General features: G+C 59.5%; 59 protein-coding genes (2 of these 59 running past the window's edge). 40 read left to right on the top strand and 19 right to left on the bottom strand.

Annotation, left to right across the window (positions count from 1 at the left end):
- The 8 genes in view from Q8N04_05490 to dapB are tightly spaced (at most 55 nt apart) and all read left to right on the top strand, a layout consistent with a single transcriptional unit that may run on beyond the window.
- Window positions 1-1,206, top strand: partial view of an acetylornithine transaminase gene (locus tag Q8N04_05490; GenBank protein ID MDP3090110.1) — the 3' portion only. 12 nt of this gene lie to the left of the window's left edge; only the last 1,206 of its 1,218 coding nucleotides appear in the window; the start codon falls outside the window, past its left edge; its stop codon occupies window positions 1,204-1,206.
- 1 nt (window position 1,207) lies between these two features.
- The gene (argF, locus tag Q8N04_05485; GenBank protein MDP3090109.1) at window positions 1,208-2,185 is read left to right on the top strand and encodes an ornithine carbamoyltransferase; all 978 of its coding nucleotides are present in this window, start codon (window positions 1,208-1,210) and stop codon (window positions 2,183-2,185) included.
- Window positions 2,186-2,194: 9 nt separating this feature from the next.
- Window positions 2,195-3,409, top strand: a complete 1,215-nt coding sequence (locus tag Q8N04_05480; GenBank protein ID MDP3090108.1) for an argininosuccinate synthase — start codon at window positions 2,195-2,197, stop codon at window positions 3,407-3,409.
- Window positions 3,409-4,821, top strand: a complete 1,413-nt coding sequence (argH, locus tag Q8N04_05475; protein MDP3090107.1) for an argininosuccinate lyase — start codon at window positions 3,409-3,411, stop codon at window positions 4,819-4,821. Before Q8N04_05480 ends, argH begins: the two co-directional genes overlap by 1 nt.
- Window positions 4,822-4,835: 14 nt before the next feature.
- Window positions 4,836-5,084 carry a hypothetical protein gene (locus Q8N04_05470; GenBank protein ID MDP3090106.1) on the top strand — a complete coding sequence of 83 codons (249 nt, stop codon included), beginning with the start codon at window positions 4,836-4,838 and terminating at the stop codon, window positions 5,082-5,084.
- A gap of 55 nt (window positions 5,085-5,139) precedes the next feature.
- Entirely contained in the window at window positions 5,140-6,402 is a 1,263-nt protein-coding gene (lysA, locus tag Q8N04_05465; GenBank protein MDP3090105.1) for a diaminopimelate decarboxylase, read from the top strand.
- A 52-nt stretch (window positions 6,403-6,454) separates the two neighbouring features.
- Window positions 6,455-7,327, top strand: a complete 873-nt coding sequence (gene dapA / locus Q8N04_05460) for a 4-hydroxy-tetrahydrodipicolinate synthase (GenBank protein MDP3090104.1) — start codon at window positions 6,455-6,457, stop codon at window positions 7,325-7,327.
- 28 nt (window positions 7,328-7,355) lie between these two features.
- Window positions 7,356-8,159, top strand: coding sequence for a 4-hydroxy-tetrahydrodipicolinate reductase (dapB, locus tag Q8N04_05455; protein ID MDP3090103.1), 804 nt, complete (start codon window positions 7,356-7,358; stop codon window positions 8,157-8,159).
- 328 nt (window positions 8,160-8,487) lie between these two features.
- Here dapB and Q8N04_05450 read toward each other — a convergent pair whose 3' ends face one another.
- Both Q8N04_05450 and Q8N04_05445 read right to left on the bottom strand, forming a co-directional pair.
- Window positions 8,488-8,691, bottom strand: a complete 204-nt coding sequence (locus Q8N04_05450; protein ID MDP3090102.1) for a hypothetical protein — start codon at window positions 8,689-8,691, stop codon at window positions 8,488-8,490.
- A gap of 609 nt (window positions 8,692-9,300) precedes the next feature.
- Window positions 9,301-9,612: a hypothetical protein gene (locus Q8N04_05445; protein MDP3090101.1), complete on the bottom strand. Its 312-nt coding sequence runs from the start codon at window positions 9,610-9,612 to the stop codon at window positions 9,301-9,303.
- A 185-nt stretch (window positions 9,613-9,797) separates the two neighbouring features.
- Here Q8N04_05445 and fsa point away from each other — a divergent pair, with 185 nt between their 5' ends.
- Window positions 9,798-10,445, top strand: a complete 648-nt coding sequence (gene fsa / locus Q8N04_05440) for a fructose-6-phosphate aldolase (protein MDP3090100.1) — start codon at window positions 9,798-9,800, stop codon at window positions 10,443-10,445.
- A 9-nt stretch (window positions 10,446-10,454) separates the two neighbouring features.
- On the opposite strand, the gene Q8N04_05435 is transcribed toward fsa, so the two are convergent.
- Complete coding sequence (locus Q8N04_05435; GenBank protein MDP3090099.1) at window positions 10,455-11,153, bottom strand: uracil-DNA glycosylase; 699 nt, start codon at window positions 11,151-11,153, stop codon at window positions 10,455-10,457.
- 117 nt (window positions 11,154-11,270) lie between these two features.
- On the opposite strand from Q8N04_05435, the gene Q8N04_05430 reads away from it, so the two are divergent.
- From Q8N04_05430 to Q8N04_05405, 6 genes are all read left to right on the top strand, one after another.
- Window positions 11,271-12,326 carry a lytic transglycosylase domain-containing protein gene (locus Q8N04_05430; GenBank protein MDP3090098.1) on the top strand — a complete coding sequence of 352 codons (1,056 nt, stop codon included), beginning with the start codon at window positions 11,271-11,273 and terminating at the stop codon, window positions 12,324-12,326.
- Window positions 12,327-12,331: 5 nt separating this feature from the next.
- Complete coding sequence (locus Q8N04_05425) at window positions 12,332-13,669, top strand: glycerate kinase (protein ID MDP3090097.1); 1,338 nt, start codon at window positions 12,332-12,334, stop codon at window positions 13,667-13,669.
- A 14-nt stretch (window positions 13,670-13,683) separates the two neighbouring features.
- The gene (locus Q8N04_05420) at window positions 13,684-16,314 is read left to right on the top strand and encodes a PEP/pyruvate-binding domain-containing protein (GenBank protein ID MDP3090096.1); all 2,631 of its coding nucleotides are present in this window, start codon (window positions 13,684-13,686) and stop codon (window positions 16,312-16,314) included.
- Window positions 16,315-16,520: 206 nt separating this feature from the next.
- Window positions 16,521-17,909 (top strand): DNA recombination protein RmuC, encoded by a 1,389-nt coding sequence (gene rmuC, locus Q8N04_05415; protein MDP3090095.1) that lies wholly within the window; start codon window positions 16,521-16,523, stop codon window positions 17,907-17,909.
- 9 nt (window positions 17,910-17,918) lie between these two features.
- Window positions 17,919-18,350, top strand: a complete 432-nt coding sequence (locus Q8N04_05410; GenBank protein ID MDP3090094.1) for a MazG nucleotide pyrophosphohydrolase domain-containing protein — start codon at window positions 17,919-17,921, stop codon at window positions 18,348-18,350.
- A 59-nt stretch (window positions 18,351-18,409) separates the two neighbouring features.
- Window positions 18,410-18,856, top strand: coding sequence for a PilZ domain-containing protein (locus Q8N04_05405; GenBank protein ID MDP3090093.1), 447 nt, complete (start codon window positions 18,410-18,412; stop codon window positions 18,854-18,856).
- A gap of 22 nt (window positions 18,857-18,878) precedes the next feature.
- Here the strand turns inward: Q8N04_05405 and panC are convergent, their stop codons facing one another.
- From panC to Q8N04_05385, 4 genes are all read right to left on the bottom strand, one after another.
- Entirely contained in the window at window positions 18,879-19,745 is an 867-nt protein-coding gene (gene panC, locus Q8N04_05400) for a pantoate--beta-alanine ligase (protein MDP3090092.1), read from the bottom strand.
- Window positions 19,742-20,296, bottom strand: a complete 555-nt coding sequence (folK, locus tag Q8N04_05395; GenBank protein ID MDP3090091.1) for a 2-amino-4-hydroxy-6-hydroxymethyldihydropteridine diphosphokinase — start codon at window positions 20,294-20,296, stop codon at window positions 19,742-19,744. Before folK ends, panC begins: the two co-directional genes overlap by 4 nt.
- 284 nt (window positions 20,297-20,580) lie before the next feature.
- On the bottom strand, window positions 20,581-21,756 hold the full coding sequence (locus Q8N04_05390; GenBank protein ID MDP3090090.1) for an LL-diaminopimelate aminotransferase: 1,176 nt from the start codon (window positions 21,754-21,756) through the stop codon (window positions 20,581-20,583).
- A 171-nt stretch (window positions 21,757-21,927) separates the two neighbouring features.
- The gene (locus Q8N04_05385) at window positions 21,928-22,611 is read right to left on the bottom strand and encodes a type 1 glutamine amidotransferase (GenBank protein ID MDP3090089.1); all 684 of its coding nucleotides are present in this window, start codon (window positions 22,609-22,611) and stop codon (window positions 21,928-21,930) included.
- A gap of 150 nt (window positions 22,612-22,761) precedes the next feature.
- Here Q8N04_05385 and Q8N04_05380 point away from each other — a divergent pair, with 150 nt between their 5' ends.
- Genes Q8N04_05380 through Q8N04_05370 form a run of 3 tightly spaced genes read left to right on the top strand, consistent with a single transcriptional unit; the run spans window position 22,762 to window position 24,466 of the window.
- Window positions 22,762-23,190: a hypothetical protein gene (locus Q8N04_05380; protein ID MDP3090088.1), complete on the top strand. Its 429-nt coding sequence runs from the start codon at window positions 22,762-22,764 to the stop codon at window positions 23,188-23,190.
- 11 nt (window positions 23,191-23,201) lie between these two features.
- A complete protein-coding gene (locus Q8N04_05375) occupies window positions 23,202-23,606 on the top strand; it encodes a hypothetical protein (protein ID MDP3090087.1) in 405 nt (134 codons plus the stop codon).
- A gap of 35 nt (window positions 23,607-23,641) precedes the next feature.
- A complete protein-coding gene (locus tag Q8N04_05370) occupies window positions 23,642-24,466 on the top strand; it encodes a hypothetical protein (GenBank protein ID MDP3090086.1) in 825 nt (274 codons plus the stop codon).
- Here the strand turns inward: Q8N04_05370 and Q8N04_05365 are convergent.
- Entirely contained in the window at window positions 24,463-25,188 is a 726-nt protein-coding gene (locus tag Q8N04_05365; protein MDP3090085.1) for a methyltransferase domain-containing protein, read from the bottom strand. The genes Q8N04_05370 and Q8N04_05365 overlap by 4 nt on opposite strands.
- A 271-nt stretch (window positions 25,189-25,459) precedes the next feature.
- Here Q8N04_05365 and Q8N04_05360 point away from each other — a divergent pair, with 271 nt between their 5' ends.
- Window positions 25,460-26,086 (top strand): hypothetical protein, encoded by a 627-nt coding sequence (locus tag Q8N04_05360; protein ID MDP3090084.1) that lies wholly within the window; start codon window positions 25,460-25,462, stop codon window positions 26,084-26,086.
- On the opposite strand, the gene Q8N04_05355 is transcribed toward Q8N04_05360, so the two are convergent.
- Window positions 26,066-26,410, bottom strand: coding sequence for a hypothetical protein (locus Q8N04_05355; protein ID MDP3090083.1), 345 nt, complete (start codon window positions 26,408-26,410; stop codon window positions 26,066-26,068). The two genes, Q8N04_05360 and Q8N04_05355, sit on opposite strands and share 21 nt — an antisense overlap.
- Before the next feature lie 91 nt (window positions 26,411-26,501).
- Here Q8N04_05355 and Q8N04_05350 point away from each other — a divergent pair, with 91 nt between their 5' ends.
- Window positions 26,502-26,984, top strand: coding sequence for a hypothetical protein (locus Q8N04_05350; GenBank protein ID MDP3090082.1), 483 nt, complete (start codon window positions 26,502-26,504; stop codon window positions 26,982-26,984).
- A 69-nt stretch (window positions 26,985-27,053) separates the two neighbouring features.
- Here Q8N04_05350 and Q8N04_05345 read toward each other — a convergent pair whose 3' ends face one another.
- The gene (locus tag Q8N04_05345; protein MDP3090081.1) at window positions 27,054-28,082 is read right to left on the bottom strand and encodes a hypothetical protein; all 1,029 of its coding nucleotides are present in this window, start codon (window positions 28,080-28,082) and stop codon (window positions 27,054-27,056) included.
- A 496-nt stretch (window positions 28,083-28,578) separates the two neighbouring features.
- On the opposite strand from Q8N04_05345, the gene Q8N04_05340 reads away from it, so the two are divergent.
- Both Q8N04_05340 and Q8N04_05335 read left to right on the top strand, forming a co-directional pair.
- Complete coding sequence (locus Q8N04_05340; protein ID MDP3090080.1) at window positions 28,579-28,899, top strand: DUF6516 family protein; 321 nt, start codon at window positions 28,579-28,581, stop codon at window positions 28,897-28,899.
- A complete protein-coding gene (locus tag Q8N04_05335) occupies window positions 28,880-29,227 on the top strand; it encodes a hypothetical protein (GenBank protein ID MDP3090079.1) in 348 nt (115 codons plus the stop codon). Before Q8N04_05340 ends, Q8N04_05335 begins: the two co-directional genes overlap by 20 nt.
- 533 nt (window positions 29,228-29,760) lie before the next feature.
- Here Q8N04_05335 and Q8N04_05330 read toward each other — a convergent pair.
- Window positions 29,761-30,894: a lipocalin-like domain-containing protein gene (locus tag Q8N04_05330; GenBank protein ID MDP3090078.1), complete on the bottom strand. Its 1,134-nt coding sequence runs from the start codon at window positions 30,892-30,894 to the stop codon at window positions 29,761-29,763.
- Window positions 30,895-31,057: 163 nt separating this feature from the next.
- On the opposite strand from Q8N04_05330, the gene Q8N04_05325 reads away from it, so the two are divergent.
- Genes Q8N04_05325 through Q8N04_05310 form a run of 4 tightly spaced genes read left to right on the top strand, consistent with a single transcriptional unit; the run spans window position 31,058 to window position 34,394 of the window.
- Window positions 31,058-31,747: an LON peptidase substrate-binding domain-containing protein gene (locus Q8N04_05325; protein MDP3090077.1), complete on the top strand. Its 690-nt coding sequence runs from the start codon at window positions 31,058-31,060 to the stop codon at window positions 31,745-31,747.
- Window positions 31,747-32,718, top strand: coding sequence for an ATP-binding cassette domain-containing protein (locus Q8N04_05320; GenBank protein MDP3090076.1), 972 nt, complete (start codon window positions 31,747-31,749; stop codon window positions 32,716-32,718). The genes Q8N04_05325 and Q8N04_05320 overlap by 1 nt, the downstream gene beginning before the upstream one ends.
- 8 nt (window positions 32,719-32,726) lie before the next feature.
- On the top strand, window positions 32,727-33,506 hold the full coding sequence (locus Q8N04_05315) for an ABC transporter permease (GenBank protein ID MDP3090075.1): 780 nt from the start codon (window positions 32,727-32,729) through the stop codon (window positions 33,504-33,506).
- A gap of 27 nt (window positions 33,507-33,533) precedes the next feature.
- Window positions 33,534-34,394: a transglutaminase-like domain-containing protein gene (locus Q8N04_05310; GenBank protein MDP3090074.1), complete on the top strand. Its 861-nt coding sequence runs from the start codon at window positions 33,534-33,536 to the stop codon at window positions 34,392-34,394.
- A gap of 34 nt (window positions 34,395-34,428) precedes the next feature.
- On the opposite strand, the gene Q8N04_05305 is transcribed toward Q8N04_05310, so the two are convergent.
- Window positions 34,429-35,184: an MBL fold metallo-hydrolase gene (locus Q8N04_05305; protein MDP3090073.1), complete on the bottom strand. Its 756-nt coding sequence runs from the start codon at window positions 35,182-35,184 to the stop codon at window positions 34,429-34,431.
- Between the two features lie 2 nt (window positions 35,185-35,186).
- A complete protein-coding gene (locus tag Q8N04_05300; protein MDP3090072.1) occupies window positions 35,187-35,711 on the bottom strand; it encodes a MarR family transcriptional regulator in 525 nt (174 codons plus the stop codon).
- Between the two features lie 55 nt (window positions 35,712-35,766).
- On the opposite strand from Q8N04_05300, the gene Q8N04_05295 reads away from it, so the two are divergent.
- Window positions 35,767-36,405: a HEAT repeat domain-containing protein gene (locus Q8N04_05295; protein MDP3090071.1), complete on the top strand. Its 639-nt coding sequence runs from the start codon at window positions 35,767-35,769 to the stop codon at window positions 36,403-36,405.
- Here the strand turns inward: Q8N04_05295 and Q8N04_05290 are convergent.
- Window positions 36,392-37,252 (bottom strand): metallophosphoesterase, encoded by an 861-nt coding sequence (locus Q8N04_05290; GenBank protein ID MDP3090070.1) that lies wholly within the window; start codon window positions 37,250-37,252, stop codon window positions 36,392-36,394. The two genes, Q8N04_05295 and Q8N04_05290, sit on opposite strands and share 14 nt — an antisense overlap.
- The gene (locus Q8N04_05285; protein MDP3090069.1) at window positions 37,249-37,926 is read right to left on the bottom strand and encodes a hypothetical protein; all 678 of its coding nucleotides are present in this window, start codon (window positions 37,924-37,926) and stop codon (window positions 37,249-37,251) included. The genes Q8N04_05290 and Q8N04_05285 overlap by 4 nt, the downstream gene beginning before the upstream one ends.
- Window positions 37,927-38,007: 81 nt before the next feature.
- On the opposite strand from Q8N04_05285, the gene Q8N04_05280 reads away from it, so the two are divergent.
- The 3 genes from Q8N04_05280 to Q8N04_05270 are packed head-to-tail and all read left to right on the top strand — an operon-like array spanning window position 38,008 to window position 41,202.
- Window positions 38,008-39,102 (top strand): tRNA pseudouridine(13) synthase TruD, encoded by a 1,095-nt coding sequence (locus Q8N04_05280; GenBank protein ID MDP3090068.1) that lies wholly within the window; start codon window positions 38,008-38,010, stop codon window positions 39,100-39,102.
- A gap of 58 nt (window positions 39,103-39,160) precedes the next feature.
- Window positions 39,161-40,405, top strand: a complete 1,245-nt coding sequence (locus Q8N04_05275; GenBank protein MDP3090067.1) for a TIGR00300 family protein — start codon at window positions 39,161-39,163, stop codon at window positions 40,403-40,405.
- Window positions 40,402-41,202 carry an arginine deiminase-related protein gene (locus Q8N04_05270; GenBank protein ID MDP3090066.1) on the top strand — a complete coding sequence of 267 codons (801 nt, stop codon included), beginning with the start codon at window positions 40,402-40,404 and terminating at the stop codon, window positions 41,200-41,202. The genes Q8N04_05275 and Q8N04_05270 overlap by 4 nt, the downstream gene beginning before the upstream one ends.
- A 229-nt stretch (window positions 41,203-41,431) precedes the next feature.
- On the opposite strand, the gene Q8N04_05265 is transcribed toward Q8N04_05270, so the two are convergent.
- Together Q8N04_05265 and Q8N04_05260 are read right to left on the bottom strand one after the other, a co-directional pair.
- Entirely contained in the window at window positions 41,432-41,800 is a 369-nt protein-coding gene (locus tag Q8N04_05265) for a zinc ribbon domain-containing protein (protein ID MDP3090065.1), read from the bottom strand.
- 135 nt (window positions 41,801-41,935) lie between these two features.
- On the bottom strand, window positions 41,936-42,667 hold the full coding sequence (locus tag Q8N04_05260; protein ID MDP3090064.1) for an OmpW family outer membrane protein: 732 nt from the start codon (window positions 42,665-42,667) through the stop codon (window positions 41,936-41,938).
- Window positions 42,668-42,930: 263 nt separating this feature from the next.
- Between Q8N04_05260 and Q8N04_05255 the strand changes: the two genes are divergently transcribed.
- A complete protein-coding gene (locus Q8N04_05255; protein MDP3090063.1) occupies window positions 42,931-43,950 on the top strand; it encodes an NAD(P)H-dependent glycerol-3-phosphate dehydrogenase in 1,020 nt (339 codons plus the stop codon).
- On the top strand, window positions 43,947-44,720 hold the full coding sequence (gene larB, locus Q8N04_05250) for a nickel pincer cofactor biosynthesis protein LarB (protein ID MDP3090062.1): 774 nt from the start codon (window positions 43,947-43,949) through the stop codon (window positions 44,718-44,720). The genes Q8N04_05255 and larB overlap by 4 nt, the downstream gene beginning before the upstream one ends.
- On the opposite strand, the gene Q8N04_05245 is transcribed toward larB, so the two are convergent.
- Entirely contained in the window at window positions 44,713-45,192 is a 480-nt protein-coding gene (locus Q8N04_05245; protein MDP3090061.1) for a hypothetical protein, read from the bottom strand. The genes larB and Q8N04_05245 overlap by 8 nt on opposite strands.
- Before the next feature lie 409 nt (window positions 45,193-45,601).
- On the opposite strand from Q8N04_05245, the gene larC reads away from it, so the two are divergent.
- The 8 genes from larC to Q8N04_05205 all read left to right on the top strand — a co-directional run bounded on the left by larC (window position 45,602) and on the right by Q8N04_05205 (window position 54,086).
- Complete coding sequence (larC, locus tag Q8N04_05240; protein MDP3090060.1) at window positions 45,602-46,813, top strand: nickel pincer cofactor biosynthesis protein LarC; 1,212 nt, start codon at window positions 45,602-45,604, stop codon at window positions 46,811-46,813.
- A complete protein-coding gene (locus Q8N04_05235) occupies window positions 46,810-47,817 on the top strand; it encodes a hypothetical protein (protein MDP3090059.1) in 1,008 nt (335 codons plus the stop codon). Before larC ends, Q8N04_05235 begins: the two co-directional genes overlap by 4 nt.
- A 20-nt stretch (window positions 47,818-47,837) precedes the next feature.
- Window positions 47,838-48,881, top strand: coding sequence for a 4-hydroxythreonine-4-phosphate dehydrogenase PdxA (gene pdxA, locus Q8N04_05230; protein ID MDP3090058.1), 1,044 nt, complete (start codon window positions 47,838-47,840; stop codon window positions 48,879-48,881).
- Between the two features lie 16 nt (window positions 48,882-48,897).
- On the top strand, window positions 48,898-49,224 hold the full coding sequence (locus Q8N04_05225) for a hypothetical protein (GenBank protein ID MDP3090057.1): 327 nt from the start codon (window positions 48,898-48,900) through the stop codon (window positions 49,222-49,224).
- Between the two features lie 3 nt (window positions 49,225-49,227).
- Complete coding sequence (rsmA, locus tag Q8N04_05220) at window positions 49,228-50,043, top strand: 16S rRNA (adenine(1518)-N(6)/adenine(1519)-N(6))-dimethyltransferase RsmA (GenBank protein ID MDP3090056.1); 816 nt, start codon at window positions 49,228-49,230, stop codon at window positions 50,041-50,043.
- Between the two features lie 87 nt (window positions 50,044-50,130).
- A complete protein-coding gene (locus Q8N04_05215; GenBank protein ID MDP3090055.1) occupies window positions 50,131-52,554 on the top strand; it encodes a DNA translocase FtsK in 2,424 nt (807 codons plus the stop codon).
- The gene (locus Q8N04_05210) at window positions 52,551-53,261 is read left to right on the top strand and encodes an outer membrane lipoprotein carrier protein LolA (GenBank protein MDP3090054.1); all 711 of its coding nucleotides are present in this window, start codon (window positions 52,551-52,553) and stop codon (window positions 53,259-53,261) included. The genes Q8N04_05215 and Q8N04_05210 overlap by 4 nt, the downstream gene beginning before the upstream one ends.
- Before the next feature lie 63 nt (window positions 53,262-53,324).
- Window positions 53,325-54,086: a 2OG-Fe(II) oxygenase gene (locus Q8N04_05205; protein ID MDP3090053.1), complete on the top strand. Its 762-nt coding sequence runs from the start codon at window positions 53,325-53,327 to the stop codon at window positions 54,084-54,086.
- Window positions 54,087-55,125: 1,039 nt separating this feature from the next.
- On the opposite strand, the gene Q8N04_05200 is transcribed toward Q8N04_05205, so the two are convergent.
- Window positions 55,126-55,303, bottom strand: partial view of a hypothetical protein gene (locus Q8N04_05200; protein ID MDP3090052.1) — the 3' portion only. It continues 332 nt past the right edge of the window; only the last 178 of its 510 coding nucleotides appear in the window; its start codon lies off the right edge, out of view; the stop codon is at window positions 55,126-55,128.

Genomic DNA, 55,303 nt, shown 5'->3' with positions numbered 1-55,303 from the left:
GAACTTAAAGATTACGCAGCCAAGTATTTGATGCAAACCTATGCGCGTCAGCCGATTTCAATCGTGCGGGGGCGTGGAGCCAAGGTCTACGACATGGAAGGCCGGGAGTACATCGACTTTGTCGGTGGCATCGCGGTCAATATTTTGGGGCATGGCCATCCGGATCTGGTACAGGCGATCCAGCGCCAGGCGGCCCAGCTGATCCATGTGTCGAACCTCTACTACACGGAGCCGCAGGTCAGACTCGCGCAAATGCTGGTCGATCATTCGTGCGCCGACCGGGTCTTTTTCTGCAACAGCGGCGCGGAGGCGAATGAAGCGGCGATTAAGCTGGCGCGGCGCTACGGGCATGAGAAGCACGGCGCGAACCGGTTCGAGATCATCACGATGAAGAATTCCTTCCACGGCCGCACGATGGCGACGCTGACGGCGACCGGCCAGGAGAAGGTGCAGAAAGGCTTTGAGCCGCTCGTTCCGGGGTTTGTCTATGCGCCGTTCAACGATTTTGCGGCGATTGAATCGCTCGTCACGGAGAAGACCACGGCGATCATGTTGGAGCCGATTCAGGGTGAGGGGGGCGTGCATGTCGCCGATCAAGCCTATCTGAAGAATCTGCGGGAGCTGTGCACGCAGAAGGATATCCTCCTGATTTTCGACGAAGTCCAGACCGGAATGGGGCGGACCGGGACGTTGTTTGCCTATGAGCAACTGGGCGTGGAGCCCGACATCATGACCCTGGCCAAGGGGCTCGGCGGCGGGATGCCGATCGGCGCCTGTTTGGCCAAAGAGGCGGTCGCTGCAGTCTTCACGGCCGGGTCGCATGCCTCGACATTCGGCGGCAATCCGTTGGCCTGCGCTGCGGGGCTCGCGGTCTGTCGGATCTTGATCGAAGGGCGTGTGCTTGAACAGGCCCGGCGCATGGGGGATTATCTGGCTAAAGGGCTGGCCGACTTCAAAGACCGCCATCGCGCGGTGCGGGACGTTCGAGGATTGGGGTTGTTACAGGGCCTGGAAGTGGAGATTGATGCGAAAGCCGTCGTGGCGGACTGTTTGAGCCGCGGCGTGCTGGTGAATGCCACCAGTGAACGGGTGCTGCGGTTTGTGCCGCCGCTCATCATTTCCCAGGCGGAAATCGATCGCGTCCTGGAGACGTTATCGTCCATCTTCAATCAACGGACGATGGCGGAAAAGGATCAGCCGCACTGATATGACAACTTCACGCAAGTCGAAGAAGCGGGCCGCCTCATTTGCCAAGGACTTGCTGGATGTGGCGACGATGCCGCGTCCCCAAATCGATGCCTTGTTGCGGCTGGCGACGGCGCTAAAGACGAAGTTGCGACGGGGCACTGCCCATTCGTTGTTGGCGGGGAAGACGCTCGGGCTGCTCTTTCAGAAGCCGTCGACCAGGACTCGCGTGTCGTTCGAGGCCGGCATGAATCAGTTGGGCGGCCATGCGATGGTCCTGCCCATGGCGGATATTCAACTTTCACGGGGCGAGAGTGTGCCGGATACCGCTCGTGTGCTGTCACGGTACCTCGACGGAATCGTGATCCGCACCTACGACCACGGCATTGTCCAGGAGTGGGCGGAAGAAGCCGCCATGCCGGTGATTAACGGATTGACCGATCTGAGCCATCCCTGCCAGGCGCTGTCTGACTTGATGACCATCAAGGAAAAGAAGGGGCGTCTCAAGGGACTGAAGCTCGCCTATGTCGGTGACGGGAACAATGTGGCGAATTCGTTGATTGAGGCAGCCGCCAAGGTGGGAATGCACATCGCGTTGGGGTGTCCCATCGGCTATCAACCGGATCAGCATGTGGTGGATCGGGCACGGCAGGAAGCGGCGCGCTATGGATCGGACATTGAGGTGGGGGTCGATCCGCAAATCGCCGTAAAAGATGCTGATGTGCTGTACACCGATGTCTGGATCAGCATGGGGCGCGAACGGGAACAAGCCCGGCGTTTGCGGACGCTGGCGCCCTATCAGTTGAATGGGCGGTTGCTACAGAAAGCGAAACCCGATGCCATTGTCATGCATTGCCTGCCGGCGCATCGCGGCGAAGAAATCACGGCCGAAGTGCTCGATGGGCCACAGTCCGTCATTATCGATCAAGCGGAAAATCGGCTGCATATGCAGAAAGCGATCTTGGTTCAGTTGCTGACTCAGAAGAAAGGCAGGGCATAAGCACTCATCATGAAACAGACATCGATCAAGAAAATTGTCCTCGCGTATTCCGGCGGGCTTGATACCTCAGTCATCTTGAAGTGGTTGCAGGAAACTTATCAGGCGGAAGTGATTGCGTTTTGTGCGGATCTCGGCCAGGGCGAAGACCTGCAGGCGATCAAGGCGAAAGCCAAGAAGCTGGGTGTGAAGAAGGTCTATGTCGAGGACCTGCGCGAGACCTTCGTGAAGGACTACGTGTTTCCGATGTTGCGTGGGAACGCAATGTACGAAGGTTGCTATCTCCTGGGTACATCGATTGCGCGGCCGCTCATCGCCCGCCGCCAGGCCGAAATCGCGTTGCAGGAGGGGGCCGAGGCGGTGTCGCATGGCGCGACCGGGAAGGGCAACGATCAGGTCCGGTTCGAGCTGACCTATATGGCGCTGGCTCCAGGGCTGAAGATCATTGCGCCCTGGCGCGAGTGGACCCTGCGATCACGGCGCGAATGTATCGAGTATGCCGACAAGCACGGCATTCCCGTGACGGCGACGAAAGCCAAGCCCTACAGTATGGACCTCAATCTTTTTCATGTGAGTTACGAGGGCGGCATCCTTGAAGATCCCTGGAAGTCTCCGCCGGATGAAATTTTCCAGATGACGGTGTCTCCTGAAAAGGCGCCCAACAAGCCGCTGGAAGTCGAAATCGAGTATGAGCTGGGAAACCCGGTCGCCGTTGACGGCAAAAAGATGAGCCCGGCAAAGCTGCTCGCGCACCTCAACAAGCTGGGCGGGGCCCATGGGATAGGCCGGGTCGATCTGGTCGAAAACCGCTATGTCGGGATGAAGTCCCGTGGTGTGTACGAAACGCCGGGCGGGACGATTCTGCACGTCGCGCATCGTGGACTCGAATCGCTCACGATGGATCGGGAGGTGCTGCACTTCCGTGACAGCCTGATTCCGCGGTTTGCCGATCTGATTTACAACGGATACTGGTTCAGCCCGGAACGGGAAATGATGCAAGTAGCGATCGACGAAGCGCAAAGAGATGTTTCCGGGACGGCCCGCGTGAAGCTCTATAAGGGGAGTTGCACTCTCGCCGGCCGGAAGTCGAAGAATTCCCTCTACCGGCTGGATATTGCGACGTTTGAAGAAGACGATGTGTACAACCAGAAAGATGCCGAGGGTTTCATCCGGTTGAACGCGCTGCGGTTGAAGATCCGGGCACAGAGGCGGAAAGCGAAGTCCTAATGGCCAGTCGGAGATCCGGCAAAGCAGGGGCAGGCAAGCCGAGCAAAGCATGGGCGGGACGGTTTCGCGAGCCCACCGATCGGTTGGTCGAAGCCTTCACCCGTTCCATTGCGGTGGATAAGCGGTTGTACGCGCACGATATCCGCGGCAGCATCGCCCATTGCCAGACGCTGGCCAAGGCCGGTGTGCTCAGTCGTCGCGAGACCGCGACAATCGTCCGTGGTCTGCAATTGGTTCAGCACGAACTGGAGCGGGAACGGTTCACGTTTCTGCCGGAAGACGAAGATATTCACATGGCGATCGAGCGCCGATTGACCGAGTTGATCGGTCCGGTCGGCGGCAAATTGCATACGGGCCGCAGCCGGAACGATCAGGTGGCGCTCGATGTGCGGCTCTATGTGCGTGATCAGCTCACGGTTCTGATCGGACGGCTGACGGAATTCCAACGGGTATTGGTGACGCAGGCAACGGAACATCTTGATGTCCCGATGCCGGGCTACACGCACTTGCAGCGCGCGCAACCCGTGTTGTTGGCCCATCATCTGCTGGCGTACGTGGAAATGTTTCTGCGCGATAAGGCGCGTCTCGCGGATGCACGGACGCGGGTCAACGTGATGCCGCTGGGTTCCGGGGCGCTGGCGGGATCGAATTATCCGGTGGATCGCCTCTATACGGCGGCGCTATTAGACTTCCCTGCGGTGACGCAAAATAGCCTCGACGCGGTGTCCGACCGCGACTTCATGATTGAAGTGGCATCCGCGTTAGCGATCGTCATGATGCACTTATCGCGCATGAGCGAAGAACTCATTCTCTGGGCCACGCAGGAATTTCATTTTGTCGATCTGCCGGACGGATTCTGCACCGGCAGCAGCATGATGCCCCAGAAAAAGAATCCCGATGTGCCAGAGTTGGTGCGCGGGAAGACCGGCCGCGTCTACGGTCATCTCATCGGATTGATGACGACGTTGAAGGCCTTGCCGCTCAGTTACAACCGCGATTTGCAGGAAGATAAACCGGCGCTGTTCGACGCGCTCGACACCACGCAAGACTGCGTCGAAGTCATGACGGAGTTGATGCGCCGGCTCAACGTGGACCGGGCCGCGCTGACCCGCGCCCTCACGGGCGGCGGGATGTTGGCAACGGAGCTGGCTGACTATTTGGTGATCAAGGGTGTACCATTTCGGGAAGCGCACGCGATCACCGGTCGGGTCGTCCGGTGGGCCTTGGATGCCGGGCGCGAACTCTCCGAACTCACCGTCAAAGAGCTCTGCGTGTTTTCGCCTCGCTTCGAGAAATCCGTGCTGGATCGGCTTACGGTGCAGGGGGCCATCGACCGGAAGGCGCAGATTGGTGGAACTGCCAGGTTGCAAGTGGTTCGCCGCCTGAAGGAATTGGCGAAGTTGTTGGCATGATACAAACGAGTGACATGTTTCTTGCCGGTGTGAGCCTGACCGTATTGACTGTTGTAACGGGTTGCGGCGTCGTGGGTGCTCCCATTGCTCCGGAAAACGTGGGCGTCAATCCGACGATTGCCAGACAGAAGATGGAGTTGAAAAAACTAGGAGAGACTCAAGAGGCAGTTAATCCAGCAGCATCTTCGGATCAGGTCGCCCCGGGCGAGATCAAAGGGCAGGATGAAGAGTTGCCGCCCTTGCGGCCGGTTGGAACGAGATAGTGTGGGCAGAGAGTTTTGGCGAGTGGACTCAACTTACTGAACGAGGATTGTGACGATGCATGATTTCGAATATCGCCAGGGCGAATTATATTGCGAGCAGGTGCCGATCAGCCGAATTGCCAAAGAGGTCGGTACGCCGTGTTATGTGTATAGCCACTCGACGCTCATCCGGCATTTCAGGGCGTACGATCACGCGTTCAAGAACATCCCTCACGTCGTCGCCTTCGCTATGAAATCGAACTCGAATTTGGCCATCCTCAGTCTGATGGCCAAGGAGGGCAGCGGCGTCGATATCGTCTCGGGCGGCGAGTTGTTTCGCGCCCTCAAGGCCGGCGTTCCTCCTTCCAAAATCGTGTTTGCCGGGGTCGGAAAAACCGCCGACGAAATCCGGGATGCCCTGAAGGCCGATATTCTGATGTTCAATATCGAGTCATCGGCTGAACTGCAGGCGATTCAAGAGGTCGCGGCGTCCGTCGGCAAGAAAGCCCGCATCGCGTTGCGGATCAATCCGGATGTCGATCCCAAAACGCATCCCTATATTTCAACGGGGATGAAGAAGAGCAAGTTCGGAATTGCCGCAGACCGCGCGCTGCAAGAATACAAGATGGCCGCCTCACTGAGCCATATCGACGTGGTGGGCGTTCATGCCCATATCGGGTCCCAACTCACGGAGGTGACCCCGTTCGTTGATTCGTTAAAGAAGGTCGTCGCGCTCATCGGAACGCTGAAAGCACAGGGAATCAACATCCGGTATCTGAACATCGGTGGCGGGTTAGGGATTACCTATTCCGAGGAAAAACCTCCGCTGCCGCAAGATTTGGCGGATGCGATTTCACCGATCATTTCCGATCTCGGTCTTACCTTAGTGATGGAGCCGGGGCGTGTCATCGTCGGCAACGCCGGCATCCTGGTGACCAAAGCGTTGTACTTGAAAGAAGGGGAGGCGAAGAGCTTCGTCATCGTCGATGCCGCAATGAACGATCTCATTCGCCCCAGCCTTTATGGCGCCTATCATGAAATCAAGCCGGTCAATGAAGAGGCCGGGCATCGCGCCAAGCAGCAGGTGGATATCGTCGGTCCGGTCTGCGAATCGGGAGATTTTCTTGCCAAGGATCGCTTGTTGGCCGCCGTGAAGCCGGGCGAATTAATGGCGGTGATGAGTGCGGGGGCCTACGGGTTCGTCATGGCTTCGAATTACAATTCCCGGCCCCGCGTCCCTGAAGTACTGGTCAAGGGCGGAGACATTCATGTCATCCGTGAGCGTGAAACCTACGAGGATCTGGTCAAGGGCGAGATGATCCCGGCGTTCTTGAAGTAATACGCGGCGTGGGCGGCCTGTAGATTCTCCCGTACCTTGAGAAGGAGCCATTATGTTTACCGGTTCTCATGTCGCGATCGTGACACCCTTTCGAAAGGGTAAAGTCGACGAGCGGGCGTTGGGTGATCTGATCGAGTGGCAGATCGCGAAGGGCACGAACGGCATCGTCCCTTGTGGTACTACCGGAGAGTCCGCCACGCTGTCACACGAGGAGCATAACCGTGTGATTGAGCTGACGGTGGAGGTGGCCCGTCGTCGAGTCCCCGTCACGGCAGGGACCGGATCCAATTGTACTGAGGAGGCCATCTCGCTGACGAAGCATGCCAAGGAAGCCGGGGCCGATGCCGCGCTGCTCATTACGCCGTACTACAACAAGCCGACGCAGGAAGGCTTGTATCGTCACTATAAGGCGATCGCCGAGGCGGTCGATTTGCCGCTGGTGCTGTACAACATTCCCGGGCGAACCGGGGTGAATATGCTTCCGGCGACGATTGCTCGATTGGCCGTGATCCAGAACATTGTCGGGGTGAAAGAGGGGAGCGGGGTGATTCAGCAGGCCTCGGACATTGTGCAGACATGCGGTAACCGCCTTGCGGTGCTTGCCGGAGACGATGCAATGACGCTGCCGATGATGGCGGTCGGCGGGCAAGGCGTGATTACCGTCACCGCCAATATCGCTCCCACCGAAATGGCGAATATGGTCAAGGCGTTTGCGGCCGGGAACATTGAGGAGGCCCGACGCATCCACTTCCAGTTGTCCCCTTTGTTTGCCGCGTTGTTCTACGAAACGAATCCGATCCCCGTGAAAGAGGCGCTGGGCATGATGGGGAAGATTGACCCTGAACTTCGTTTGCCGCTTTGCCCGATGGGGAAAGAGTATCGCGACAAGCTGGTGCAGGTGATGAAAGAGGCTCGCTTTATTTAGCGTTCCAGTAGAAAGATGAGACGCGGTCATGATTAAAGTTGTGGTGGCTGGTGCGGCGGGACGGATGGGTTGCCGATTGGTGGCGCTGGTGCGTGATTCGACGGCGCTGACATTGGCCGGGGCTATCGAGGGGAGTGGGCATCATGCCATCGGCGATGATGCCGGCGAGACTTCCGGGACCGGGCGCGCCGGGGTGGCCATCACCAGTGACCTGGCCGCGTTGATGGACCGTGGTGAAGTCGTGATCGATTTTTCCGCTCCCGAAGCGACGCTCGAGCATTTCCGCATTGTCGCCCAACATCGGCGGGCCATGGTCATCGGCACGACGGGGCTCAATCCGTCTCAACTTGAAGAGATCAAGGGGCTTGCGAGACACGTTCCCTGCGTGTTGTCACCCAATATGAGCGTGGGAGTCAATTTGATCTATAAAGTCATCGGGGAAATGGCGAAAACATTGGGCGACGACTACGACATTGAAGTGATTGAGGCCCACCACCGTCTCAAGAAAGACGCGCCGAGCGGTACCGCATTGAAAATTGCGGAAGTGCTCGCGCGCGCCGTCAATCGCGACCTGGACCAAGTCGGCGTCTATTCCAGAAAAGGCCTGATCGGGGAACGAACGAAACAGGAAATCGGTATTCAGACCATCCGGGCCGGCGATATTGTGGGAGATCACACCATTCTCTTCGGCGGAATGGGTGAGCGCATCGAGGTGACGCACCGTGCCAGTAGCCGCGACACCTTTGCGCGTGGCGCGTTGCGCGCGGCTCGATGGGTGGTACGCCAGCCCCCGGGCCTCTATGACATGATGGATGTGTTAGGTCTGAAGTGACTCAGTTCTGAGCCATGCCGGTCACGGTTCCCTTGCATTGCCCTGCCAACTTCATCGCGCTTTCTTATTCGCCCCGCGCTGCCTGATCCGGATGGATGGTGCGGCCGATCCGTTACTTCGCAGCGGGAGAGAGCCGTAACCAAGACCGACAATTTGTGTCAGATAAGCCGGAACTAGTTCGACGAAGGGGAAGATTGCGGAACACTCTGTCCGCAGGCATTGCACGCAACGACAAGTTGGTCGCGTGTGTAACTGATCATGCGATAGCAGGAGGGACAGCACAGGACGGCAGTCCGGGGAACGGCAGCCAACTTAATCACCGCGGGTTTCATCGACGAGACGTATCCCCGTCCTGAATCGCGGACCCGGTTGACGCGCCGATCGGTTCTTTCGCGCGAGTCTGGATCGTCGCCGAAAGCCTGGCATAGAGCAGTTGAGCGGCCTCCGTCCATTTCGGATTCGAAGGGGCGCCAACAAAAGCTGCCTCGGCAGCTTTCTGCTCATCGTACGTAAGTGGTTTTGGTTCTGCCATAGACGGTCAATGTCTTGCCGTGATGGGCCGTGGTTCTTGGTCCGCTGCTTTTCTCCGACCACAGTTTAAGCACGCAAACACTGTGATCGCAAGTCCTGCGTCCAAATCCACCGCCCGCTCTGGCAACATTGAACCGCGGCATTTATCGCATGTCTTCATAAACAAACTCTAACACTTACAGAAATGGATGCATATCCTTCTGAAGTACTGGATGGTAAGGGCAAGAGTCCTTTTTGACCAACGATATACTAGGCCATTTGGCCATTTCTGCACAATGAGACAACCCGCATTGCAGAAGGCTCAGCCTTGACAGCTCTAGGACGCTTCCATAGGATTGTGGTCGGTTTGGCAGGAACACACTATGTATAGATTATTTCTGATAATCGGATTGCTGGTCATCTTATTTGTGCTTGTGAAAAGCATTTATCGGAATTCCAAACAGGCCGGTAGACCGGCACGACCACCATTAGATGGAGATCAGATGGTCCAAGATCCGGTCTGCGGGGTGTTTGTGCCTATAAAAACTGCAATTGTCCAGCAGGTCGGAGGCGTCTCCAATTGCTTTTGCAGTCAGGAATGCGCGGAGAAGTTTCAGAAGCAGCGAACGAGTTAGCAGCCTGAGTAGCTGTAGTCCGACAACTTTTCTTCCTTGTCGAACTTCAGCAGAATCTGACACTGGTTCGGTGAGAAGTTAAACAGAGGAGGACCGGATTTTCCGCCGGCGATGCGGTAGTACGTCCATGTTTCGCCGCCGAAAAAGCGAGATGCTTTCCCGTCCGGGGTGCCCCAGTTTTTTTCAAACCAGGCTTTATCTTTCCCCTGGAGTTCTGCCGGTTTGAGCGAGGCTTCAAGGTAGGGATTACTGGAGCTACAGGCGGTCAGAGCCAAGCAGCTGATCAAAAGCATAACAGAGAGACGCATGAGTGAGTTCCTCCTCGGATGCGACACACAACGTACGATGCGTGGCTTGGTTGACGTGCAAATTCTAACCCCCGACCGGATAGCTGTCAAACCACGGCGTCGCGTTGCGTCGTGCATGAGTTCCCCCTAAAATGGACGACACAGAATATGCGCAAACGTCATCTCGGTAATGAAAGGATGTTCTTATGAAATTCTATCTCGATACGGCGAACGTGAAAGAAATTCAAGAAGCGGCCAGTCTTGGGTTGCTCGATGGGGTGACAACCAATCCCTCGCTTGTAGCCAAAGAGGGCCGTAGTTTCAAGGAAATGCTCGTCGAAATCTGCAACATCGTCGACGGGCCCATCAGTGCGGAAGTCGTCAGTGTCGAAGCGGATGCCATGGTCAAAGAAGGAAAAGAGCTGGCCAAGATCCACAAGAATATTGTGGTCAAGGTCCCGCTTATTGCGGAAGGGTTGAAGGCGACCAAACGGATGGCCGCTGAAGGTATCAAGGTGAACGTCACCCTGTGTTTCTCGCCCACCCAAGCGCTGCTTGCGGCGAAAGCCGGGGCCTGGTGTGTGTCGCCCTTCATCGGGCGTCTCGACGATATCAGTTCCAATGGCATGGAGCTCATCCGCCAAATCCTCACCATCTACAAGAATTACGACTACAAGACCTTCGTCTTAGTGGCCAGCGTCCGCCATCCGCAGCATGTCGTCGAAGCTGCTTTGGCCGGCGGCCATATCTGCACGATGCCGTTTTCAATTTTCCAGCAAATGGTCAAGCATCCATTGACGGACATCGGCCTCAAGAAATTTTTGGCCGATTGGGATGCCCAGGCGAAAAAATAAGGCTCGTGGTTACTTGGCGGGATGGGGTGTGCCGAGTTCGCGCCGTGCCTGCGCAAAGACTGAATGGAACATGGGGCGGGTCAGCTTTCCGGTAAACGTATTCTGCTGACTGGGATGATAAGAGCCGAGCAAGAGGTCTCCCCACGGAAGTCGATACGCAACGCCATGTCCAAACTTAGGCGTCGGTGACGGGATGGTGTGACCATCGGCTCTGTGCATCTTCAGATAGTGATCGAAGGCAATCTTCCCGAGCGTGATGACAATGCGTTTTCGTTTGAGGAGACGCATTTCATCACGCAAGAATCGGCCGCACTGTGCAAATTCATCGGGCGACGGCTTGTTCCCGGGAGGCGCACAGCGGACGGTCGCGCCGATATAGCAGTTCGTGAGGGCCAACCCGTCGCCGCGATGCGTCGATGAGGCTTGGTTGGCGAATCCGAAGTGATGCATGGCTTCGTAGAGCCAGTCCCCGCTGCGATCGCCCGTAAAGACCCGACCGGTTCGATTTCCGCCATGAGCCGCCGGTGCAAGCCCGAGCACGTAGAGTTCCGCCTCCGGGTCGCCGAATCCAGGGATCGGCTTTCCCCAGTACGTCCATTCCAGATACTGTCGGCGTTTGGTTTGGGCCACAGTCTCCCGGTAGGTCACCAGGCGTGTGCAGGCCGTGCAATCGGTGATCGCGTGATTCAGGACGGTAAGTGAGTGCATGGCCGGATCACTGTATCATGAACGAGAAGTCATTCGTGCTTGCCGGGGTTTGGGCTTGCTGTTAGCATGACCACGACCAACATTCATTAGTCTAAGAATAACAGAGGAGTACCTCGGATGGCAGAGTCTGGTATGCGAATTGGATATTGGGTCCTTGCAGGTCTTCTCAGCTGGGGGGCAAGCCAGGCCTGGGCAGAGCCGGTCCAGGGCCATCCTGAAGGCAAAGATGCGGCAAAGTCAGATTCTGGATTTCGCGATCTCATCCTCCCCGAGCCGCTGGACAATCAACCAGAGCCGGAAGACCGATTGGTCATTCTTCCGGAGATTAAACGGGAAGGAGAACGGTACTTTCTGAGTTCGTTCAAACTCCCCGACAAAATAACATTCGGAGGGGTACCGGTTCCGCTCGATAACTGGCAGGTCAGGGAACGCATTGAATACGAGTTTTATCAGTTTCTCGAAGATCAGGGCGAAAGTATCATCCTGGCGAAACGCACTGGACGGTGCTTCCCCCCAGCCGAAAAGCAGCTGGCCGACGCCGGGCTCCCGGACGATCTGAAGTACATGTTATTGGTCGAGAGCAAGTGTATTGCGGCCGCCTATTCCAAGGCCAAGGCCTCCGGCCCGTGGCAATTCATCCCGTCTACCGGGAAGCGGTATCGCCTCAAGAGCGACTCCGTCCTCGACGAACGCCGCAACCTCGAAATGTCGACCGAGGCCGCGGTCAAGTACCTCAAGTACCTCAAAGATTTCCAGCAGAACGATTGGTTCCTGGCGATGGCCTCCTACAATGCCGGTGAAGAACGGGTGCGCAAGCTTCTCAAGGAGCAGAAGATCACCGACTATTGGAAGATGCATGGTCCGCGCGAAACCATGCGCTATGTGCCGCGGATCATCGCGGCAAAAGAGATCTATTCGCAGCCGGAGAAGTATTTGGGGTTGAGCAAGAAGGATCTCTACGTCCCGTTGGAAACTGAGACCCTCACGGTCAATGTAAAAGAATCGCAGCGGGCTCTGACGTCGATCGCCGAGGAGTACGGGACCTATTTTCTTGAATTGAAGATGCTGAATCCTGAGTTTAAGAAGGATGTCCTCCCGCAGGGCATCTACCAGATCAGGGTTCCACGGCAAACCTGCCCGAGCCGCTGTTTCAAGCAGGCCAAGACCCCGTAGAACCCATGCCTCTCACGTTACCGGCCTCTCCCGCCCGATCCATTCTTCGTCGTGTAATCGGGGCGGGGTTGCGGGCGGCGGATCCCGCCCACGCTCTGTGCCAGCACGTTCATCGAACCGGCCACCGATTGCAGGTGGGGCGCCGCACGTATGATCTGCGATCATTCGATCGAGTGGTCGTGGTCGGGGCGGGAAAAGCCTCCGCGCGAATGGCGCAAGCCCTCGAGCGGGTGTTAGGCTCGTATCTGAACAGCGGGCTCATTGTCGTCAAAACCGGCCATCGTCTGCCCACCAAACGCATCACTGTGATCGAAGCCGGTCATCCGGTTCCTGATCGAGCCGGACTGGAAGCGGCCGAACAACTGCGCGCCCGAGTGGCAGAGGTAGGCGCTCGCGATCTCCTCATTGTGCTGCTCTCTGGCGGGGCATCCAGTTTGATCCCTGCTCCGGTCGAGGGGGTCAGCCTTGCCGATAAACAGACCATCACGCAATTACTCCTGAGAAGCGGTGCGACGATTCAAGAGATCAACGTGGTCAGAAAACACCTCTCGACGATCAAGGGGGGGCGCCTCGCCGAAGCCACTCGCGCAAGGATTGTGACGCTGATCCTCTCGGATGTAATCGGCGATGAATTGACGGCCATCGGCTCCGGTCCGACGGCGCCCGACCCTTCGACCTATCGTGATGCAATCGCGATCATGAAGCGGCGACGAATCTGGACGAAGGCGCCTGCTTCAATCCGCCGACACCTCAAGCGTGGTGATTGCGGCGACGTCAATGAGACGCCGAAGCCGGGTACGGCGCGATTCCGGCGAGTGCAGCATGAGATCATCGGGAATAACGAGATGGCGCTCGTTGCAGCCGCGCAAGCGGCTCAACAGGCGGGTCTGCGAACCGTTCTGTTTTCGACGCCCCTTCTCGGCGAAGCCGCTCAAGCCGGAAAGACATTCGCGTCACTCGCAGAATGCTTGTCTGAGGGGAAGGGAATCGTCCGGCGGCCCTATTGTATTGTGGCCGGCGGGGAAACAACCGTCACAGTCACAGGGCGCGGCAAGGGTGGCCGTGCACAGGAGTTCGCTGCCGCAGCGGCCTGTGCGATCGCCGGTCTTCACAACGTCTGGGTTGCTGCCGTCGGGACCGATGGGACCGACGGTCCGACCGAGGTGGCTGGTGCGGTGGTGGCCGGGGCCACGTTTGGAAAGGCGAAAATAAAAGGGGTGAATCTTCGTCGCGCACTCGCGCGGCACGATACCTATCCAGCCCTTCACGCGCTCAAGAGTCACATTGTCACGGGACCTACCGGCACCAACGTGAACGATCTTTACCTTCTGCTCGCACTCTAGTTAGTATCTGGGCCATGTCATCCCCGCTGATCCTGCCTCTCAAAGCCTGCACCGATCGCCGCTTCGTTGGCGGGAAAGCCGCGGGATTAGCACGCCTGATAGCTGAAGGGTTTCCCGTCCCTCCGGGGCTGTGTCTCACCGTCGAAGCGTACCGCCAATTCTTGCGTGATCAAGGAATGGATCCTGCGGCGATCTGGAGGCAGGTGCAGGATGCCAAAGGAGCCGCTCGCGCAGCACTCCTTGAAGACTGCCGCAGGCGAATTCAGCAAGGCCGCCTCTCTGGCGAGTGCCTGTCAGAACTACAGCGGCATCTCCGGGCAATGCAGCGGCCGGTTGAACAGCTCTGGGCTGTGCGATCTTCTGCCACCAATGAGGACGAGACACACGCCAGCTTTGCGGGGCTGTACCACACAGAGCTGGGAGTCGCCGGAGAGCAGTTGGGGCTCAGTGTGCAGACGGTCTGGGCGTCGCTGTGGGACGAGCCCCTGGCGACCTACTACGAGCGGGTCGGGTGGAGCGATCGCCCGCCGGCCATGGCAGTGGTGATTCAGCCGGTTCTCGAAGCTCGGGCCGCCGGCGTGCTCTATACGATTCATCCTGTCACGGGGCGTGACGATCAGGTCGTGGCGAATGTCGTGCCGGGTCTGGCGGCGGGTCTCGTCGACGGCACGATGACTCCGGATCAGTTCACGTTGCAGTGGGATGTCTCGACTTCACGGGCCTCCGTGCAGGAACGAGTGATTGCGAACAAAGACCGCGCAATGCGGCTGGGGACAGCCGGCATCCTTGATCACGCGCTTGATCCATCCGAGCGCGAGCGACCGTCGGTCACGGACGATGAGCTTGAGGCGTTGGTGCAACTGGGGAAGCGAGTCGAGGCGGCGCTGCATCAGCCCGTCGATATCGAATGGGCCATGGACGGGCAGGGACTTTGGCTCTTGCAGGCCCGCCCGGTCACAGTCGTGACGACACAGCCTTCGCGCCTCGATGATGGCTGCGAATGGTCCCGCACCAATTTCAAAGAGACGATGCCGGATGTGCCCAGCCCGCTCGGGATCTCGTTTCTTGAACAGTTTATGGATCTGTTTCTGATGGGACCTTACCGACGGTTGGGGTGCCAGATCCCTCGCGGGATGGCGTCGGTTCGAATATATCGAGGACGTCCCTATCTCAATGTGAGTCTGATGCATGCGTTGATCGAACAGCTGCGTGGCGACACGTCGACGCTTGCGGAGCATATGGGCGGACAGACGGTGTCCCGGCCTCTCCCGATCAAACAACTCAGTCCCGGGGCCTTGCTACGGGCGGGATTGCTGGTCGCTTGGTGGATCCGCCAGGCCTCTCGTCAGTCGGAGCGCTGGTTTGCCGACATGAAGCGGATGGGGCTGGAGAATCATCGCGAGGCGGTGCAGGCGCTGACGCTGGCCCAAGTCCGTGAACGGATCCAGGCATTGAACGAGGAGTTTCTTCGCCGTGAAATGACGTTCGGCATTGCCGGCGGTGTGACGCAATGCCTGCAGGCGCTGGGGTTTCTGTTGCCGCGATGGCTGGGAGAGGACTGGCGCGGACTGCTCAACGCGGCACTCCAGGGGCAGGCCCAAGCCATCAGCGCGCAGCAGATCGTCAGGCTGGCGGCATTGGTCGAGGTGGCGCGTCGTGACGAATCCGTGCGACGCGTGTTCGAAAGTGCGGAGTGGGACGGGCGGGTCGCGGGTCAGAGGCTCCGCGGGACCCGATTCTACGATCTGTTCGAACAGTACTTGCTCGACTATGGGCATCGGGGGCTGGGGGAGTCCGATATTATGTCCCCGCGATTTGCGGATCAGCCGGAAATCGTGCTGGACGTGCTGCGGCATCAGATCACTGCCCTGACGGCGCAATCGCCGGCTGATATTGCGGCGCGGCAGCGGAGGATACGTGAGCAGGGCTGCGCGGACATTCGCGCCCGGTGCGGCCGGCTTCGTTGGACGGTCTTTTCCTGGTGGTACCGGCGGCTCTGTCGGTTCTATGCGCTACGGGAAGCCAATCGACACCATTTGATGTACTACGCGGGGGCGACGCGCCGGCTGTTATTACGCGCCGGCGCATTGCTGACGGAGCATGCCCAGTTGGATCAGGCGGAGGATGTCTTCTTTATCCGCGTGGAAGAACAATCACCGTTGTTCAGTCTCGAGGCTCGTGATTGGCGGGCCTTGGTGGCGTCGCGCAAGCAGGCGCGTGTACGCGATCTTCAGCTGGTAGCTCCCGATCAGTTGATCGATGGAGCGAAAGAGGTCTCGGCAGAACTCGCGCCGGAGGCAGCAGGGTGGCGGGGGGTGCCGATCAGTGCCGGTGCTGCAAGGGGTCCGGCGCGAATAATCCGAACGGTAGAGGATTGGAAGAGAGTGGTTCCAGGCGACATTCTTGTTAGTCCTGTGATCGACCCAGGGATGGCGCCATTGTTCGGGATTGCCGCGGGACTCGTCGTAGAAATGGGCGGGACGTTGTCGCACGGCGCGATCATCGCGCGTGAATATGGATTGCCGGCGGTGGCCAACATCCCGGGGATCACGACCTCTGTGCGCGATGGGGAGATCATCGAGCTTGATGCGGCCGCTGGTACTGTGCGACGGCCGCTGCCATCTCAGGATCGTTCTCTCGGGTGAGCGTGGTCCCTGATAACGAACGGCTCGCGTGCAGGAGCGTCACAGAGACTGACAACGCTAGGGCCGAATGACATGGGACTTTTCGCTGCTTGACCTTTTTTGACGTATCTCGTACGCTCCAACAATTCTCCAGGCCTTACTGTATCACCCAATAGATTCTCTGTCCGTGAGGATGCCGCGCGTCAGAAGACGGAGAGGATAGCGTAATGGATGTGACCGGCATATTGCTGGGGATTGTCATCGGTCTCGTTCCTGGCGCGCTCGTCGGTTGGTTTCTTGGCGTGGGTCGGCTCTCCCGGCAATTCCAGCAGCACACGGTCGAACTGAGTGCACGAGCTGAACGGGCCGAATCGCTTGAGGCGGAGTTGCGTCGCCAGCTGGAGCAGGATCGCCTGGAAGGGGTGCAGCTTCGGGCAGACCTGGCGACCGCCCAGCAAGCGCGGGCCTCAGCCGAAGTGCGGACCGAAGAAGCGCTGAAGCACGTCGCCGAACAAAAGCAACTCGTCGATCAATCCCGCCAGCAGCTCCTCGAATCGTTCCAAGCGTTGTCGAACGACGCGCTCACTAAAAACAATCAGGCCTTCTTGAATCTGGCTCGCGTGTCGTTCGAAACGCTCCAGGCCAAAGCCGAGGGCGAACTGTCGCAACGGCAACAGGCGATCGACGGACTAGTGAAGCCGCTCCATGATTCATTGCAGCGCTACGATGAACAAATGCGGCTGCTCGAACAATCCCGCCAATCGGCCTATGGCGGGTTGGATCAACACCTGAAATCGCTGGCGGAGTCCCATCAACGTCTCCAGCAGGAGACCGGCAACCTGGTCAAGGCCCTCCGCGCGCCGACGGTCCGCGGTCAGTGGGGTGAAATCACGCTGAAGCGGGTAGCTGAGTTGGCGGGGATGGTCGATCATTGCGATTTCTTCGAGCAGGAAAGCGTCACCGGCGAGGATCGGCGGTTCCGTCCCGACATGGTCGTGCGGCTGCCGGGCGGACGGCAGATCATCGTCGATGCGAAGACGGTCCTGGCGGCCTACCTCGATGCTCATGAAGCCCCGGACGATCAGCGTCGGATCGAAGCCTTGCGCCGGCATGCCGCGCAGGTCCGCAGCCGGATGGACGAGTTGTCGTTGAAGGCCTACTGGACGCAATTTGAGCGGGCCCCTGAGTTTGTGGTGCTCTTCCTTCCCGGGGAGCAATTCCTCGGCGCAGCGCTGGATCATGATCCGCGTTTGATCGAAGAAGGGTTTACGCGCGGGGTGGTGCTCGCCACGCCCACGACATTAATCGCGCTATTGCGGGCCGTGGGGTATGGCTGGCGACAGGAGCAGATGAATGCCCATGCCGAAGAAGCCGGCCGGCTCGGCAAAGATCTCTACGAGCGCATGGCGGTGCTGGCTGAACATGTGAATGATGTCGGACAGGCGTTAGGCAAGAGTGTGTCGGCCTACAACCGAGCGGTGGGTTCGTTGGAGACGAGAATTCTTCCGGCGGCGCGCCGATTCAAAGAGCTTGGGGTCGCGTCTGAAAAAGAGATCCCGCAGTTGGAACCGGCTGAGCTGGTGCCGCGCCGGACATTGCCTTTTGACGGTGAGTAAGGAGTACGCATGACGGATGAGCAGTCGATGGTCGAAGAGTTCCATAAGAAATTCGATATTCTTGTGCAGGCCAGCCCGACAGATGCCAGCGAGGACACGAAACGCCTCCGCATCCGTCTCATTCAGGAGGAGTTTGACGAACTCAAGGAATCCATAGCGGAGGGCAATCTTGCCGCATTGGCCAAGGAGATGGCCGATCTGCTCTATGTCGTGTACGGAACAGCCGTCTCGTATGGTATCGATATGGAGCCGGTATTTCGCGAAGTGCACCGGTCGAATCTCAGTAAAGTCGGCGGGTATAAGCGGGAGGATGGCAAGTGGGTGAAGCCTCCGACCTATTCACCGGCTAAGATCGAACCCTTGTTGGCGATGCAAATGAGTGCTCCCGAAGAAGCGCAGAGGCCACTCGGAGGTGTTGAGGAGATGCTGCGAGGCGCATGAAATCGCTGCACTGTCCAAGTTGCGGAACGACGTTCGTTCGAGTGACGTCAAATGAGGGGATGGTTGAGAAAGCCCTCAACCATATCCGCATGTTTCCGTTTCGCTGCCAGCTCTGCACCAATCGTTTTCGCGCCTTCTATCTGAGCGCTCGCCAAAGCACGCAGGAATTTGATCGCCGCCAGTACAAACGCCTCGCAACGGCGATGGACGCCCAAGTGATCGACAGCAAGCAGTTGCCCTTTATCAATCGCATTACCGATATTTCAATGGGGGGCTGCGCGATCCTGGCGGGGGGATTGGCCAAGGGGGCGTTTGTCGAGCTGGTCTTAAGGTCGAGTATCGAAGGCGAGGAAATCAGAATCGAAACGGCGATGGTCTCTTCAGTCAGGTCTGAATCAGTAGGGATACAGTTTTTGGAGCTCCATCCGGATGAGCAGCGCCGCCTGAGTCAAGTCGTGCTCGGGCTGCTCGTCGGCCAGGGCGGACAACCGAATACCTACTCCTGACCGTATCGTACCGGGTGTGGTCCTAGCGCCGCCCTCGTGTTGCCGGTCTCCTCACGAGTAGATTATCGATGAGCCTCACACTCCCGATACGGACTGCTCCCAGCAGTACCGCTCGATCGCTCACGGATTCGAGCGGTGTGAGGGTGTCCGGATTGCACACTGCAAGGTAGTCGACCGCTGCAGCAGGCTCCCGGCGCAGAATCTGGGTCATCATTGCTTGAATCTTCCGGCCCAATGTTATTCCGTCTTTGATTGCCGCCGCCCCGGCCTGCAAACTCTTATAGAGTATGGGGGCCAGTGCGCGATCAGACGCGGACAAATACACATTCCGTGAACTCATCGCCAGTCCCTCCTGCTCGCGTACGGTCGGATGGACGATCAGCTGGACCCCCAGGCTGAGGTCCTCGATCACGCGTTGAACCAGGGCCGCCTGCTGAAAATCTTTCTGCCCGAAGACGGCGACATCCGGCCGGACCATCCCGAAGAGCTTAGTGACGACCGTGGCGACGCCGGCAAAGTGATGCGGGCGAATCTCGCCCTCCCAGCGCTGCGCGATTCCGGGGACTGTGACGACCGTTTCAAATCCCTCCGGATACATCGCCTTGACGGTGGGTTCGAAGCAGATGTCGACTCCTTCCGCGCGACAGAGCGCGCGGTCGTTTGCGATCGGCCGCGGGTATTTGGCGAGATCTTCTGTCGGGGCGAATTGAGTCGGGTTCACGAAAATACTCACGACGAGCGCATCGCATTGCAGCCGGGCAGCGCGGATGAGGGCGCGATGGCCGTCGTGCAATGCCCCCATCGTCGGAACGAATCCGATCGTGACCCCTTCACAGTGGAGCCGCCGGCTCCAGGCGGTCATGGCCTTGGGCGTTCGAAGGATGTTCATAAATCCTGACGAGGGCTACCGCTCGGGCGTGACCCGTAGCGCGTGGACGGCTGGGGGAAGAGCAGGCGAACTTCCGACCGGTCTTTGACCTCTGCGAGCAATTGTGTGGCGGTGCGCTCAAGCGAGGGATGGACCAAGAGCGGATCGAGTTCGTTTAACGGCATCAGGACGAACCGCCGGTCGTGCAGCCGGGGATGCGGCACGACAAGATCCGCTTCGTGGATGACCCTGGTGCCGTAAAACAGAATATCCAGATCGATCGTGCGAGGGCCCGAGCGATTGTCCTCATCGCGCCCCAACGAGCGCTCGATCTCGCGTAGGATCGTGAGCAAGCTGCGGGGCGTGATGTCGGTGTCGAGCTGCACGACGCCGTTGAGAAACCAAGTCTCTCCCGGTTGCGCATGGTCGAGCACGGGTTCGGTTTCGTAGAGCAACGAAATCCCGGTGACCTGCGAATGGGGAAGCAGGCTCAACAGGGTCACTGCGCGATCGCAGAAATCCAGGCGATCGCCGACATTTGATCCGAACCCGATGTAAACCGTTTCGCGCATATTAGTGACGAGTGACGAGTGACAGATGACGAGACAAGCTGTATCTGCGAGGAGAGACGCTTGTCACGCGTGACTGGTCCCCAGTCACAGTATTCAGAATCCCGCCTTCTTGATCCGCTCCACCGCTTCCGCCAGCCGTTCTTTGGTCGTGCAGACGGTCATGCGGATGGAGCCCTAGTTCGATTGCTCCGAACCCGATGTAGACTGGTCCACGTATGTCCGTCAACCACCACGTGTCCCTCGTGAGGAATCTGCACGGTTGACGAGTGGCGAATGACGTCCACTCAGAATCCCGCCTTCTTGATCCGCTCCACCGCTTCCGCCAGCCGTTCTTTGGTCGTGCAGACGGTCATGCGGATGTAGCCCTCGCCCGGCGCGCCGAATCCGTTGCCCGGCGTCGTGACGATACCGGCCTTTTCCAGCAAATGCGCGGTGAACGAGGCGGACGAATACCCCTTCGGCACGGTCACCCAGATGTAGAAAGCGGCAGGCGGCGAATCCACCTCGAGCCCGAGCTTCTTCAGGCCCGGCACCAGCGTGTCGCGCCGTTCCTGATAAATCTTCCGCAGCCCGTCCGTTACCGAATCGTCCAGCCCCAGTGCCGTGATGCCGGCGGCCTGCACCGCCTCGAACACGCCCGAGTCCAGCTGGCTTTTCACCTTGCCGAGCCCGGCCAGCACGTCCTTGTTGCCGACGGCAAACCCGAGGCGCCAGCCGGTCATGTTGTAGGTCTTGGAGAGCGAGTGGAATTCCACGCCGACGTCTTTCGCGCCATCCACTTCGAGGAAACTCGCCGGCCGCTTCCCATCGTAGAAAATCTCCGAGTAGGCCGCGTCGTGGCAGACGATGACCTGATTCTCCTGCGCGAACTCGACCACCCGCTTGAAGTAGTCCTTCGTCATGATGACGGAGGTCGGATTGTTGGGCGAGTTCAGCCACATCAGCTTAGCCTTCTTGGCGACGTCTTTCGGAATCGCGCTCAGGTCCGGCAGGAACCCGTTGGCCTTGGTGAGCGGCATGATGTGCGAGACGCCGCCGCAGAAGCTCGTGCCGACCGGATAGACCGGGTAGCCGGGGCTGGGGACCAGCACGATATCGCCCGGATCGACAAACGCCAGATGGATATGGCCGATGCCTTCCTTCGAACCGATTAAGGTCAAGACTTCGTCGGCGGGATTCAACGTCACGTTGAACCGGCGCTTATACCAGTCGGCCACCGCCGTGCGGAACGACAGCATGCCTTCGTACGACGGATATTGATGGTGCTTGGGGTTCTTGGCGGCGTGCGCCAGGCTCTCGATGATCGGCTCGGGGGTAGGCAAATCCGGATCGCCGATGCCGAGGTTGATGATATCTACGCCCTTGGCAATCGCCGCCTGCTTCATCTTATCGATGGCGGCAAAGAGATAGGGGGGCAAGGTTTTAATTCGGGTTGCGACTTCGATGGGGAAACCAGCCATGGTGACTCCAACTCCTTTTGTGGGGATAGCATTCAGCCGTCAGCTACCAGCACTCATCCGATGCCTGATAGTTGACGGCTGGTGACGGATCCTCTCTCCCTTCCCTCTCCCCATCGGGGAGAGGCTAGGTGAGGGGGGCGTCGGTAGGTTACTAGAGGAATGAGTCAGCAATCAACGCCCAGGAGCAAGAAGATGCTCGATGAGCCGGTCGGCGAACCGGTGCAGGGCGGGGAGGTGTGGGATCGCCGCAGCTTTCACATCCGGCGCAGTGAGCTGCGCCTTCGTAAGATCCGAAGCGCATTCCTGGCAGAGCGCATCGATCCCGGCCTGTTCCATCTCCAAGTGAAACAGCAGACCATAGGCTCTGGTTCCGTAGCGAAACGCTTGCAACGGCGCAATGTCAGAACCGGCCAGGGGCACACAATCGGCGGGGAGGTCGAACACCTCTCCGTGCCACTCGAAGACCGAGAGGGCTTCGGGAAAGCCGCCGAACACCGGATCGGTTTTCCCTTCGCCGGTTAGATGTATTTGCGTCTTGCCGATTTCCAGCGCCTTGCCTGGTTTCACGGCTGCGCCCAACGCCTTCGCCATCAACTGACTGCCCAGGCAGACGCCGATGACAGGTGTTCCAGCGAGGAGGGCGGAGCGAATGAACGCGGTCTCCTCGGCGATCCAACGATCCGAATCGTTCACCGACATCGGCCCGCCCATCACGATCAACAGATCGCCCGCATCTTTCGGCAGCCCGTCTTGCGGGACGAGATGCCGATCGAGACTCACACCCCGGTCAGTCAGCGCCGCGGCGAACGCCCCGGGACCTTCGAAGAGAGCATGTTGGAGGCAAACGGCTCGCATGCAGACAGTAAGTCTCATAAACTCAAAAGCGGGGTCAAGGCGCGTGCTTTCCAATAGCCAAGCGCGACGTGAGCCTCCGCTGCTGCCCTGGCTCAATGTCAATTCCGGTTCCCCTCTTCAGCTTTCACGCTCAATCGCCGAAAAGTAGTCATGATTGCCGAAATCGATTGCCCGGTACAGGAGACGGAAGGGACGCTGTCGGCCGTGGTCACGTCCGCGCCACGCTATTCGTTGCCGCAACGGATCCGCTCGAGCTATCACGCCTTCTGGTACTGGCTTGGCGAAGGATTGGAGTGGTCGCGCGGTCTGTATCGCGAACGGCCTGTGGGCCAGCTGACGCATCTCAGCGGGAGCCAGCAAGCGCGGATTACCCTGTTGCGGCGCCAATTCGATGTCCGGTTTGAACAGCATTGCGCCGCGCTCACGACACTGAAGAGCTACGACTACCTCGACATTCTCGACCAGGCTTGGGCCGCCTGGGGGCAGCCCCGGCCGGTCGGCGGAGTGGTGCACGATGTGGGCGCCTCAACTTCTGGTATGCCCGTGCGCTCCACGCCTTTTTTCTTCCGTCGGCCCTGACCGGGGTCGAAGTGGAAGGCCATCGCATTTACTACAACGGCTACAGCCGTCACGACTATGCCCAAGGGTACGTGCGCAATCTGCCGCAGACCGACTTTGTGATCGCCGACTATGCGCAGTATGCGCAGCCGGCCGATACGATCGTGGCCTGGTATCCCTTCGTAACCCCTGCGCCGGTGCTGGCGTGGCGGATGCCGCTGGCGTTTCTGGCGCCGCAGGCCTTGTTCGCGCGCATCGCGATGAATTTGAATCCGTCCGGTGGCTTCGTGATGGTCAATCAGGGTCGGGAAGAAGCCGACGTGGCCGCCGGTCTTTGCCGGCAGGCGGGACTGAGATGTGAGAGTTCCTGTGAATTGCGAGTGACATTGCGTCGGCGGCGCATTCCCCCGGTCGTATCCTGGTGGCGTTGTCTCTAGCCGTTCTCTATGGGGCTGCGTTACAATCCATGACCATGCAACACGCAATTAAAACGGTCGAAGATCTGCGGTGGCTGATGGCCCACACGGGCGGCTTCCGTTCCGGCTATGTGACCGACCTGCAGATGGCCAAGCGCCGGCTGTTCGACGAAGAGTCCGGCCGTGAGGTGCTGGCCGACACCACGGTGTCGATGACGATCCGCTATCAGCTGCGAGGGATGGTGCGGGTGGCAAAGCTGGTGATGAACGGGGTGACGGATTTTTCGATCTTCGAGCAGGAGGGGAGCGACTCGTCGGCGCTCAGCGTGATTCAAGCGGAGCGGAGCAACGGGCGTCTGCGGTTCTGGTTCGATCCGCAGGGCGAGCTTTATGCGGTCTGTGAAGACGCGCAGCTCGAAGAAATTGCCACGCCGATTCTTGCGGAGCAGGTGCTCCCGGAGTTGGCTCGCTGGACGTTCCAGGGGCATTCCGGGGAGGCTCCGGCCATCTCGTGGTTTCTCATGGAACTCGAAGAGGCGGGCGCTCTGTGTTCTTGGGTCATCTCGAAAAAGCGCCGCGCAAGCGAGGCGCTGGCGCGATGGGAAGGGGACCTGACCCCGGTCGGCGACGGCAAGGGGCCGCGCGGAAATGCCGTGCGTGTGTTGGTCTATGGGGCGCAGGATGGCGAAGGATTCGGCGTCGTGCTCCGTGCGCTCGGCACGCCGGACCGGCAGGTGAGCCGGGTGCTGACGTTGCTGGCCGATCGCATTACGCAGCGCTATGCGGGAAGTTGTCTGGTGGGAACCACAATTATTCCTGGACGGGAGTGGGAGTCGTGGCGATCTCGAGGCGACGCCAGGCCTGATCGAGTGCCGGATTAGTGCGAGTGCCCGTTGGCGAAGTGGCCGTTGGTGCTGGTGTGGTGCTCGGTCGCATGGCCATTGCCGTTTGAATGGACCGCGTTCCCGTTTTTCACGACCTGCCCGTTCTTTCCGTTCACGCATTCCACCAAGGCCCAGAATCGCAGCGGATTCACGTTCTGCTTGCGTGCGACCTGCAACGACGTGCCTTCCAGGACGGTATGCAGAGAGAGGTCCGTGCGCCATCCCAGATGCTTCGTGAGCGGGGAGATGACTTTCTCCATTGCCGCGATGATCTTGTTGCCGTTGCTGAAGTGGTTGAGCATGATGATGCGGCCGCCCGGCCGGCAGACGCGGATCATTTCATTGACGACTGTGCGGTGGTCCGGCACGGCGGTGACGACGTAGGCCGCGACGACGGTATCGAAACTATTGTCGGCGAACTCCATGGCCCCGGCATCCATGCGGTGGAGCTGCACATGCGTCAAGCGATGCATCTCCGTCCGTTCCTTTGCCTTCCCCAGCATGCCTTCGGAAAGATCGATGCCGGTGATCTTGCAATGACGGGGATACATCGGAAGGGCGAGGCCGGTGCCCACGCCGACTTCCAGAATCTGCTCATTCGGCTGCACGTTGAGATTGCGGATCGCCGATTCGCGTCCCTCGTGAAAGACTTTGCCGAAAATCTGATCGTACACGCCGGCATACGACGTGTAGACCCGCTCTACTTTCTTCAAATCCATGAGTCCTCCGAATCCCGCATGACTTGGGAGTGGCCGAGCCTACTGAAGTAGGTTGGCGTGGAACCCAAACATCTGGGGAAAAACAAAAGGCGGGGAACCCGTGTGAGACGCGAGAGGCCCGCCTGAATTGCAAACGGCGCTACTGTAGCCAAGTCATGATGGTGAGTCAACTGATTCTTCTGAGGCCATCAGCCCCATCAAGCAGGGATGGAAGACGGTCCGGCAGTGGCGTCTTGATTCGCGCGGCGCGCCTATGGGATAGGTACGCGCCATGATGCTTGCAGGATTATTTGCCGGGGCGCTGTTCCTCGGCTTGCTCGTCGGCGACCGCTGGTACTTCCGCACCCTCTCCGCCGAAGCGAGCCGCTACGGCTGTCAGGTCGGGCGTGGAGCGACGCGGCTGGACACGATGAGTCTCGCGCAGATCCATGCCCGCTTCGATACCCTAGGGCTTCTGCCGATGCGGCACGGGGTGGCCCGGTTGTTCGGTGAGAGCCAGCGCGTGCTCCTCCGCCCCCGCTATCCGACCCTCTGGGCGTTTCTCTGGATCTGGCCGATGAAGGCCACGATTGATCTCCGGGCCGACGGCGAGGCGGTCGTGTTGGCGATGACGAAACGCACGCCCTGGGCCTCGGCCATCCTTACCGGCGCGTGGTTTCTCATTGTCACGGTCGGGACGTTGGCCACGATCATCAGCTATGCGGTGGAAGGGGGCTTGGCCAGTTCCAGCGGAGTCGTGATGGCCGGAGGGATTCTCACCCTGGGCCTGTTCTTTATCTTTTCCGGCCTGGTGACGGTGGTGATGGCCTATCGCATGGAGAACAGCCGGCTCGCGGTGCTGCAGCAGGAGTTTGAAGAAGTCGTGACCGGCCGGTCGCTACGCGTTGAACAATCCTAAAAAGTGGTCGAATTCGGGCGGCAGGTCCAGCGCCGAACGATGGTGTGCGAGACCGGCAATGATGCCGCGATGTTTTTTCACGAGGCCGGAGGTTTCAAAGGCCTGCCGGAATTGTTGCCATTGCAACGTGGGGTCGGCGGCAATCCGGGCCTGCTCATCTTTGGGCAGCGCGTGCACGGCAGTAGTCAGCGTCCGGATCGCTTTCTCCACGCTTTCATAGGGTGGCGCAAGTTTGAGCTGTGCGTAGAACGTTTCCAGATGCGACCGGAACTCCTCGCGCAGGCTCTGCAGGGGATCCTGTGATGGAACAGCTGGTTCAGGCATAGTCGTAGTCCGGATGATACGGTATGATGGTTTCGAGTCACAAGTCCTGCGGGAAGTATTCGTGCATTGGCTATCACAGGAGGTAGGTAAGATGATCAAGATGCGTTGGATGGTGTTGTCGATGGTCGGGATGTTGGCGTTGGGCGGCTGTTCTTCCCATCATCATCACGGGATGATGGAGTCAGGCAAGAGCGACGCCTATTGGCAGAAGGGCCAGCAGGACATGGCGGGCTTGATCGACCGGACGGTGAAGGATCCGGCCAAGGCCACGCAGGTGAAAGCCATTGTCGGCGAGATTGTCACCGAGCTGAAGGCGGGCCGTGAGCAGGAGCGCGCCGCTCATCGCCAGCTCTATGCGCTCAGCGCCAATTATGCGGCGACGCCCGAAGAGTTTACCAAGGTGATGGATGAGGCGAACAATCAGCGCATGAAGACGTCCACGAAGATTCTCGGCCTGCGGTTCAAGATGAAGGATCTGATGACGGCCGAGGAGTGGAAAGCGCTCTCCGACCAGATGCTGTCCTACAGCAGCAAGTATCAGCATGGGAGCGCCGGAGCGAAGACAGGGTATTAAGACGGGCTGTGAAGCGTCTCTCGTGAAGCGTTGTTCGCACGCGAGAGGCGAGCGACGAGATACGAGGAACTAGTTTCGGACGGCAGCGGCTTTCAGCGGCATGGGCGTCCAGCGCGTGCCGCCGTCGGTGGAGTGATAGAGGCCGCTGCCGTTGGTGCCGACAAAGAGGTCTTGCGGATTCTTGGGGCTCATGGCCAGCGAACGGATGTTCAAGGACGTGAGCCCCGCATTCATCGCCTGCCAGGTTTTCCCGCTATCCAGACTTTTCCAGACGCCGCCCGGTCCGCCAATATAAAGCTGTGCCGGTTGTGCCGGATCGATGAGCAGGCTGCTGACAAAGGGATCTTTCAGCCCTTCCCCGATTCGCTCCCATGAATTGCCGCTGTTCGCGGTGCGAAACAGGCCTTTCGTCGTTCCGGCATAGACAATGTTCGGTGTGACTGGATCAATGGCAATCGCATTCACGCCCAGCGCCATGGCTCCCATCAGTTCCGTCTCGGGAATGAGTCCGGTATTGATCTTCTTCCACGAGGCCGCCGCGTCTTCCGATCGATACACGCCGCCGGTGGTGCCTGCATAGAGAATGCGCGGGTTCGTGGGGTGGATCGCGATCGACACCACGATGTGCACCTCTTTCATCCCCGCCATCCGCTCTTCCCACTCGCGTCCGCCGTCCTTCGTGGAGAAGGCGCCGACGGTGGTGGCAATGTAGATCTGCTCGTTGTTGGTGGAGTCAAACACGAATTGATTGATGAAGGAGACGTGCTCCTTGAGCCCGACGTTGTGGGGCAGCCAATGTTGCCCGCCGTCCGGACTCTTGTAGACGGCGTCGGCCATGGTGCCGGCGTAGATCGTGGCCGGGAACTGCGGGTCGATGGCGAGCGTCGTCACGCGGCGCGCGCTGAAACTCGGGAAGCGCTCCCAGGATGCTCCGGCATCGCGGGACTTATAGACCGCATCGTTCGTAGCGACGTAGAGGATTTGCGTATTGGTCGGGTGCAGCGCAATGGAAACAATCGACTCGCTCTCTTTCTCGCAGCCGAGGCTGAAGAGGAGAAGCGCGAACGACGCCAATCTGAATGCAGTGCGAATCGCCATGACAGTCGTGGACCTAATCATAGGCGTTGTTGTTGAGTCAAGAAGAAGGGGGGGGAGGCGTGGCCCGGGCGATCTCCCTTGCTCGCGCCCCGCGCACGTGAGGAGGGGAGGAACGCCACCCCTGTCGCTCCTGTGCTCCCGGAGTGCGCACGCGGGATCAATCAGATGGTGAAATCGAGGGCGGTGCTCCCTCCATGGGCGCAGTAGGAACGACAAGGGTGCCATTCCTTTGGGAGCAGGCAAGTAATCTCGGCGCATTCCAGAGTGGGCGGGTAATAAGGATGCGCGCAGTGGGAGATCGCCCAGGCCACGCCTCTAAATGATAACAAAGGGAGTAACGCGAGAGGGACGGAAGGCGGTGAGGCGGCCGGCAAGTGTCTGTGCTCGCGGAACGCGCGCCCTCAGAAGGACCTCGTTCGCTGCCATGCGCTTCACCGAACCGTCCGGTTTCATGCGGAAGACCTGATCTCGAGCGTTGGGGTTGTTGACAACAGTGGTGCCCGTTGGCATACTCTCCAACGTGAAGGCTGTCGAGTTATTTCGCCGAAGAGTCGTCTATTCAGAGAATGCGTTCGCCGAGCTGATTCTCTGGCGAGTACTGAAGCCCGTTGCCGGGTCGCAGCACTCATTCAAATACCGGCTCGCCTATGTCGTGAACGGAACGTGCGTGCTGCGGTTCGACAATGAGACAGGCAAAGGAGATCACCGGCATGTCGGCAGCAAGGAAAGTTCCTACACCTTTACCACTCCCGAGAAGCTGATCGCTGACTTTCAACGTGAGATTGCGAGGTGGGATCATGAAAACGGTCATACTTGAAGTGCGCTCTCCCGAGGAAGGCATGGCTGAGTTCGCGCAGGCCTGGAAATCTGGCAAGCCGCATCGGTCGGCGCGCATTGGCTTTGCGACTCCTGAGCTGCTGTGGAAGGTACTATCCGCTAAGCGCTGGGAACTTCTGAAGGCGCTGTGCGGCGCTGGGCCGGTTTCCATCCGTGAAGCGGCACGCCGCGTTCAGCGGGATGTGAAGGCCGTGCACAGGGACGTCACGGCTCTGTTGTCCGCCGGCTTGCTGAATCGCACGAAAACCGGCGGCATCGAATTCCCCTACGAGGCCGTAAAGGTCGAGTTCCTACTCCAGGCCGCGTAACCTCCCGGGCGAGTATGTAGCGACCCTTCACTCACGGCAATGAGCCATGGCGGCGCGTGGAGCTAGGGCAGAGGAAACGGGGACATTGTGGTTTTCTAGTAGCGTGAGTTGATCAGAAGCTCATCGAAAATCAGAATATCCTCGTTTCGGGTCCCCTGGTATGTGGCCAGTTTGCGCGGAAGCACCAGTTAGAACGAATGAAAGTCGTCTACAAGATCACTTACCCGAACGGGAAGATATATGTGGGGATGGACCTCACAGATAGCGCCAATTATTTTGGAAGCGCGAGCAGCGCTCGCATAGCTGTTGATTTCACACGTGAGCAGCGCAGAGATTTTACCATCCGAAAAGAAATCCTCTGGGAATCTGAAACGGCGACTGACTCAGAGGTGCGCCAAAAGGAAATGGAATTTATTAACCAGCTCAAATCTAACGACCCAAAGGTTGGTTACAATCAATCTCCGGGTAGGGTTGCGAGGGATTGTAAAGGGAGCTGACTCCTTTGTTTTTCTCGGGAGTAAGGGCTCCACCACTTACAGCTTCTGCCTAATCCGCTCGGCATACCCCGTCAGTTCGACATAGCCCTGGCCTTTGATTGGTTGCCCTCGCTCGGTGCCTTCTACAGCGACCGCGCCCTCCCAATAGGTGACTTGCGTGCTGCGTGTTGTGCGCAGTTCCTGATCGGCCAGGAGGGGCGTCAGTTGCAACGACAGATCAAGAGACGGAATCGAGACTTGCCAGCGGTGGGGATAGGTGGCCTTGCTGGTTGGGCTGGTCCAGGTATCGAGCGGGGTTAATTGGATATCGGAGGCCGAGAGGTGTTGCGTGCGGCCGTCTGCCAAGACGAGCGTGCCACTGGAGGCCTGGTCTGACGATCCATCGGTATGACGGAGGCGATAGACCATGAGTTCCCGCTTGTCGGCGAGTTGGATGCTGAACCAATCCCACCCGGCGAGATCGGCGCCCAAGTCCGCCGAGCCGAATTCATGGTCCATCCAACTGGTGCCGGTGATGTGGTAGGTCTCGGTGCCGATCATCAGAGTCCCCGCTGTGGTGAGGTTGGTGAATGAATAGTAGTGTGACGCTTGTCCCGCTGCCGATCCCTTTTTGCTGATCCCTTGCTCGCCATGCACGACCAGCGGTTTGGCGGGATCGAGCGTCAGAGAAAGTGCGACGCCATCGGCCTTGGCTTCGAGCTTCTGTTGGTCGCCAGTTCCACCGGACGATTCTGCGCGCCAGTGATCGAGCCAGACGTGCAGATGGGTGGCCTCGGCTCCGGCTTTGCCCAACCCGGCGCGACTGATGCGATCGCGAAAGTGGAAGCGTTGGCCCGTGACGTCCGTGATGGCCAGATGGGCCAGATAGAGTTGATCCACCGACCAGCGGGAGGGGCGCGTCTCGACCTGATCGGGCGCGATGGCGCGGCGAAAGAACGTGAGCTCAAATCCGAATCGCCGGCCTTCGGCGGTTTCCAGGTGACCGGTGTAGTACCACCATTCGGTGCGGAAGGAATCGTGCGCGCCGTGATCGCGCGGGAACTCGTACCGATAGCCCTCTTGCGCCAGGCGAAAGGAGATGTCGGCAGGATCGGCCGCGGGTGCCACCGATCCGCCGGTGGCTAAGACCCACGCCAGTCCAATCACGAGACGAGCAGCAAGCGATGTCATTGCACACCATGCCAGGATGAGTATTTCGGCCACCGGCTTATAGCACGCGTGGATTCATGTGCACAAATCGCCTGTATTGGTGAGGCGATTTGCAATGTGTTGCGGGGCGGTCGCGCAGGCGCTCGGCGTTGACAATTTTCACAACTCTCGGCTATCGTGAGCCATGCAGATTGATCGCGAACACGACCAACCCACGAAAGACCCCTACGACAAAGCCGCACCGTTCGCCATCCCGGAACGTGTTCCGGTGTTTGCGTTGCCCAACGTGGTCTTTTTCCCGAAGACGTATCTGCCGCTCCATATTTTCGAACCGCGCTATCGTCAGATGGTGGCGGATGCGGCGGCCGGTGGACAGTGCGTGGCGATGGCCCTGCTGAAGGAGGGATGGGAGACGGATTACTACGGCCATCCGGCGGTCTATCCGATCGGCTGTATCGGCCGTCTCGTCAGCGTGCAACCGCTGGCTGATGGACGATCCAATATCTTGCTCCACGGGTTGGAACGGTATGAAATCCAGGAGGAGTTTTTCGAGAAGCCCTATCGAGAAGCCAGGGTGGCCATAAAGCCGGCGACCGCCGAGCCCTCGCTGGCTCCGGAAGTGCGGCAGGCCCTGATGAAGGTGTTGGAGAAATATCTGCGCGCGCGCGAAGATGCGGCGACGTGGGAAGGATTGTTCCGCGACGATGTGAACGACGAGATCCTGGTGAATACGCTGTCGACATACTTGGACTGCACACCATTGGAAAAACAATTTCTTATAGAAGCCGAAGGTCTCCACCAGCGGGCGCGTCGTCTGAGCGACCTGATCCAGTTCATGGTGCATGATCAACAAGGCGCGAAGGGTTGGGGGTAATGGACCGGACAATTGCGATCGACGTGAATCGGCTCTGCAAGACCTACGACGGCCATAAAGCGGTCGACGATCTTTCTTTTCAGGTGTATGCGGGCGAAATCTTCGGCTTGCTGGGACCGAACGGCGCCGGCAAAAGCACGACGCTGCGCACGCTCATCACGCTGCTCCATCCCACGTCCGGCACTGCCACAGTGCTGGGGCACGATACGGTGCGCGAGGCGGATCTGGTGCGGACGCTGTTCGGCTACGTGCCGCAAGAGCGGGCCATTGATCGATTCCTCACCGGGCGCGAGCATCTCGAATTGCTCGGGGCGCTCTACCATCTGACGAAAGAAGAAGCCACGAAGCGGATCGCCGAATTGCTCAAACTGGTCGAACTCGAAGAGCACGCGGACCGGCCGGCCAAGACCTATTCGGGCGGCATGAAGCGGAAGCTCGATATCGCCTGCGGACTGTTGCCGAATCCGAAGATTCTCTTTTTGGACGAGCCGACGTTGGGGTTGGATGTGCAGAGCCGGCTGCGGATCTGGGACTATATCCGGATGCTCAAGGCCCGCGGCATGACCGTGGTCATGACGACCAATTATCTCGACGAAGCCGATCAATTGTGCGATCGCCTGGCGATCATCGATTGCGGCAAGGTCAAAACGATCGGCTCCCCGGCCGAACTGAAAGTGGCGCTCGGCGGCGACATCGTGTCGCTCACGATCAAGGAAACCGCGCGGCTTGGCGCCTTGGCTTCCGCTCTCAAGGGGCAGCCCGCCATTCGCACGGTGAATGCGACGGCCACCGGCCTCGACATTCGCGTGGAATCCGCTGAAAAAGCGCTTCCGGCCATCTTAGAGGCGGCGAACAAATTGGACTGCCGCCTCGATTTTATTGACTATCACCGTCCCCGGTTGGACGATGTCTTTATCGCCCACACGGGCCGCTCTCTTCGGGACGCGGCGCCGGCGGAAGAACCAGTGTAGGGAGATACATGGCGCACTATTGGCAAGAAATCGGGGCTCTGACGATGCGGTGGGTTCGCCGTTTGAGCCGGGAAAAATTCAGCATGCTCTTCACGCTGGTGCAGCCGATGTTGTTCTGGCTGATCTTTTTCGGCAATCTGTTTCAGCGCGCGGCGGATGTGCAGGTGACCCAGGCGCCCAATTACATCAGCTTCCTGGCGGCTGGTGTGGTCGTGATGACGGTGCTGAATAACGGGCTGGCCGGCGGCGTCGATCTGTTGTTCGACAAGGAGAACGGATTTCTCGAACGGTTGATGTCCGCGCCGATTCACCGGAGCTCGGTCATTCTTAGCCGGTTTATCTTCGTGATGACGATCACGTCCCTGCAAGTCTTGGTGATCCTCGGCATCGCGTTTCTCTTCGGCGTGCATCCGGCGACGGGATTGCTCGGCGTGGCCATGATCCTCTTGATCGGCATGCTGTTCGGTGTGGGGCTGACAGCGATCTCGATGGCGATGGCCTTTTCGGTGAAGAGCCACGGCGACTTTTTCTCGGTCCTCGGATTCCTGTCGCTCCCGATGATTTTCCTCAGTTCGGCGCTGGTGCCGCTGACGGCGATGCCGACCTGGATGAGTGTCCTGGCGCAATTCAACCCCATGACCTGGGCGATCGACGCCGTGCGGCCTCTGATTCTCACCAATTGGAGCGATGCCCTGCCGCATGTGGGCATGGCGATTGTCGTCATGGTCGTTTTTGATGCGCTCTGTTTGTATGGCGGAGCCAAAGCTTTCCGCCGGGCGATGGGCTAGTTGGCTGCGCCCCGCGTGAGTACCCCCATGGTGATTCCAGAGAGTCAAATACGCGCCCTCATCCGGCTGTTGTCCGATGAGGATGCACGCATTGTCGAGACCATCAGCGATAAGCTGATCGATATCGGTCCGTCGGCGGTACCGCTGCTTCAGGAAGCCGAGATCGAGCAGCCGGAGATGGCGGATCGCATCGCGACGATTCTGGAAGAGATTCGTTGGGGTAAGCTCGAGGACGAAATGCGGGCCATGGCCGCAGGCCCTGACGCGACCATGAATCTGGAGCAGGGCGCATTTCTCATTGCCCGGTACACGTACCCCCTGCTCGATACGGCGGAGTACGGGCGGCTGCTCGATACGATGGCGCAGGAAGTCCGGGAACGCATCGGCCCGCGCGCATCCGGTGAAGAAACGGTCAATGCGTTGAACCGCTACGTGTTCACCGAACAGGGTTTCAAGGGCAATACCAAGAACTATTACGAAGTCGAGAACAGCTATCTGAACCGCGTGATCGATCGGCGGGTAGGGATTCCCATCAGCTTGTCGGTGGTCTATCTCCTCATCGGGCAGCGGCTGGGTCTGCCGCTGCATGGCATCGGGATGCCGGGCCATTTTCTGGTGAAGTACGAGTCGGACCGCTACAAGATTTTCATCGATTGCTTCAACGGCGGCGCGTTGTTGACGGAAAAAAATTGCGCCCGGTTCTTAACGGAAGCCGGGTATGGATTCGATGACAAGTATCTGCAGCACAGCCAGGTTCGCGGCATCCTCTCCCGCATGGTGAAGAATCTTCTGGCGATCTATTCCAAGATGGATGAGCCGGTGAAGACGGCGCGGTTTACCACGCTGATCGAAATTCTCGGCGGGGAGCCCCGCGAAGAGGGCTTGTAGCCCGGCTGGTTTCTTTTTCCGCAGCCTGCTCCCCTCAGAGCCGAATCGTCAGCAGATCTTTCCCCTTTATCACGGTCCCGCGAAAATTCTCCGCTGCCTGAGCTTTCACGTCGGCGCGATCTGCGGGCGGATAGAAATGCGACAGCACCAGTCGATCCACGCCGGCCTCTTCTGCCACCTGGCCGCATTCCCCCGCATGCATGTGCACCGGTCCCGGCTTCGTCGCCGGGAACGAACAATCCAGCACGGCCACGTCGGCTTCACGGCACAGGCGCACCAAGCTGTCGCAGTATTGCGCATCGCCTGAGTAGACCAGCGTCTTGTTCTTGTGCTCGATCCGATATCCCACGCTATTCAGATCCGGAACATGCACGATCCGGCGGGGAGTAATGAGCGTCTCACCGATCCAAAAGGCTCGGTCCGTCACTTCTTTCAGATGTACTCGGAACGGCGGATCGGAAAAGCTGGGGAAGGTGGCCATGATGCTGCGGAACAGGGCTTTCGCCCCGCGCGGGCCGATCAGGGTGAGATCGGGGCGCCATCCGCCGCCATGCTTGGTATAGATCACCGCGTCAAAGTAGAAGGTGATGAAATCGGAAAAGTGGTCGGCGTGAAAATGCGAGAAGAGGATGTGGGTGATGCGATGGCGGTCGGTGCCCGTTTTCAGGAGATTGGACAGTGTCCTGGGGCCGAAGTCCAGCAGCATGGTCTGGTCGGTACGGACGAGATAGCCGGCGGCGGCCCTGGTCGGGTGAACATTCGTGCCAGAGCCGAGAATGGTCAGCCGCATGTCTAGGATGTTCCTCGCTTGAAGCTGTCACGAAGGCGGAGGAGCAGCCGCCGCGCGTCGTCGACCTCTTTCGGGCTCAATGCCCGTTCGAAAAACGGTTTCAGAAACGCGATATGGGCGGCGTACGTTCTGCGGAAGATGCCGCCGCCCTTCTCGGTGAGTTGAATCCTGATTTGGCGGCGATCGCTGTCGACGGACTCACGGCGAATCAATCCCTTGGCCGCCAGCCGGTCGAGCACGCCGGTGAGTGTCCCCTTGGTCACAAGCGTTCTGGCCGATAACTCAGAGCAGGTCATGCCATCCGTATCTCCCAACGTCGCAATGACGTCGAACTGGGACGGCGTCAGCTTCAACGATCGGATATGGCGGTTATCGGCGAGCCAAAACGCCTGGTAGGCTTCTACCAACGGTCTGACCAGCTTGAGATGGGGGTCGTCTTTCAGATCGGGAAGTTCCACGGGCGGAGCATATTCTGCCGCGGTCATGGGGTCAAGAGACGACGGGTTGATGTGAGTGTTTGCGTGCATGGCAGGGGGATCTTTCATTGACGGCGCGAGGGATGCGCCCGTATGATCCGCTCCCATGTTGCGACGCGCTGACCAGGGCCAGGCCAATCTGAGCGCCATTGTCATCCTCCTAGGGGTCGTCATTACCTCGGTGTGGGTGTGGAAACGGCTGTCACTGGAATCGCAGGAATACGTGATCGACCAGGCGATTCCGCTGGCCGCTGCGGTGCTCGGCATCGGCGTGCTGGTAATGGTGGTTATTAAGAAGATCCGCCGGCGGGTGCAGCAAACACGCAAACGGGATCGATTGCTCGCGGCCTTTCAGCGGGAAACCGTTCGCGACAAGAAACTTGAGCTGTCATTCGCCCTGGCGGAAGTGAACGGGTATCGGGTGAACGGGCTTGAAGCGGTGGCGCCGGCGCTCAAAGAGCTTTGGGTGAGCACGTTGCGCCGCGCGGTCGGGGAGAAGCAACATCGCATTCGCGGGATGGCCGCCAGTCACTTGGGGGTGCTGCAGGACCGTTCGATCGTTCCGTTGTTGCTCGCCGCGCTCGAAGACGATCATGCCTATGTCCGGTCCTGCGCGGCCTTGGGATTGGGCCGCCTGCGCGCCTCCGAGGCCCGGGAAAAACTTGAAGAAGTGATGAAGGAAGATTGGGATCAGACCACGCGCAGTCGCGCCAAAGAAGCGCTGGAACGACTCACGCCGCCATAATGGCCGGAGCGGCTGATTCGACGGTCCACTGGATCAGGGCGATCTCCGGCCGGCAGTTCCACCGCAGCGGGAGAAACGACCAGCCGAGTCCTCGATTGACATACAGCCGCTGGCCGCCCTTTTCGTGGTGTCCGGCAATCCGGCCATTGCAGCCTGGTGGCAGCCAGATGGTTGGAATTCCGGGAATTCTCCACTGACCTCCGTGGCTGTGTCCGCACAAAATCAGGTTGGCATGATGCTGCGGTTCCATTTGATCGAGAATATTCGGGGCGTGCGCGAGCAGCAGCGTAAACCGATGCTGGGCTTGGGCCGGTAGGCATCGGAGATCGGCTCGGTGCAGCGACGGATCATCCACCCCGACAAGGGCCAGTTCGCCGCCGTTCGTGTGAATCGTCGCCGACTCGTTGATGAGCAGCGTGATCCGATGCCGCTCCGCCCAGTGGCGGAACTGTTCGACGGGAACGCCGCTGTAGTGGTCATGATTGCCCAGCGTGACATAAACCGGGGCAATGGTGCGCAGTTGCGCGAGAAATCGAAACAGGTGAGGCAGGCCCTCCGGGACATTCAACAGGTCACCGGTAATGAAAATCCAGTCCGGCTCCAATCCTTTGACTTCGTCGGCGATCAGATCGTGGCGGGGCTGGTGGCGGTCGAGATGGAGATCGCTCAGATGGACGGCCCGGTGGCCGGCCAGCACCCGATGAGGAAAGGTCAGACGGGTGACGGCATGTTCCGACAAGCCGATTTCGCACTGTGGAAACAGGCTGAAGAGGCGATAGAAGGGTTCACTCAGGCAGGTGCCGACAAACGCCCGGGCACGATCGGGCCACGAATGGCTAACCCTCATTTGGTGACTCGGTCAAGTTCGGCCCGGTCGGCCGGTGAGACTCGATAGCCTTTTTCGTACAGTTGGGCCATGCCGGTCATCAGGTGTTCCAGATCTCGCATGCGATACCAGTCATCGAAGCGCCCGGCGAGCGAGGCCGCCTGTGCGCCGGGAGAGCGGGTGGAATCGAACGTGAGGGCCAAGGCCGGGAAAATATCCTGGAGCTCCTCCAGGCTGTAGCGGCCATCGTCGTTGCGATCGCCCACGAGGGCGTACTCATAGAACGTCAGGCTGACGGATAGCGCTGTTTGCGTGCGGTGAAAGTCCTGGCGGACCGAGTCTAGCCCGCGCGGATAGGCTCGCAGACATTCCTCCTTACTCGGAGGCTGGAGAAGCAGATCCAAGCGGATGGGCTGGGCGATCGGTGGGGCTGAAGGCTGTTTGTCTTGATGATAGAACCAGTTGGTGCAGCCGCTGGCTTGTGCGAAGGCCGTCTTGTCCAGCTCGATTTGCCGTTGAATATGTTGCGTGAATTGGCGGAAGACGTCGGATTGTTTTCCCGGCCGATCAGATTCGGCTGAGACGGAAAGGGGAAGCAAGCCTGCCAAGCATGTACAGGCGACTGCGATGAGCAGCGGCATCGCCGGGACGTTTCCGGTATGATCGGGCGAGCTTGGCTGGACGCGCTTCAACATAATTCAATATACCATGGGCCTTGGTCTTCCCCGAAGCAAGTGTCGAGAATTATCCATGACGCAACCATCGGATGGTGAAGAGTGAATACACAAGCCGAGCCGTTTCTTACCGCCTCAATCCCCGGCATCGGCGGGGTGATGCGGGCGACCCACGAGGATTTTCAAGTCGAAGAGCGTCCGTTGTATCTCCCGTGCGGAGACGGCGAGCATCTGTATCTGAGCGTGACCAAGCGCGGATTGTCGACGCCGGATCTGGTGAAGAACTTTTCGTCGGTGTTGGGAGTGAAAGCCCAAGCCATCGGGGTCGCCGGATTGAAAGATGCGCGCGCGGTGACGACTCAAATGGTCTCGGTCCAGGGTGTGGATCAAGACCGGATCTCCCGGCTGGCGATCGACGAACGGGTGCTAAAGGTGGAGGTGCTGGGACGGCACCGCAATCGTTTGCGGACCGGCCATCATGCGGGGAACCGGTTTCGCCTGGTGGTTCGTGACGTGGCCTCGCATGCGGCAGAGTCGGTGCCGGCCATCCTCGCCGAGCTGGGACGCCGCGGCGTGCCGAATTACTTCGGTCCGCAGCGCCAGGGAAAACGCGGGGACAACCATGAAGTCGGCGCCGCCCTGCTGCAAGATGCCCGTCGACGCGAGAAGATGAGTCGGGCCAAACGGATGTGGTATTTGAACACGTACCAGTCCTATCTCTTCAATCTTATTCTGGCCAGGCGCATCGATCGGATCGATCGGGTGTCCGTCGGCGATTGGGCGATGAAGTCGCAGAACGGCGCCTGTTTTTTAGTCGAGGATGCGGAGAAAGAACAGATTCGCGCCGACTGTTTCGAGATCAGTCCGACAGGCCTCTTATTCGGCTCGCGCGTGTCCTGGGCCGAAGGAGAGCCGGGCGTGATCGAACAAGCGGTCGTGGGTGAGGCGGGCACGACGCAGGAGGCGCTGGTTGCGGCAGCCAAAGACTGTGGTTTTCGCGGTGAACGGCGGGCCCTGCGTGTTCCGTTGGCTGAATTGGAGTGGGCGCTCGACGGGACGGCGCTCACCCTCACGTTTGCGCTGCCCCCCGGCGCCTACGCGACGAGTGTCTTGCGGGAGGTCATGAAAGCTGGCGAGGGACACGAGGCGAGGGGCACTGGGCAAGAGGAAGGAGGAGGCGCTGTGAGTGCATGGTAGGATTGTGCCATAAACCTCTAGCCTCGCGCCTCAAGCCCCTAGCCCTGAGAGGTTTCGAATGACCCAGCTCCAAGAAACGATCGTCCTGCGTGGCCACATTATCGACTCACTGATCCTGGCGAAGGTCCTGGATCTGATTCTGATGATGGGAGGTTCGTTTGACCTCGATCAGGTCGAGATCGGGCGCACCCGAGAGGATCAGTCTCAGGCGCGGATTATCGTGCGGGCGCCGACGCTCGCCACGCTGAACCATATCCTGCGCGCGATTCAACCGCACGGCGCCGTGGTCGAGCGCGACTCCGACTGCATCCTGCAGCCGGCCCCAGCCGATGGCATATTCCCCGATGAATTTTATTCCACCACCCATTTGCCGACCGAAGTGCGCCTGAACGGGACATGGCTCGATGTCCAACGGGTCGAGATGGACCTGGGTATTACCGTAGATCAGCAACACATGACTGCCAGAACCGTTCCGATGGTCGATGTCCGCAAGGGAAACATGATCGTCACCGGCCAGGCCGGCGTGCGCGTCATTCCGATGCAGCGGCCTCGCGAGCGCGATGTCTTTGCCTTCATGGAGTCCACGGTCTCTCCCGAACGTCCGCATAGCCACGTTATTGCCGATGTCGCCCGGCGGATGCAGCTGATTCGCGACGAGCGGCGAGCGGGAAGCGGGCAGGCCAAGGTCTTGCTGGCCGGAGGGCCCGCGATCATTCATGCCGGCGGGCGGGATGCGCTGACGTGGTTGATCGAGGAAGGATTCATCCACGTGTTGTTCTGCGGCAATGCCCTGGCGGCGCACGATATGGAAGCCGATCTCTACGGAACCTCGTTAGGCTACGCGTTGACTGTCGGGCATGCGGTTCCGCACGGGCATGCGCATCATCTGCGAACCATCAACCGGATTCGAGCGATCGGCAGCATTCGGGGCGCCGTCGAATCCGGCGTGATCAAGCGCGGGATCATGGCGGCCTGCATCAGGGCCGGGGTTCATGTGGTCATGGCCGGCACGATCAGAGACGATGGCCCATTGCCCGGTGTCATCACCGATTCGATGCAAGCCCAAGCGGCCATGCGGGAGGCGATTCCAGGAGTCGGGCTGGCGCTCCTGGTCGCCTCTACGCTGCACGCGGTGGCTACCGGTAATCTGTTGCCCGCCGCCGTGCCGACCGTCTGTGTCGACATCAATGCGTCGGTTCCCACGAAGCTCGCCGATCGAGGCAGTTTTCAAGCCGTTGGCCTGGTGATGGATGCGGCCTCTTTTCTCAACGAACTGGCCAGGCAGCTCGGGAGGTCCCTGTGAGCCGGCTGTTGGTCTGCCCTCCGGACTATTTCGACATCGAGTATGAGATCAATCCCTGGATGCGGCGTTCAAACACGGTCGATCATGTCAGTGCCGTCACGCAGTGGCACGGTCTCATGCATGTTCTCGAGCGGGAAGTTGGAGCCGTACTGGAGCGGATGCGTCCGGTGCCGGGGTTGCCGGATTTGGTGTTTACCGCCAATGCCGGTGTGGTCGTCGGCCGACGGGCGGTCGTCAGCCGGTTTCGCTATCCCGAGCGCCAACGGGAGGAAGCCTATTTCGAGGACTGGTTTCGCAGTGCCGGCTATGACGTGGTGACGTTGGAGCCCGAGTTCTTTTTCGAAGGTGCCGGAGACCTGCTGGGATTTTCCGATTGCTGGTTCGGAGGCTATCGCCAGCGATCGGACATACGGGTGTTCCCGCTGCTCAGCGACGTTTTTACGCAGGAGATCATTCCCCTGGAGCTCGTCGACGGACGGTTTTACCATCTCGATACGTGCTTCTGCCCTCTGTCAGGCGGCGAGCTGCTCTACTTTCCGGCGGCGTTCGATACGGATGGACAGGAGGTCATCATAGAGCGGGTGCCCGAAGGGGCTCGTCTCGTTGTCCCTGAAAGCGAAGCGGTGAGATTTGCGTGCAATGCGGTGTGCGTGGGGAAACATGTCGTGCTTCCAGCCGGATGTCCCGAGACGGAACGGCAGCTCCAGTCCCGTGGATATCGAACGCACTCTCTGCCGCTGGACGAATTTATGAAGTCCGGCGGGTCGGCGAAGTGTTTGACGCTCGCGCTCGACTGAAATTTCCAGGCTGCTGAAAATGCCTACGTTCTGATCTGCCCAATCCAGTCGCGCCGAGACGCGCCTTCCCCAAGCGTCGTTCTCGGCGCGTGAGAATCCTCAACGTACCTCACGGGGGAGAAGTTGTGCTGGCAGCGAGGGGTGGGCGGGTGAGACGGTCGCGCTTCCGGTTGGTGTCTCGCCTGCGGCCTTGCTGGCGACCATTTTGAGGAGCTGCATTGCGGACGGGTCAGCGTTTTCTGAAAAAGAAGGCGGCATACAGCCCCGCAATCGTCACGGTGGTCAGCTCGATGGTGAGCAACATGCGGCTGACGATCGCCTCGGGGGTCGGCGGGGAGAGGACGCTGTGGAAGCCGAGGAATTCCGGAGGCTGACTCGGCGGGGTTTCCCAGGGAGGGAGCAACACGGCGAGGATCAACGTGCCGACCATGCCGTAGAGGACATTCAGGTTCAATTGCTCCGGGGTTGTCGGCTGAGGGGGCGGGGCCTGGGACTGGACCGGCGAGGATGATGCGGTCGCCGCGAGCCGTTGTCCGCACTGGGTACAGAAGCGATTGATCTCCGGCAGCGACTGGTGACAACTTGGACAAGTCTGCATACCCTGCATACTACGGCGAATCGGAGTTCTGCGTAAACCCGCGGGGCAAAGTATTTACACGAGGAGGAAATAGTATCGGATGTGTGTGCCGAAGGTGTGTGCCGCGCTGCCGGTTCATGGCAGCGCGACGATGGCCTAGAAGTGGTAGCTGATTCCAAAGGAAAGGAATAGAGGGTTGTAGGTAGCTCTGAATCCAAGGCCACCATTGTCGTTGCCTTCAAAGTTGAGTCTCACATAGTTGTATTTAACCTCGGTAAACCCCGTAAGATGCTTTGTGAAGAAGTATTCTACGCCTGCCTTAGCATTCAAGCCTAGCCGGGTGGAACTCTGTGAGCCTTCAAATCCTGACTGGGTCGTAGTCACTTTTGCCAGAAATATTCCTGGCCCGATCCCAAGATAAGGCTGAAGTCGCATCTTGTGGTATCGGAACATTAAATTAAGAGGCGCTATCGTGACTACGCGAAAGTGATCTCCGGTAAATGTTCCATTCGCTTCTCCGCCGGTGACAGGTCCGAAATCTCTGAGGACTGCAGATGTGGGAATCGTCACTCTTGTCTGCTGCTGCTCTATGTGGGGAGTTCTGTAGTTAGCTTCGAATTCGATGCCGAACCAACGGGCTCTTGGGAAGTAGTAGCCAACCTTTCCACCTAGCAAGGGAGAGCCTGCGAGGTCGCGGCCTGACATCGATCCTGAGGGTGAGAAGTCAGTGAGGTCAACGCTAGTGAGGCGGTTTCCTTTAAGGGCAGTTCCGATCTGTCCCCCGATGTAGGCTTCGGGATACGCATAGGGCGTGGCGATAAGAAAGGACAAGAGGCCCGCCAAGAGAGCTCCTCCAAAGGTGTGTTTCGTATGCATTTGTTGCGTCATGGGCTTCCTCCGGCTACGTCTGCTCGTGTTCTATCCTATGTCTCTAGGGCCTTCCCGCGAAGGGTTTTCTCGAATTTGTCCACAGAGGGAGCAAGGCATGTGCCATCGTCCCTCGGGGGTCTAACGCTTCGGTTGCTCCTGGCTTGACAGATCTGAGAGCGCCGTTCCGTTCGTTGACTCCTAGCCAGGGGCTTCCTATAATCCGCGCCGCTTGGTTGAGCGGTCTGCCGCGGCTTCCATTTTCACCATTGGATTGATCCGGAATGCAGGAGATCAGATCACTCGGAGTCATTGGAGCGGGTGCTTGGGGGACCGCTCTGGCCAAACACCTGGCCGAAAAGGGGCTGGAGATCCGCCTCTGGGCCTATGAACGCGATGTGGTCGATTCCATCAACGCGACACAGGAGAATCGAGTCTTTCTTCCGGGTGTTGCGCTTCCCCGGACGCTGACCGCGACTACGTCTCTGGCCGAGGCGATCGAGCAGCGTGACGGTGTTCTGTTTGTGGTCCCGTCCCATGTGACGAGACAAGTCCTGCGCAATCTGGCTTCCTGCCTGTCGCGTCCGATTCCGCTCATCAGTGCCACCAAAGGAGTGGAGGAAGACAGCTCAAAACTGATGACCCAGGTCATGGACGAGGTGCTTCCGGAATCCATGGAGCAATATCTGATGGCACTCTCCGGGCCGAGCTTCGCCAGCGAACTCAGTGCCGGGAAGCCGACGGCGGTTTGTCTGGCCGGGCGGGACGCGCAGCTCGTGGCACGGTTTCAGACTGCCTTGATGACACCGGCTTTGCGGGTCTATGCCGATACCGATCTCATCGGATTGCAACTCGGCGGGGCGCTGAAGAATGTCATGGCGCTGGCCGCCGGAGTGGTCGACGGGTTAGACCTGGGTCACAATGCGCGAGCGGCTCTGATTACCCGCGGGCTTGCGGAGATCGTGCGATTGGGCGTGGCGATGGGGGCAGATCCGCGGACATTATATGGGCTCTCCGGCGTGGGCGATCTGGTATTGACCTGCACCGGTTCGCTCAGCCGGAACCATACGGTTGGGGTGCGATTGGGCCAGGGCGAATCCCTCGATGCTATTTTGGGTGGGATGCAGGCCGTGGCGGAAGGGGTCCGCACGGCTCGGGCGGCGCTGGGTTTGGCGCGGCGGCATCAGGTCGACATGCCGATCACGCAGGAGATCAATGCTGTGCTGTTCGAAGGAAAGTCCTGCCGGAAGGCGGTGAGTGATCTGATGGAGCGGGATGCGAAGCCGGAGAAAGGGCGGATATGAGTCCGGAGGGGATTGAGCAGCTGTTAACGGATGTACGAACCGGTCGGATGACCGTTGCACGCGCGGTCCAGCGGTTGCGCAGCCTGCCGTTCGAAAATCTCGGCTTTGCCTCGCTGGATCATCATCGGTCGCTCCGTCAGGGCTTTCCTGAAGTGCTGTTGTGCGAAGGCAAGACGGCGAAGCAGTCGGTCGCCATTGCCCGCGCGCTGATCAAGAAGGGCGGGCCGTTTCTGGCAACCCGGGCCGAGCCGTCCGTCGCCAAAGCCATCATGAAACTTGATCGCCGTGCCCGCTATCATGCCGATGCGCGCATCGTGGCGATCGACAGCAAGCCTGCGCGGCGTGCAGGGCATATTCTGGTTCTGACCGCCGGGACCGCGGACGTGCCGGTCGCCGAGGAGGCGCGAGTGACGGCAGAGGTGATGGGCAGTCATGTCGAAACGCTGTACGACGTGGGCGTCGCGGGACTGCATCGGTTGTTAGGCCGGAAGGATCGGCTCTTCGAAGCGCGCGTGGCAATCGTGGTGGCCGGGATGGATGGCGTGTTGCCAAGCGTGGTCGGAGGGTTGGTCGACTGTCCTGTCGTGGCGGTGCCGACGAGCCGGGGATACGGCGCAAGCTTCGGTGGCCTTGCCGCGTTGCTCACGATGCTGAATTCCTGCGCGGCCGGTGTCGGAGTGATGAATATCGATAACGGATTCGGGGCGGGGTGTCTCGCCCATCGCATCAATCTGATGGGCAACTCCCCTCGTCTGCCGGCAGCTACTTGACGGTCAGTTCCCCGCGTTTAGGCCAGGCCACCATCATGGTGCGCAGCCCTTTCTCACTGTTCGTCAGCAACTTAATGCGGACTTCGTACGCATAGGTCCCCGGGCCAGCCAGTTGCTTCCGATGATCTTTCCCGTCCCAGGACAGGCGAATCGGGAGCGTCGTTCGTGCTTCGCCGGGCTTGGTTGATTGCGGCTGAAGTGCCTGGCGATGCGTCAGAAAACGCAACGATGTTTTCGAGGGGGAACTGATCAGGGAGGAAACTTCAAGGACGGTCGCGCCATTCAGCTCTTTCGGGAGCTGGACGTTCACGGAGAATTCCAAGGGCCCGTTGCCTGCCTCATAGGGCGTCGGCGCGATGCGTAAGTCCAGAATTTTGAGTTCCGGTTCCGGGCGCGGGACACGCGGAGGCTTTGTTTTGGCAAAGCCGTCGAGGGGAGCCAGCATGACGAGGCCGACGATGCAGCTCAGCATCAGGCCCGTCGTCGCGAAGCGCCCTGCGCGTCCTGGTGCCCGGTGGTCTCGCAAGGCTGGTTGTGTGCTGTCGGAAGTGTGTGAGTGGAAGGCGGCGGACTCAGAACAGTTGTTTATCATATATGGGGGATAACATAGGCTCTGGGGGCTGTCAATGAAAGACCGCCAGGGTGCTCGAAAAGACCGCCCGCGTTGTTCCCCGCCTTTGCAGAAACGTTTCGCACGGGCAGGTCGCGTCGCGCGGAAGCTCGAGATACCGGAGCGTACGACTCATCTCTTCGCTTGCTGCGGTCTTGCTGAACGGTCTTTTTGAGCATCCTGCTGCGGCAACCTGAATGTAGCGATTGCCGTTGTGCGGCGCCTTGGGTAAGATGTGCGGCTTGTTACGATGTGTCGATAAGGAGCGGGAGTGGGACGACGGTTGCATTTCGATTGTTTCTCGGGCGTGAGCGGCGACATGGTGCTCGGCGCCCTGGTCGATGTCGGGCTTTCGCTGGCCACGCTGCGCACCGAACTCAAACGACTCAAGTTGACCGGATATCGTCTTGAACAACGGCAAGTGCATCGTGGCGCATTGCATGCGACCAAGATCACGGTTGCGATTCAACGCGGATTCGATCGTCCGCTCACGCTTTCCCGTATTCAAAAAATTCTGGCCGCCAGCACGTTGCCGGCGGTTGTGAAAGAGCAGAGCCGGACGGTGTTCGACCATCTTGCGGCAGCTGAAGGGCTGGCCCATCGAGTCGCCACGCGCGATGTCCATTTTCATGAAGTCGGCGTCATCGATTCGTTTATCGATGTTGTTGGGGGAGTGTTGGGCTGTCATCTGCTCGGGGTCACGACGGTCACGGCTTCGGCGGTGAATGTCGGAGCCGGGACGATTCGAACGGCTCACGGGTTGCTCCCGGTTCCCGGACCGGCAGTCGCCGCGCTTGCGAAGGGCATTCCCATCTATTCGGAAGGGCCGCGCTGTGAGCTGGCGACGCCGACCGGGATGGCGCTGTTGCGTACGTTGGCGGCTTCGTTCGGGTCGATGCCTGTGCTCGAGTCCGCGCAAGTCGGGTATGGTGCCGGAGACGCTGATCCTGAGGGGTGGCCTAATGCGCTCCGGGTCTTTCTGGCCGATGAGACCGCGTCAAGCGGGCGGCCGACCGATCGAGTGGTGCAGATCGAAACGAATCTCGACGATCTCAATCCCCAAGCCTACGAACATGTAATGGCGCAGTTGTTTGCCGTCGGAGCGCTCGATGTGGCCTTGATCCCCGTCATTATGAAACGCAGCCGGCCCGGCGTCATCCTGAGTTGTCTCGCGCCGCGCGAACATGCCGATGCGGTGATGGAAGTGGTGTTGCAGGAAACCACGGCGCTGGGTGTCCGGATTCAAGAGCTCGACCGGCAGGTGCTCCCGCGGCGGTTCATGACGGTGAAAGTGACGGGTGGATCGGTCCGGATGAAAATCGGCGAGGTCGGAGCCGGGTGGGAAAAAGCGGCGCCGGAATATGTCGATTGTCAGAAGATTGCGGTTCGGACCGGACGTCCGTTGAAAGATGTCATGGATGAGGCGCGCGTCGCGTACTCTCGGGTGGCGCCGCGGAAGGGAAAGAAGGGGGCACGTTCGTGACCCTGCTCTTCTACGTGGTGCTGTTTCTTGTGTCGGTGGCCGTCACGTTGGGTGGCTGCGGCTTATTCACCAATGCCATCGAGTGGTTGGGGAAGCGGCTCGGAATCTCCGAAGGCGCGGTCGGCAGTATCTTCGCGGCGATCGGAACCACGCTGCCGGAAACATCGATTCCTGTCATCGCGATCTTTTTCGGGAAGAGCCAGCAGGAAGCGGAAGTCGGTTTGGGCGCGATTCTCGGGGCTCCCTTCATGCTCAGCACGCTGGTGTTGCCGATTCTCGCCCTGCTGCTGATCCTGTTCGCCCGAGCCGGCAAGCGGTCGGCCCAGTTCCATTTGAACTACGGCGAGGTCAGGACGGATCTGACGTTCTTCACGATCGGGTACGCCGTCGCGCTGGGCTGTGTGTTTATTCCATCCCATGCGGTTCATGTCGCAGCCGCCGTCGGGCTCATGAGTCTCTATGTCTACTACATGAAGATCAAATTCAGCGCCGAAGACGAAGAGGGCGGCGATGGTTCGCTGGAGCCGTTGTTGTTTGCCAAGCAGGCCACGACACCATCCTATATGATGATCGGGCTGCAGGCCGTCGCAGGTCTCGGCGGGTTGATTGCGGGAGCGCATTTATTTGTGACCGCCGCGGAAACTGTGGCTGCGACGTTTGCCATCTCCCCGCTGATCCTGGCGTTGTTGATCGCGCCTTTGGCGACGGAATTACCGGAAATGTCGAACAGCTTTCTCTGGCTCTATCGGAAGAAAGATCGTCTGGCAATCGGGAATGTGACCGGGGCCATGGTGTTCCAAGGAACCTTTCCTGTTTCAGTGGGGTTGATCGGAACCGAATGGGCCCTGGCGCCTTCGGCGATGCTCACGATGGTGTTGGCCGTGGTCGCAGCAGGCCTCTGCCTGCTCCAAATTCTCGTCGGCGGCCGATGGCAACCCTTGTTGCTGGGCGCCGGCGCCATCCTGTATGTGGGGTATACGGTGTATCTCTATGTCGGGGGGTGACATGTGAAGGGTGACGAGTGATGAGTGCGAAAAAGCTGAAGATGGAATTGAGTGAAAAACCGTTGCTTGGGATTACCATGGGCGATCCCGCCGGGATCGGACCGGAGGTGATCGCCAAAGCGCTGGCGGGCCGGGAGGTGCAGCGCCTCTGTTTGCCGCTGGTCATCGGGTCTGTGCCGGTCATGGAGCGGACGGTCAAGAAGTTACGGCTCAAGCTGAATGTGGTGCCGGTCCATGGCCACGATCCTGTTCCGCTGAAGGGGAATACGGTGGCGGTGCTGGATCCGATGGAGAGGCCGCTGAAAACATTTACCGCGGGCGTGGCGGCGGCGGAAACCGGCGCGGCGTCTGTCGAGTTCATCAAGAAAGCCGTGCATCTGGCGGCAATCGGCTGCATCGACGGCATCGTCACGGCGCCGATCAATAAAGAAGCCATCAATATGGCGGGCTGTCACTACCCTGGCCATACCGAATTGCTGGCCGATCTGACCCACGCCAAAGAGTCCGGCATGATGATCGTCGGCGGTCCGCTCCGCATCATGTTCGTCACCACGCATGTTGCGATCAAGGATTTGTCCAAGCTCCTGACTCAGGCGAAGATCGAGAAGGCGATTCGCCTCGCCCATCAGGCGCTCACTACTCTCTATGGCATCAAGAAGCCCAGAATCGGAGTCGCCGCGTTGAATCCCCATGCCGGTGAACATGGGCTCTTCGGCAATGAGGAAGCCCGGGTGATCCTCCCGGCCGCCCGTGCCGCGCAGGCGCAGGGAATTCTGGCCAGCGACCCGCAGCCGGCCGATACGCTCTTCGGCAAAGCGGTCAAGGGGCAGTATGACGGCATCGTGGCGATGTATCATGATCAGGGCTTGATCCCGTTGAAGCTCGTGGCGTTCGGGACCTGCGTGAATCTGACGGTCGGACTCCCGATCATCCGCACCTCCGTCGATCACGGCACGGCGTTCGATATTGTCGGGAAAGGCGTGGCCGATCCCGGCAGTCTATTGGAAGCGATCACGCTGGCCGCCAGGATTGCCCAGAGTCGCGCGACGGCGCGCGTGAAATAGGAAGGACACCACCGATATGTCGCAGGAAGTATCTAAGGGACTCGCAGTGATCCAACAGCAGATCAAAGAACTGGATGCGCTGGCCAAGCAAACGCTTGAAGATTTGAACACGGTGGCGGGTGACGAGCGCGTGGCCAAATGGAAAACCCGTACGGTCACGCTCATTACCGAGGCGGTGGGGGCGGCGGAGGGGCAGAAGTTTGCCGCGATTCACCCGGGCCCGTCGTTTACCAATGATCTGGTCGAAGAGTTCAACGACTTGATCGACGGCTATCGTACGCCGTTGGCGGCGCTGGCCAAGCGGTTGGCGGCAATCCCACCACGCCCTGCTCCCGGTGCGTGAGGCGTGGGACGTCCGGATTCTCCTGCCGATCCTCCCGCCGCGATCAAACGGCTCGGTCAGAACTTTCTCATCGATCCCAACATCGTCCGCAAAATCGTGGCGCTGGCGGACATTGCCCCGAACGACCGGGTCCTCGAAATCGGCCCTGGCCGCGGTGTTCTGACCGAGATACTGTGCAAAGCCGCCGGCCATGTCACGGCTGTTGAAATCGACCCCCGGCTTCATGCCTATCTTGCCGAACGGCAGGCGGAGTTTCCCAATCTGACGCTCGTGCTTGAAGACGCATTAGTCTATCCCGTGGAGCATCTGCCGGTCGGGACCATCGTGGTCGCCAATTTGCCGTACTACATCTCGACGCCGTTGCTGTTCAGATTGTTGGATCAACGCGATCGATTCTCCCGGCTGGTGCTCATGCTCCAGAATGAAGTGGCCGACCGGTTGGTCGCCAAGCCCGGCAGTTCCGACTATGGCGTCTTGTCCGTCATGGCGCAGTACGCCGCCGAGATCACGAAAGCCTTCCGTGTCTCCGCCCAATGTTTCCGACCCAGGCCGGCAGTCGGTTCTGCCGTGGTGTTACTGCGGACGAGAGCGCGGCGGGAACTCAGCCCGCAAGAAGAGCCGAAGTTTGCCTCGCTGGTGAAAGCGGCGTTTGCCCACAGACGCAAAACGCTGGTCAACTCGCTCAAGGATGAAGGCTATGACCAGATGCGCATTGCCGGAGCGCTTGAGCGGCTGACTCTTTCTCCGTCCGTCAGGGCGGAAGTGCTCTCGCTTGAGCAACTGATCCAGTTCGCGCGCTGCATGCACTTTCCGGCGTAAATCTGGAGCGTCTGGATAGCGCCAGGATTGGTCTTGCCGTGCGGTCGTTGTTTGAAACGATTTCCCCCCTGTGTTAGCATCCGCGACATGGGTGCTACTACGTCGGCGAAGCGGGGAGAACCCCGTCGCGCCCCTGCTCCTCCTTCCCATATTCAGCGTGAAGTCATCGGCGTGATCTTAATCGCGCTGAGCTTGCTCACGCTGTTGAGTCTCTTGTCATTTGTGCCGGGCGAAGCCGAGACGGTGGCGTCCGGCGCTCCGGCAGCGGCTCCTCCACGCAATTTGATCGGTTCCTTCGGGGCGGTACTCGCCGGGGGATTCTTTTTCCTGATCGGCGGGGCCGCGTACCTGTTTCCTCCCTTGCTCGGCAAGCTTGGCCTGCGCTGTTTCTCTCAGAGTCCCGTCAGCGTCCGGTTGCGCACGGCCGTCAGTTCGCTCGGGGCGGTCTGTTTCCTGAGTGCCTTTCTGCATCTTGAAGCCACCGCCGTGCCCACGTTGAGCAGCGGTTTCGTCCATCGAGGGATGGCAGGCGGAGTCTTCGGCCAGGTCCTGGCAGATGGGCTCAAGTCCTGGTTTGCCAGCACCGGCGCCCACATTGTGATTCTGGCCAGCTTCTTAGTCTCGCTCTTGTTCACGACCCCGCTGTCACTGACCGAGTTGGTTCAGGGCTTTCCCGCACGCTGGGATGCCTGGAGAGAAAAGCTTGCGGCGCTGATGCCGGAACCGGCGGTTGAACCGCCGGTGGAGTCCGGGAACCGCCGGCAGCGGAGCCGCATCGTGAAGGACAGTCCGGAGCCCGAACCGGAAGCCCTCGTAGAGGCCACGACCATTGCTGAAAGCGAATCGGCCCCGGTGACCGAGTGGCCGGTGATTCAGCCGCCGATCGCATCGTTTCCCCCTCCTGTCGAAGCGAATGAACCCGAGGTGGAAGCGGTGTCAACGCAGGTCGATGCCGGGGATTATGAACTTCCCGATCCGGATGAGTTGCTGAGTGATCCGACCGGTCCGATTACGCGCATGTCGGACGAGGAGCTGAAGGCGCAGTCGGATGTGCTCATGCGCGCCTTGGCGAGTTTTGGCATCATCGGCAAGGTGACGGAAGTGCGGCCCGGGCCGGTCGTGACGATGTATGAGTTCGAGCCGTCGCCGGGAACCAAGGTCGCGAGGATTGTGAATCTGGCGGACGATCTGGCTCTGGGGCTGAAGGCGATCAGTCTGCGCATTGTCGCGCCGATTCCGGGGAAGTCGGTGGTCGGGATCGAAGTGCCGAACCTGGCTCGCGAAACGGTGTCGATGAAAGAAGTCGTGATGAGCGAGACCTTCACGAAGGCCCGCTCGAAGCTCACGCTGGCGCTGGGCAAAGATATCTTCGGCGCTCCGGCGATCGCGGATCTCAAGACGATGCCGCATCTGCTGGTGGCCGGCGCCACCGGGGCCGGCAAGAGCGTCGGGCTCAATACGATGTTGTTGAGCATTCTGTTTTCCGCGCGGCCGAGCGAGGTCAAGCTTCTCCTGATCGATCCGAAGATGTTGGAGTTTTCGTCGTATGACGGCATCCCCCACTTGCTGCGGCCCGTCATCACCGATGCGAAGTCGGCGGCGCGCGGGTTGGGATGGGTGGTCGCCGAGATGGAACGGCGGTACAAGTTGCTGTCGGAAGCCGGCGTCCGGAATATCGACGCGTACAATCGCAAGGTAGCCGGGTTGCATGAGGTGTTTGCGGAAGAGACGGCGGCGGCGAATCAGCCCGAATTGCCGATCCAGTTTCTGACGGAAGAGCAGCGCCTTTCTGCCGGTGAGTCGACGGATCCCGAGGTCGCCCCCGGTCCTCGCGATCGTCCGACGCCGCCTGAGCCGCTGCCCTATATTGTCGTGATGATCGATGAGTTGGCCGATTTGATGATGGTGGCGCCGAAGGATGTCGAGGACAAGATCGCCCGGTTGGCGCAGATGGCCAGGGCGTCCGGCATCCATCTCGTGCTGGCGACGCAGCGGCCGTCGGTGGATGTGTTGACGGGCTTGATCAAGGCGAACTTCCCCGCCCGGATCGCGTTCCAGGTTTCGTCGAAGACCGACTCGCGCACGATTCTGGACGCCAACGGCGCCGAAGCGTTGCTGGGTCGCGGCGACATGCTGTATCTGGCGTCAGGGACAGGGCGGCTGGCCCGGCTGCACGGATCCTTCGTCTCCGATGACGACGTGCGGCGGGTCGTGGACTTTGTGAAGAAGCAGGCGCTGCCCAAATACGATCCCGAGCTGCAATCATTGAAGCAGGAAGACGCGGCGGAAGAGGAAGCCAAAGACGAAGTCTACGAGCAGGCGAAAGATTTGGTGCTCTCGACCGGTCAGGCCTCCGCGTCGTTGATTCAGCGGCGGTTGCGCGTCGGCTATCCCCGCGCTGCCAGGATGATTGAGCAAATGGAAGCGGATGGGATTGTCGGCGCGGCGGGCCGGGACGGGCGCCGGGAAGTGTTGGGCCGCCGTGGCCCGGTGGGAGCAACTGAAGCATGAGTGGATGGAAAGCCCTGGTGTTCGTCGGGATTGCGGTGTGCGTGCCGGTATGGTCTGTCTGGGCCGTCGATGCGGTGCCTGATGAGAAAGCGATGCAGGAAGTGCACGAGGTCGTGCGGCAGTTGCAGGCCCGTTATGAAAAGACGAAGGATCTCCAGGCGGACTTTACGCAAAAGACCAGAATTGAGGGATTCGAGCGGCCGGTGACGTCCTCGGGCAAGGTCTACATCAAGAAGCCGGGACGACTGCGGTGGGACTATCTCGATCCGGCTAACGAACAGATTTATGTGAACCACGACGACGTCAAAGTGTATGTGCCGGAGCATAAGCAGGTGCTCATCGGGAAGCTGACGCACATGGCGGCATCGCAGGCGCCGTTGGAACTGTTGCAGGGAGCGGCGAAGCTGGAAGAGTCCTTTGAGATTTCTCCGGCGACCGGGAAAGAGCGCGGTGCGGGCGGGCTTCGCCTCCTGAGTCTGGTGCCGAAGGGGCGCGAGACAGATCCCTCGCGGCATGTGCAGCGGATCGTCGTGGAGGTCTTTCCGAAGACCTATTTTATTCGTACCGTGTGGCTCCATGAGATCAGCGGGAATGTGGCCACGTTCGAATTTTCCTCGTTAAAACCGAATCTCGGACTGGGGGAAGAGGTCTTCGACTTCAAGGCACCGGCCGATGTCGAGGTGGTCAAGGCGCCGGTATTGAATTAGCCGGCTTCTGTCAGGCGAGTTGAGGTCGTCGCGAGAGCGAGACGGGAGGGAGAGGGCGAAGACATGCAATCGACCAGCGCACAGTCAGTGACGGAAGCCGTCGACCGGGCCGTTGCGGCGCTCGATTTCGACCGGTTGCACAAGACCTACTGGGATCAGAACGAGTTTCTTGTCATCAAGCAATTTCTTCCGTGGTCGTTTGTCGAATCAGCATTTGTGCCGCAGGTGGAAGGGCTCAAGCCGCGCATCAACCGCAACTATATCCCCGGCCACAAGAAGGGCGGCAGCGTCAGCTACTATACGGTGCAGGAGCAGGCGCCCTTGTTCCTCGACCTCTACCGGTCGACCGCCTATCGCAGCTTTCTCAACCGGTTGGTGCATGCGAATCTGCTGTTATGCCCGGACGATGATCCGCATTCCTGTGCGCTCTACTACTACACGGAGCCGGGGGACCATATCGGCTTTCATTACGATACGTCGTACTACAAGGGCGCGCGCTATACGATCTTGATGGGAATGGTCGACCGGTCATCGCACTGCAAGCTGGTGTGTGATCTGTTTAAGGACGATCCGGCGAAGGAGACGCAGCATCTCGAACTCATTACCGAGCCCGGGGACATGGTCATTTTCAACGGCGACAAGCTCTGGCATGCGGTCACCCCTCCGGCGGAGGGGGAGGAGCGGGTGGCGCTGACGATGGAGTATGTCACGAATCCTGAAATGGGCCGGTTTCATCGTCTGTACTCAAACCTGAAAGACTCGTTCGCCTATTTCGGATTGAAGGCCGTGTTCAAACGGGCGTCCTCCGGTCAACGCACCTCCTAATATCCCGCTCGACGAATCCGCCCCGGGGCAGTGGAACAGTAGAGCCGCTTAGCCGCTCACGTGTCCTTCTGCGTTGGGTATGACGGACTTCCCACTCACCCTATTTTGTCCCGGGGATGCGGGCCATTGCTTCGGCGATATGGCTGCCTCTCCGTTCGGTTTTCTGGACACCGGTTGCCGTATCGGGAGCATTTGGGTTCGTCCAGCCCCTCGTGCTCCGCGAGGGCGTCCAGCTTTCAATTCCTGCTCGCGAGGAGGGAATGGGCCACGGTTTGCGAGTTCCATCGTCGTGAGCGTCGCACGAAGGGCATCTTCTACGAGCCAGGCCAGTGTGGTGTGGGGTGTCCAGTAGGCGGCATCCCGCAATTGATTGACCAGCTGCATTGGAAGTGTGATCGTCAGTCTGGTGGTCGGTCTGTGATGTGCGGAAACCTTCTGAGGATCGTCCTGAGCTCGAGCCCGTTCAGGTCTCGGGGTATTCTCCATGATCGACTCTGCTGGGGGATTGGTCATCACCATGGCAGCCCTTTCATGATGAAGGCGGTGCATAAGAAGTTTCCGTGAGTCTGTGTAACGCAATGGTGGCGATAGGCCGTGCCTCCTTTCGGAGGCACGGCGCTCATGGCCATGGACGAAGGCACCAGCGTGTTTCTGGATGGGCACAATCCAGAAACCGCATCACCCTGCAGAGGGGAACCCTCAGAGACAAGGTGCGTAACTGGCAGCGTCGCGCCATGCCATATCCGGTCGAATGGAGTAATGAACGAAAAAGTCGTCATAGCCAAAGTGAACGATCCCTTGTTCGAAGGTATGTATGGGAGAACAAGTACGGACTAGTAGTACAGCAATGGGCGTACCAGGCGGGTCACGTCACTCATTCGAGCGAATGAGTTCTAAGACGTTGATTTCTTGCAGTGGAGAATTGAGGCGGCGATGACGCCGAGCGAAGGAGAAAATCTGGATCAGATCGATGTATCTGAACCGGTACGAGGGCTATCTGCTTTGATACAGGGTGCGAGCGAGAGGGCGTATGAAGTGTTTATAGGTGCAGATGTTTCATTGCGGCAGCACAGAGGACGATAAAAAATCCCATCCAGAGAGCCGCGCGCTGATAGGGAATGACTTCATAATCCTCATCCTCCTCTGCTTCATCATCTGACTTGAAGATGACGGTGTAGAGAAACAGGGTGAGCAAGCACAGGACTAACCCGAGCTTG

The organism is Nitrospira sp., from assembly GCA_030692565.1.
Lineage (GTDB): Bacteria > Nitrospirota > Nitrospiria > Nitrospirales > Nitrospiraceae > Nitrospira_D.
Note: the sequence above shows the minus strand (reverse complement) of the source record. Positions and strands in the feature narration are given on the sequence as shown.

Coding starts and splice junctions, on each gene's coding strand:
- argF (MDP3090109.1), top strand. CDS start 1,208: ATGACAACTTCACGCAAGTCGAAGAAGCGGGCCGCCTCATTTGCCAAG.
- Q8N04_05480 (MDP3090108.1), top strand. CDS start 2,195: ATGAAACAGACATCGATCAAGAAAATTGTCCTCGCGTATTCCGGCGGG.
- argH (MDP3090107.1), top strand. CDS start 3,409: ATGGCCAGTCGGAGATCCGGCAAAGCAGGGGCAGGCAAGCCGAGCAAA.
- Q8N04_05470 (MDP3090106.1), top strand. CDS start 4,836: ATGTTTCTTGCCGGTGTGAGCCTGACCGTATTGACTGTTGTAACGGGT.
- lysA (MDP3090105.1), top strand. CDS start 5,140: ATGCATGATTTCGAATATCGCCAGGGCGAATTATATTGCGAGCAGGTG.
- dapA (MDP3090104.1), top strand. CDS start 6,455: ATGTTTACCGGTTCTCATGTCGCGATCGTGACACCCTTTCGAAAGGGT.
- dapB (MDP3090103.1), top strand. CDS start 7,356: ATGATTAAAGTTGTGGTGGCTGGTGCGGCGGGACGGATGGGTTGCCGA.
- Q8N04_05450 (MDP3090102.1), bottom strand. CDS start 8,691: ATGGCAGAACCAAAACCACTTACGTACGATGAGCAGAAAGCTGCCGAG.
- Q8N04_05445 (MDP3090101.1), bottom strand. CDS start 9,612: ATGCGTCTCTCTGTTATGCTTTTGATCAGCTGCTTGGCTCTGACCGCC.
- fsa (MDP3090100.1), top strand. CDS start 9,798: ATGAAATTCTATCTCGATACGGCGAACGTGAAAGAAATTCAAGAAGCG.
- Q8N04_05435 (MDP3090099.1), bottom strand. CDS start 11,153: ATGCACTCACTTACCGTCCTGAATCACGCGATCACCGATTGCACGGCC.
- Q8N04_05430 (MDP3090098.1), top strand. CDS start 11,271: ATGGCAGAGTCTGGTATGCGAATTGGATATTGGGTCCTTGCAGGTCTT.
- Q8N04_05425 (MDP3090097.1), top strand. CDS start 12,332: ATGCCTCTCACGTTACCGGCCTCTCCCGCCCGATCCATTCTTCGTCGT.
- Q8N04_05420 (MDP3090096.1), top strand. CDS start 13,684: ATGTCATCCCCGCTGATCCTGCCTCTCAAAGCCTGCACCGATCGCCGC.
- rmuC (MDP3090095.1), top strand. CDS start 16,521: ATGGATGTGACCGGCATATTGCTGGGGATTGTCATCGGTCTCGTTCCT.
- Q8N04_05410 (MDP3090094.1), top strand. CDS start 17,919: ATGACGGATGAGCAGTCGATGGTCGAAGAGTTCCATAAGAAATTCGAT.
- Q8N04_05405 (MDP3090093.1), top strand. CDS start 18,410: ATGGTTGAGAAAGCCCTCAACCATATCCGCATGTTTCCGTTTCGCTGC.
- panC (MDP3090092.1), bottom strand. CDS start 19,745: ATGAACATCCTTCGAACGCCCAAGGCCATGACCGCCTGGAGCCGGCGG.
- folK (MDP3090091.1), bottom strand. CDS start 20,296: ATGCGCGAAACGGTTTACATCGGGTTCGGATCAAATGTCGGCGATCGC.
- Q8N04_05390 (MDP3090090.1), bottom strand. CDS start 21,756: ATGGCTGGTTTCCCCATCGAAGTCGCAACCCGAATTAAAACCTTGCCC.
- Q8N04_05385 (MDP3090089.1), bottom strand. CDS start 22,611: ATGCGAGCCGTTTGCCTCCAACATGCTCTCTTCGAAGGTCCCGGGGCG.
- Q8N04_05380 (MDP3090088.1), top strand. CDS start 22,762: ATGATTGCCGAAATCGATTGCCCGGTACAGGAGACGGAAGGGACGCTG.
- Q8N04_05370 (MDP3090086.1), top strand. CDS start 23,642: ATGCAACACGCAATTAAAACGGTCGAAGATCTGCGGTGGCTGATGGCC.
- Q8N04_05365 (MDP3090085.1), bottom strand. CDS start 25,188: ATGGATTTGAAGAAAGTAGAGCGGGTCTACACGTCGTATGCCGGCGTG.
- Q8N04_05360 (MDP3090084.1), top strand. CDS start 25,460: ATGATGCTTGCAGGATTATTTGCCGGGGCGCTGTTCCTCGGCTTGCTC.
- Q8N04_05355 (MDP3090083.1), bottom strand. CDS start 26,410: ATGCCTGAACCAGCTGTTCCATCACAGGATCCCCTGCAGAGCCTGCGC.
- Q8N04_05350 (MDP3090082.1), top strand. CDS start 26,502: ATGATCAAGATGCGTTGGATGGTGTTGTCGATGGTCGGGATGTTGGCG.
- Q8N04_05345 (MDP3090081.1), bottom strand. CDS start 28,082: ATGGCGATTCGCACTGCATTCAGATTGGCGTCGTTCGCGCTTCTCCTC.
- Q8N04_05335 (MDP3090079.1), top strand. CDS start 28,880: ATGAAAACGGTCATACTTGAAGTGCGCTCTCCCGAGGAAGGCATGGCT.
- Q8N04_05330 (MDP3090078.1), bottom strand. CDS start 30,894: ATGACATCGCTTGCTGCTCGTCTCGTGATTGGACTGGCGTGGGTCTTA.
- Q8N04_05325 (MDP3090077.1), top strand. CDS start 31,058: ATGCAGATTGATCGCGAACACGACCAACCCACGAAAGACCCCTACGAC.
- Q8N04_05320 (MDP3090076.1), top strand. CDS start 31,747: ATGGACCGGACAATTGCGATCGACGTGAATCGGCTCTGCAAGACCTAC.
- Q8N04_05315 (MDP3090075.1), top strand. CDS start 32,727: ATGGCGCACTATTGGCAAGAAATCGGGGCTCTGACGATGCGGTGGGTT.
- Q8N04_05310 (MDP3090074.1), top strand. CDS start 33,534: ATGGTGATTCCAGAGAGTCAAATACGCGCCCTCATCCGGCTGTTGTCC.
- Q8N04_05305 (MDP3090073.1), bottom strand. CDS start 35,184: ATGCGGCTGACCATTCTCGGCTCTGGCACGAATGTTCACCCGACCAGG.
- Q8N04_05300 (MDP3090072.1), bottom strand. CDS start 35,711: ATGCACGCAAACACTCACATCAACCCGTCGTCTCTTGACCCCATGACC.
- Q8N04_05295 (MDP3090071.1), top strand. CDS start 35,767: ATGTTGCGACGCGCTGACCAGGGCCAGGCCAATCTGAGCGCCATTGTC.
- Q8N04_05290 (MDP3090070.1), bottom strand. CDS start 37,252: ATGAGGGTTAGCCATTCGTGGCCCGATCGTGCCCGGGCGTTTGTCGGC.
- Q8N04_05285 (MDP3090069.1), bottom strand. CDS start 37,926: ATGTTGAAGCGCGTCCAGCCAAGCTCGCCCGATCATACCGGAAACGTC.
- Q8N04_05275 (MDP3090067.1), top strand. CDS start 39,161: ATGACCCAGCTCCAAGAAACGATCGTCCTGCGTGGCCACATTATCGAC.
- Q8N04_05265 (MDP3090065.1), bottom strand. CDS start 41,800: ATGCAGACTTGTCCAAGTTGTCACCAGTCGCTGCCGGAGATCAATCGC.
- Q8N04_05260 (MDP3090064.1), bottom strand. CDS start 42,667: ATGACGCAACAAATGCATACGAAACACACCTTTGGAGGAGCTCTCTTG.
- Q8N04_05255 (MDP3090063.1), top strand. CDS start 42,931: ATGCAGGAGATCAGATCACTCGGAGTCATTGGAGCGGGTGCTTGGGGG.
- larB (MDP3090062.1), top strand. CDS start 43,947: ATGAGTCCGGAGGGGATTGAGCAGCTGTTAACGGATGTACGAACCGGT.
- Q8N04_05245 (MDP3090061.1), bottom strand. CDS start 45,192: ATGCTGAGCTGCATCGTCGGCCTCGTCATGCTGGCTCCCCTCGACGGC.
- pdxA (MDP3090058.1), top strand. CDS start 47,838: ATGAGTGCGAAAAAGCTGAAGATGGAATTGAGTGAAAAACCGTTGCTT.
- Q8N04_05225 (MDP3090057.1), top strand. CDS start 48,898: ATGTCGCAGGAAGTATCTAAGGGACTCGCAGTGATCCAACAGCAGATC.
- Q8N04_05215 (MDP3090055.1), top strand. CDS start 50,131: ATGGGTGCTACTACGTCGGCGAAGCGGGGAGAACCCCGTCGCGCCCCT.
- Q8N04_05210 (MDP3090054.1), top strand. CDS start 52,551: ATGAGTGGATGGAAAGCCCTGGTGTTCGTCGGGATTGCGGTGTGCGTG.
- Q8N04_05205 (MDP3090053.1), top strand. CDS start 53,325: ATGCAATCGACCAGCGCACAGTCAGTGACGGAAGCCGTCGACCGGGCC.